At 71.6% G+C, this 55,414-nt stretch carries 54 protein-coding genes (1 of these 54 running past the window's edge); 30 read left to right on the forward strand and 24 right to left on the reverse strand.

All coding sequences use genetic code 11. From position 1 onward, the window contains the following. Nucleotides 1–277: 277 nt before the first annotated feature. Nucleotides 278–1,180 carry a hypothetical protein gene (locus tag AB0G10_RS15780; RefSeq protein ID WP_360921055.1) on the reverse strand — a complete coding sequence of 301 codons (903 nt, stop codon included), beginning with the start codon at nucleotides 1,178–1,180 and terminating at the stop codon, nucleotides 278–280. Nucleotides 1,181–1,607: 427 nt separating this feature from the next. Here AB0G10_RS15780 and AB0G10_RS15785 point away from each other — a divergent pair, with 427 nt between their 5' ends. Then, complete coding sequence (locus tag AB0G10_RS15785; protein WP_360921058.1) at nucleotides 1,608–2,636, forward strand: hypothetical protein; 1,029 nt, start codon at nucleotides 1,608–1,610, stop codon at nucleotides 2,634–2,636. 122 nt (nucleotides 2,637–2,758) lie between these two features. Further along, nucleotides 2,759–5,068, forward strand: a complete 2,310-nt coding sequence (locus AB0G10_RS15790; RefSeq protein WP_360921061.1) for a helix-turn-helix domain-containing protein — start codon at nucleotides 2,759–2,761, stop codon at nucleotides 5,066–5,068. Nucleotides 5,069–5,101: 33 nt separating this feature from the next. On the opposite strand, the gene AB0G10_RS15795 is transcribed toward AB0G10_RS15790, so the two are convergent. The 3 genes from AB0G10_RS15795 to AB0G10_RS15805 are packed head-to-tail and all read right to left on the reverse strand — an operon-like array spanning nucleotide 5,102 to nucleotide 7,004. Continuing rightward, nucleotides 5,102–5,773 (reverse strand): HAD family phosphatase, encoded by a 672-nt coding sequence (locus tag AB0G10_RS15795; protein WP_360921064.1) that lies wholly within the window; start codon nucleotides 5,771–5,773, stop codon nucleotides 5,102–5,104. 9 nt (nucleotides 5,774–5,782) lie between these two features. Beyond that, on the reverse strand, nucleotides 5,783–6,529 hold the full coding sequence (locus AB0G10_RS15800) for a mechanosensitive ion channel family protein (RefSeq protein ID WP_360921067.1): 747 nt from the start codon (nucleotides 6,527–6,529) through the stop codon (nucleotides 5,783–5,785). 40 nt (nucleotides 6,530–6,569) lie between these two features. Next, nucleotides 6,570–7,004 carry a hypothetical protein gene (locus tag AB0G10_RS15805; RefSeq protein WP_360921070.1) on the reverse strand — a complete coding sequence of 145 codons (435 nt, stop codon included), beginning with the start codon at nucleotides 7,002–7,004 and terminating at the stop codon, nucleotides 6,570–6,572. 103 nt (nucleotides 7,005–7,107) lie between these two features. On the opposite strand from AB0G10_RS15805, the gene AB0G10_RS15810 reads away from it, so the two are divergent. The 6 genes from AB0G10_RS15810 (at nucleotide 7,108) to AB0G10_RS15835 (ending at nucleotide 13,623) form a co-directional block, all read left to right on the forward strand. After that, a complete protein-coding gene (locus AB0G10_RS15810; RefSeq protein ID WP_360921073.1) occupies nucleotides 7,108–9,414 on the forward strand; it encodes an LPXTG cell wall anchor domain-containing protein in 2,307 nt (768 codons plus the stop codon). A 117-nt stretch (nucleotides 9,415–9,531) separates the two neighbouring features. Next, nucleotides 9,532–10,473: a fumarylacetoacetate hydrolase family protein gene (locus tag AB0G10_RS15815; protein WP_360921076.1), complete on the forward strand. Its 942-nt coding sequence runs from the start codon at nucleotides 9,532–9,534 to the stop codon at nucleotides 10,471–10,473. Nucleotides 10,474–10,524: 51 nt separating this feature from the next. Next, nucleotides 10,525–12,012, forward strand: coding sequence for a glycosyltransferase family 39 protein (locus tag AB0G10_RS15820; RefSeq protein ID WP_360921079.1), 1,488 nt, complete (start codon nucleotides 10,525–10,527; stop codon nucleotides 12,010–12,012). 15 nt (nucleotides 12,013–12,027) lie between these two features. Next, entirely contained in the window at nucleotides 12,028–12,726 is a 699-nt protein-coding gene (locus AB0G10_RS15825; RefSeq protein ID WP_360921082.1) for a helix-turn-helix domain-containing protein, read from the forward strand. A gap of 371 nt (nucleotides 12,727–13,097) precedes the next feature. Continuing rightward, nucleotides 13,098–13,406, forward strand: a complete 309-nt coding sequence (locus AB0G10_RS15830; RefSeq protein WP_360921085.1) for a hypothetical protein — start codon at nucleotides 13,098–13,100, stop codon at nucleotides 13,404–13,406. A gap of 10 nt (nucleotides 13,407–13,416) precedes the next feature. Further along, a complete protein-coding gene (locus tag AB0G10_RS15835; protein ID WP_360921088.1) occupies nucleotides 13,417–13,623 on the forward strand; it encodes a hypothetical protein in 207 nt (68 codons plus the stop codon). Between the two features lie 6 nt (nucleotides 13,624–13,629). Here AB0G10_RS15835 and AB0G10_RS15840 read toward each other — a convergent pair whose 3' ends face one another. Next, nucleotides 13,630–14,517 carry an SDR family oxidoreductase gene (locus AB0G10_RS15840; protein WP_360921090.1) on the reverse strand — a complete coding sequence of 296 codons (888 nt, stop codon included), beginning with the start codon at nucleotides 14,515–14,517 and terminating at the stop codon, nucleotides 13,630–13,632. Nucleotides 14,518–14,599: 82 nt separating this feature from the next. Between AB0G10_RS15840 and AB0G10_RS15845 the strand changes: the two genes are divergently transcribed. From AB0G10_RS15845 to AB0G10_RS15860, 4 genes are all read left to right on the forward strand, one after another. After that, nucleotides 14,600–15,154, forward strand: coding sequence for a helix-turn-helix domain-containing protein (locus AB0G10_RS15845; RefSeq protein ID WP_360921093.1), 555 nt, complete (start codon nucleotides 14,600–14,602; stop codon nucleotides 15,152–15,154). 106 nt (nucleotides 15,155–15,260) lie between these two features. Next, complete coding sequence (locus tag AB0G10_RS15850; protein WP_360921096.1) at nucleotides 15,261–17,114, forward strand: hypothetical protein; 1,854 nt, start codon at nucleotides 15,261–15,263, stop codon at nucleotides 17,112–17,114. 92 nt (nucleotides 17,115–17,206) lie between these two features. Further along, nucleotides 17,207–19,096 carry an acyl-CoA dehydrogenase family protein gene (locus AB0G10_RS15855; protein WP_360921099.1) on the forward strand — a complete coding sequence of 630 codons (1,890 nt, stop codon included), beginning with the start codon at nucleotides 17,207–17,209 and terminating at the stop codon, nucleotides 19,094–19,096. 65 nt (nucleotides 19,097–19,161) lie between these two features. Next, complete coding sequence (locus AB0G10_RS15860) at nucleotides 19,162–20,412, forward strand: SpoIIE family protein phosphatase (protein ID WP_360921102.1); 1,251 nt, start codon at nucleotides 19,162–19,164, stop codon at nucleotides 20,410–20,412. Between the two features lie 64 nt (nucleotides 20,413–20,476). Here the strand turns inward: AB0G10_RS15860 and AB0G10_RS15865 are convergent, their stop codons facing one another. Next, nucleotides 20,477–21,505 (reverse strand): ABC transporter permease, encoded by a 1,029-nt coding sequence (locus AB0G10_RS15865; protein WP_360921104.1) that lies wholly within the window; start codon nucleotides 21,503–21,505, stop codon nucleotides 20,477–20,479. 204 nt (nucleotides 21,506–21,709) lie between these two features. Here AB0G10_RS15865 and AB0G10_RS15870 point away from each other — a divergent pair, with 204 nt between their 5' ends. Together AB0G10_RS15870 and AB0G10_RS15875 are read left to right on the forward strand one after the other, a co-directional pair. Continuing rightward, a complete protein-coding gene (locus AB0G10_RS15870) occupies nucleotides 21,710–22,330 on the forward strand; it encodes a TetR/AcrR family transcriptional regulator (protein ID WP_360921107.1) in 621 nt (206 codons plus the stop codon). A 38-nt stretch (nucleotides 22,331–22,368) separates the two neighbouring features. Next, the gene (locus AB0G10_RS15875) at nucleotides 22,369–22,704 is read left to right on the forward strand and encodes a DoxX family protein (protein WP_360921110.1); all 336 of its coding nucleotides are present in this window, start codon (nucleotides 22,369–22,371) and stop codon (nucleotides 22,702–22,704) included. Nucleotides 22,705–22,795: 91 nt separating this feature from the next. Here the strand turns inward: AB0G10_RS15875 and AB0G10_RS15880 are convergent, their stop codons facing one another. From AB0G10_RS15880 to AB0G10_RS15915, 8 genes are all read right to left on the reverse strand, one after another. Beyond that, nucleotides 22,796–23,236 carry a DUF3592 domain-containing protein gene (locus AB0G10_RS15880; protein WP_360921113.1) on the reverse strand — a complete coding sequence of 147 codons (441 nt, stop codon included), beginning with the start codon at nucleotides 23,234–23,236 and terminating at the stop codon, nucleotides 22,796–22,798. Between the two features lie 29 nt (nucleotides 23,237–23,265). Then, nucleotides 23,266–24,306 carry an ABC transporter ATP-binding protein gene (locus AB0G10_RS15885; RefSeq protein WP_360921116.1) on the reverse strand — a complete coding sequence of 347 codons (1,041 nt, stop codon included), beginning with the start codon at nucleotides 24,304–24,306 and terminating at the stop codon, nucleotides 23,266–23,268. Continuing rightward, nucleotides 24,303–25,088: an ABC transporter permease gene (locus AB0G10_RS15890; RefSeq protein WP_360921119.1), complete on the reverse strand. Its 786-nt coding sequence runs from the start codon at nucleotides 25,086–25,088 to the stop codon at nucleotides 24,303–24,305. Before AB0G10_RS15890 ends, AB0G10_RS15885 begins: the two co-directional genes overlap by 4 nt. A gap of 5 nt (nucleotides 25,089–25,093) precedes the next feature. Next, nucleotides 25,094–25,813 carry a molybdate ABC transporter substrate-binding protein gene (modA, locus tag AB0G10_RS15895; RefSeq protein WP_360923025.1) on the reverse strand — a complete coding sequence of 240 codons (720 nt, stop codon included), beginning with the start codon at nucleotides 25,811–25,813 and terminating at the stop codon, nucleotides 25,094–25,096. A gap of 120 nt (nucleotides 25,814–25,933) precedes the next feature. Continuing rightward, nucleotides 25,934–27,283: an FAD/NAD(P)-binding protein gene (locus AB0G10_RS15900; RefSeq protein ID WP_360921122.1), complete on the reverse strand. Its 1,350-nt coding sequence runs from the start codon at nucleotides 27,281–27,283 to the stop codon at nucleotides 25,934–25,936. Between the two features lie 157 nt (nucleotides 27,284–27,440). Continuing rightward, nucleotides 27,441–27,641: a hypothetical protein gene (locus tag AB0G10_RS15905; protein ID WP_360921125.1), complete on the reverse strand. Its 201-nt coding sequence runs from the start codon at nucleotides 27,639–27,641 to the stop codon at nucleotides 27,441–27,443. A 34-nt stretch (nucleotides 27,642–27,675) separates the two neighbouring features. Continuing rightward, nucleotides 27,676–28,392: a BTAD domain-containing putative transcriptional regulator gene (locus AB0G10_RS15910; RefSeq protein ID WP_360921128.1), complete on the reverse strand. Its 717-nt coding sequence runs from the start codon at nucleotides 28,390–28,392 to the stop codon at nucleotides 27,676–27,678. A 126-nt stretch (nucleotides 28,393–28,518) separates the two neighbouring features. Further along, a complete protein-coding gene (locus AB0G10_RS15915; protein WP_360921131.1) occupies nucleotides 28,519–29,190 on the reverse strand; it encodes a BTAD domain-containing putative transcriptional regulator in 672 nt (223 codons plus the stop codon). A gap of 269 nt (nucleotides 29,191–29,459) precedes the next feature. Between AB0G10_RS15915 and AB0G10_RS15920 the strand changes: the two genes are divergently transcribed. Further along, complete coding sequence (locus tag AB0G10_RS15920) at nucleotides 29,460–32,255, forward strand: beta-L-arabinofuranosidase domain-containing protein (RefSeq protein WP_360921134.1); 2,796 nt, start codon at nucleotides 29,460–29,462, stop codon at nucleotides 32,253–32,255. Nucleotides 32,256–32,427: 172 nt separating this feature from the next. Here the strand turns inward: AB0G10_RS15920 and AB0G10_RS15925 are convergent, their stop codons facing one another. Beyond that, complete coding sequence (locus AB0G10_RS15925; protein ID WP_360921137.1) at nucleotides 32,428–32,892, reverse strand: SRPBCC family protein; 465 nt, start codon at nucleotides 32,890–32,892, stop codon at nucleotides 32,428–32,430. A 127-nt stretch (nucleotides 32,893–33,019) separates the two neighbouring features. On the opposite strand from AB0G10_RS15925, the gene AB0G10_RS15930 reads away from it, so the two are divergent. Beyond that, a complete protein-coding gene (locus AB0G10_RS15930) occupies nucleotides 33,020–33,793 on the forward strand; it encodes a cyclase family protein (protein ID WP_360921140.1) in 774 nt (257 codons plus the stop codon). A 15-nt stretch (nucleotides 33,794–33,808) separates the two neighbouring features. Then, a complete protein-coding gene (locus AB0G10_RS15935; RefSeq protein WP_360921143.1) occupies nucleotides 33,809–35,431 on the forward strand; it encodes a thiamine pyrophosphate-binding protein in 1,623 nt (540 codons plus the stop codon). Between the two features lie 162 nt (nucleotides 35,432–35,593). On the opposite strand, the gene AB0G10_RS15940 is transcribed toward AB0G10_RS15935, so the two are convergent. Genes AB0G10_RS15940 through AB0G10_RS15950 form a run of 3 tightly spaced genes read right to left on the reverse strand, consistent with a single transcriptional unit; the run spans nucleotide 35,594 to nucleotide 37,829 of the window. After that, a complete protein-coding gene (locus AB0G10_RS15940; protein WP_360921146.1) occupies nucleotides 35,594–36,544 on the reverse strand; it encodes a right-handed parallel beta-helix repeat-containing protein in 951 nt (316 codons plus the stop codon). Beyond that, nucleotides 36,544–37,473 carry a pectate lyase gene (locus AB0G10_RS15945; protein WP_360921149.1) on the reverse strand — a complete coding sequence of 310 codons (930 nt, stop codon included), beginning with the start codon at nucleotides 37,471–37,473 and terminating at the stop codon, nucleotides 36,544–36,546. The genes AB0G10_RS15940 and AB0G10_RS15945 overlap by 1 nt, the downstream gene beginning before the upstream one ends. Next, nucleotides 37,473–37,829, reverse strand: coding sequence for a hypothetical protein (locus AB0G10_RS15950; RefSeq protein ID WP_360921152.1), 357 nt, complete (start codon nucleotides 37,827–37,829; stop codon nucleotides 37,473–37,475). The genes AB0G10_RS15945 and AB0G10_RS15950 overlap by 1 nt, the downstream gene beginning before the upstream one ends. A gap of 45 nt (nucleotides 37,830–37,874) precedes the next feature. Here AB0G10_RS15950 and AB0G10_RS15955 point away from each other — a divergent pair, with 45 nt between their 5' ends. Both AB0G10_RS15955 and AB0G10_RS15960 read left to right on the forward strand, forming a co-directional pair. After that, a complete protein-coding gene (locus tag AB0G10_RS15955) occupies nucleotides 37,875–38,186 on the forward strand; it encodes a transposase (RefSeq protein ID WP_360921155.1) in 312 nt (103 codons plus the stop codon). Between the two features lie 5 nt (nucleotides 38,187–38,191). Next, entirely contained in the window at nucleotides 38,192–39,103 is a 912-nt protein-coding gene (locus tag AB0G10_RS15960) for an IS3 family transposase (protein ID WP_360923028.1), read from the forward strand. Here AB0G10_RS15960 and AB0G10_RS15965 read toward each other — a convergent pair. Then, nucleotides 39,046–40,347: a family 16 glycoside hydrolase gene (locus AB0G10_RS15965; protein WP_360921158.1), complete on the reverse strand. Its 1,302-nt coding sequence runs from the start codon at nucleotides 40,345–40,347 to the stop codon at nucleotides 39,046–39,048. The genes AB0G10_RS15960 and AB0G10_RS15965 overlap by 58 nt on opposite strands. 167 nt (nucleotides 40,348–40,514) lie before the next feature. On the opposite strand from AB0G10_RS15965, the gene AB0G10_RS15970 reads away from it, so the two are divergent. From AB0G10_RS15970 to AB0G10_RS15980, 3 genes are read left to right on the forward strand one after another with little or no spacing between them, the layout of a single operon-like run. After that, the gene (locus tag AB0G10_RS15970; RefSeq protein WP_360921161.1) at nucleotides 40,515–41,387 is read left to right on the forward strand and encodes a pyridoxal-phosphate dependent enzyme; all 873 of its coding nucleotides are present in this window, start codon (nucleotides 40,515–40,517) and stop codon (nucleotides 41,385–41,387) included. Then, entirely contained in the window at nucleotides 41,384–41,707 is a 324-nt protein-coding gene (locus tag AB0G10_RS15975; protein ID WP_360921164.1) for a hypothetical protein, read from the forward strand. Before AB0G10_RS15970 ends, AB0G10_RS15975 begins: the two co-directional genes overlap by 4 nt. Nucleotides 41,708–41,748: 41 nt before the next feature. Further along, nucleotides 41,749–43,014 carry an alpha-hydroxy-acid oxidizing protein gene (locus tag AB0G10_RS15980; protein WP_360921167.1) on the forward strand — a complete coding sequence of 422 codons (1,266 nt, stop codon included), beginning with the start codon at nucleotides 41,749–41,751 and terminating at the stop codon, nucleotides 43,012–43,014. Here AB0G10_RS15980 and AB0G10_RS15985 read toward each other — a convergent pair. Further along, complete coding sequence (locus AB0G10_RS15985; protein ID WP_360921170.1) at nucleotides 43,009–43,914, reverse strand: MBL fold metallo-hydrolase; 906 nt, start codon at nucleotides 43,912–43,914, stop codon at nucleotides 43,009–43,011. The two genes, AB0G10_RS15980 and AB0G10_RS15985, sit on opposite strands and share 6 nt — an antisense overlap. A 54-nt stretch (nucleotides 43,915–43,968) precedes the next feature. On the opposite strand from AB0G10_RS15985, the gene AB0G10_RS15990 reads away from it, so the two are divergent. After that, nucleotides 43,969–44,178, forward strand: a complete 210-nt coding sequence (locus AB0G10_RS15990; RefSeq protein WP_360921173.1) for a dodecin — start codon at nucleotides 43,969–43,971, stop codon at nucleotides 44,176–44,178. 45 nt (nucleotides 44,179–44,223) lie between these two features. Here the strand turns inward: AB0G10_RS15990 and AB0G10_RS15995 are convergent, their stop codons facing one another. Continuing rightward, nucleotides 44,224–49,053 (reverse strand): diguanylate cyclase, encoded by a 4,830-nt coding sequence (locus AB0G10_RS15995; protein WP_360921176.1) that lies wholly within the window; start codon nucleotides 49,051–49,053, stop codon nucleotides 44,224–44,226. Nucleotides 49,054–49,170: 117 nt separating this feature from the next. Between AB0G10_RS15995 and AB0G10_RS16000 the strand changes: the two genes are divergently transcribed. From AB0G10_RS16000 to AB0G10_RS16010, 3 genes are read left to right on the forward strand one after another with little or no spacing between them, the layout of a single operon-like run. Continuing rightward, the gene (locus AB0G10_RS16000; RefSeq protein ID WP_360921179.1) at nucleotides 49,171–49,704 is read left to right on the forward strand and encodes a hypothetical protein; all 534 of its coding nucleotides are present in this window, start codon (nucleotides 49,171–49,173) and stop codon (nucleotides 49,702–49,704) included. Continuing rightward, nucleotides 49,704–50,078, forward strand: a complete 375-nt coding sequence (locus AB0G10_RS16005; protein WP_360921181.1) for an STAS/SEC14 domain-containing protein — start codon at nucleotides 49,704–49,706, stop codon at nucleotides 50,076–50,078. Before AB0G10_RS16000 ends, AB0G10_RS16005 begins: the two co-directional genes overlap by 1 nt. After that, nucleotides 50,075–50,902 (forward strand): alpha/beta fold hydrolase, encoded by an 828-nt coding sequence (locus AB0G10_RS16010; RefSeq protein WP_360921184.1) that lies wholly within the window; start codon nucleotides 50,075–50,077, stop codon nucleotides 50,900–50,902. The genes AB0G10_RS16005 and AB0G10_RS16010 overlap by 4 nt, the downstream gene beginning before the upstream one ends. Before the next feature lie 162 nt (nucleotides 50,903–51,064). On the opposite strand, the gene AB0G10_RS16015 is transcribed toward AB0G10_RS16010, so the two are convergent. Next, entirely contained in the window at nucleotides 51,065–51,301 is a 237-nt protein-coding gene (locus AB0G10_RS16015) for a hypothetical protein (RefSeq protein ID WP_360921187.1), read from the reverse strand. Nucleotides 51,302–51,335: 34 nt separating this feature from the next. Then, nucleotides 51,336–51,575, reverse strand: a complete 240-nt coding sequence (locus AB0G10_RS16020; RefSeq protein WP_360921190.1) for a hypothetical protein — start codon at nucleotides 51,573–51,575, stop codon at nucleotides 51,336–51,338. 347 nt (nucleotides 51,576–51,922) lie between these two features. On the opposite strand from AB0G10_RS16020, the gene AB0G10_RS16025 reads away from it, so the two are divergent. Genes AB0G10_RS16025 through AB0G10_RS16035 form a run of 3 tightly spaced genes read left to right on the forward strand, consistent with a single transcriptional unit; the run spans nucleotide 51,923 to nucleotide 53,379 of the window. Beyond that, entirely contained in the window at nucleotides 51,923–52,168 is a 246-nt protein-coding gene (locus AB0G10_RS16025; protein WP_360921193.1) for a hypothetical protein, read from the forward strand. Between the two features lie 36 nt (nucleotides 52,169–52,204). Then, nucleotides 52,205–53,083 carry a helix-turn-helix transcriptional regulator gene (locus AB0G10_RS16030; protein WP_360921196.1) on the forward strand — a complete coding sequence of 293 codons (879 nt, stop codon included), beginning with the start codon at nucleotides 52,205–52,207 and terminating at the stop codon, nucleotides 53,081–53,083. 38 nt (nucleotides 53,084–53,121) lie between these two features. Continuing rightward, entirely contained in the window at nucleotides 53,122–53,379 is a 258-nt protein-coding gene (locus AB0G10_RS16035; RefSeq protein WP_360921199.1) for a hypothetical protein, read from the forward strand. Between the two features lie 133 nt (nucleotides 53,380–53,512). Here the strand turns inward: AB0G10_RS16035 and AB0G10_RS16040 are convergent, their stop codons facing one another. Beyond that, nucleotides 53,513–54,079, reverse strand: a complete 567-nt coding sequence (locus tag AB0G10_RS16040) for a helix-turn-helix transcriptional regulator (RefSeq protein ID WP_360921202.1) — start codon at nucleotides 54,077–54,079, stop codon at nucleotides 53,513–53,515. 67 nt (nucleotides 54,080–54,146) lie between these two features. Here AB0G10_RS16040 and AB0G10_RS16045 point away from each other — a divergent pair, with 67 nt between their 5' ends. Further along, nucleotides 54,147–55,414 carry the 5' portion of an MFS transporter gene (locus AB0G10_RS16045; RefSeq protein WP_360921205.1) on the forward strand. The gene runs 58 nt beyond the window's last position, so the window shows 1,268 of its 1,326 coding nt (coding positions 1–1,268); it begins with the start codon at nucleotides 54,147–54,149; its stop codon lies beyond the right edge, outside the window.

Genomic DNA, 55,414 nt, shown 5'->3' on the forward strand with positions numbered 1-55,414 from the left:
GTGGTCGAGCTTGGCCCTTCTGCCGCCGGGTGGGTGTGGTGGTGGCACGGCTCTGCCTTTTGCCGCCGGGTGGGTGGCTGTGGTCGAGCTTGGCCCTTCTGCCGCCGGGTGGGTGTGGTGGTGGCACGGCTCTGCCTTTTGCCGCCGGGTGGGTGGCTGTGGTCGAGCTTGGCCCCTCTGCCGCCGGGTGGGTGTGGTGGTGGTGGCACGGCTCTGCCTTTTGCCACCGGGTGGGTGGTGGTGGCCCAGCTCTGCCTTTCGCCGCCGGGTTTGTCTTTCAGGCGTGCAGGGATTCCTGGTCTGCGAGGACGACGAGCTCGCCGGCTGCCATGCCCAGGGTCGTGGTGGCGCCGTCGAGCTGGATGCGGTAGGCGATGGGTGGGCCCGCCGCTCCCCAGACCGCGCTGAGGATGGTGGCCGTCCGGCCCCGGTGGGGGCCGGCCAGGGCTCGGACGCGGGTGCCGGGGGCGTGGCCGTCCTCGGCGACCATGAGGAGGGCGTCGAGGATCTGGCGCACACCGTCGAACGGGCGGATGCCACTCCATCTGGACGGCGCTTCGGCCAGGTGGGTGGCCGTCTCGCGCAGGTGAGGGTCGTGGCTGGACGACGCCGAGCTCAGGGCCTCGGTGAGGCGGGGCCACAGGGTGCTCGTGTCGTTCTCCAGCATGGACCTCGCGGCGCGGTCGAGCTCGGCGCACTCCATGTCGACAGCCGTCTCCTCGGCCATCTCGGCCACCCAGGCCAGGCCGCCGGCCTCGGGGACCAGGGCTGGCGTCTCGACGGCGACGGCCAGGTAGAGCAGAGTCAGCAGCTCGGTGCGGCCCTCGCCGTGGTAGAGCCGGCCCACGCCGCTGCCGGCCAGGCCCCGGCCCGGCGGGAAGCGGTCGACGAGATGGTGGGGGCGGCCCTCGGGCAGGTCGGCCGCCCGGCGGGTGTCGGCCAGGCGCTCGGTGAAGGAGCGGTGTGCCCGCTGCTCGACGATGCTCTGGCGGAACGGGTCGGAGGGGTAGATCGTGCGGCCGTGCGACGCCACCGACTCGCCGGGTTGCAGGCCCAGCTCGGCGATCACGCGGGCGGCGACCGAATAGGGCACTCCGGTGCGCGCGGCCTGCTCACGAATGGCCCGTTTGCGGGCGCGGCCGGGGCGTGGGCTCCGCCGCCGGGGATGGGTGTCGTTCATGATCGCCTCCGAGGCAGCCCCACGCACTGCACGGGACGGCAGCAAGGACCGGCGCGCTGAGTCGGTGACTCTTGGCCCGGAAGGACGGCCAGGCGTGGGCGACCGTCCGAAGGCTCCGGCGGGCGCGCCGCCTGGACTCGACTATAACGCCCGGGGAGTGCTCGCCGTGGCCGTCGTTCGCGTCGGTTCCCGCTTTGTGACGTGTCGGTTCGGGGCCGCTCGGGACACGGGCCGGCAGGGATGCGGGCGGCATCTCCGGGAGGCCCGCCGGCCGGCATCTCCGGGAGGCCCGCCGGCCGGCATCTCCGGGAGGCCCGCCGGCCGGATCAGCGAGGCCAGGCGCATGATGTCTCGGGCCAGGCGGGCGGTGATCACCGCGGAGCACCTGGCCACGTGCTAGGTGTCCGGCAACCGGGAAGGATGCTCCGTGAGACTGGCGAAGACGGCCGAGTTCAAGCTGCCGGACAGGATGGACGGCCCGGTACGCGCGGGGTCGTGTCTGGTATCCGGTGCCGGTGTGTTCCACGCGGTCGCGTGGTGGGACGGCGGCGCTCGGTACGCGCTGGTGTCGATCGCCGGTCAGGCGGTCCGGACGGTCCTGCTCGACGACCTGGGGGAACCCTTCGACGCGGCCTATGACGCGCCGGCGCCCGTGCTGCTCGACGACGACTCGTTGGGCCTGGTGGTTGATGCCGGCACGCTGCGGGTGTACGGAACCGACCTGCGAGTGCGGCACGAGCTCGCGATCGGCGGCGGCGAGGTGCTCGATCGCTTCGCCGTGCACGGGCAGCGACCGCCGGTGACCGCCCACGCGAGCCGGGGCGCGTTCGCGGGCGAGCACGTGGTCGTGCTCGATGAGCCGATCTCGCGGGGCAACCCGCGATACCTCGCGTTCCTGCGCATCGGCGAGACGTCCGCGTCCTGGACACGGATCAGGACTCTCGGCCCGGACGGGTTCCCGGCCGACCGATTCGGCGACGACGAGCTGAACGAGAGCCCCGACACGCCGTCGATCGACGGCTGCATCGTCGGTGACGCGGTCGGCGACGGCGACAGCCTGCTGGTCTGCGTGGAGGGTTCGGACGCTTCGAGCGTACGCAGGTACGGGGCCGACTTCTTCACCATCACCCGGGTCACGACGGACGGGACGGTGACCGCACCGCTCTACCAGCAATCGGGATGGAAGCGTCAGCCGGGCAAGCACGGCATCAACGGCAAGATCACCTCCTCGGGTCGCTACGTGCTGCTCACACCCGTGTTCACGGCCGGCGAGTGGAAGGGCCGGCAACGCCTCTTCGATCTCGAGACGGGTGACGTCGTCGAACCCGTCCTGCCGCGCGGCGCAGCGAAGATGCGGATCGTCGACCATGGCGGAGCAACCTTCTGGCTCAGCGACGGCGCGCAGCGGATCCTGTGCGCCGAGGCTGAGGACCCGCGACGGCACGGCGACCGCTGAATCGCCTGCTCGACGTCGACCGGGACCGCGCCCGCGCCCGCGCATGGACTGACCGCCCGGCCGCCTCCGACCTAGCCTCCTAGGACGCTGAAGAGGGCGTGGGGGTGGGTACCTTGGGGATCATGGATGTGTTCTCCTACCTCTTCGGCGGGGGAAGGGAACATGTCTTGTCGGAGTTCGGAAGTCACCTGAGAGGGCTCAGGCAAGCGGCCGGCCTGACCATGGAGCAGCTGGCCGAGGCGTCCGGGGTCAGCGCCCGCGCGATCAGCGACATGGAGCGGGGGCACAGCCTGGCGCCGCAGACCCGTACGATCGCGGCGCTCGCCGCCGGGCTCGGGGTGGACGCCGCCGAGCTGCGGACCGTGGCGCAGCAGCAGAAGACGAGTGGCGCCGGCCGGCCCCGGACCTGTGAGCTGCCGAGGCCAGTGCCGGACTTCGTCGGCCGTACCCGTGAACTGGCTCTTCTCCGGAATCTGCGGCATGCCGAGGGTGGTCCGGCGCCTGTCGTGGTCATTCACGGGCAGGCCGGGCTCGGGAAGACGACGCTGGCGGTGCGGATCGCGGACGAGGTGGCCGAGGAGTTCCCGGACGGGCGGTTCTATCTGGATCTGCGGGGCACGGATCCGGTGCCGATGGAGGTCGGGGAGGCGCTGCTGCGGCTGCTGCGGGCGCTCGAGGTCAGCCCGCGGCGGATCGCGGAGACTGATGAGGAACGGTCAAGCCAGCTGCGTGCGGTGTTGAAGGACCGTCGATGTCTGCTGGTGCTGGACAACGCCGGCAGTGAGGCGCAGGTGCGGCCGCTGCTGCCCGGGGACGGCGCCGGGCTCACCGTGATCACGAGCCGGCGGGTGCTCGGCGGGCTCGAAGGGGTGCTGCGGATCGGGTTGGAGGCGCTGGCGCCGGCCGAGTCGGCGCTGCTCCTTCAGGGGATCGCCGAGCAGGCCGCGCTGCCCGAAGCGGAAGGGGCGGTGGAGGCGGTCGCGCGGTTGTGCGGGCATCTGCCGCTGGCGTTGCGGATCGCCGGTACGCGGCTGGCCACCCGGCCGGCCTGGACCGCGGCGCACCTGCAGGATCGTCTCGCCGACGCGGATCGGCGGCTCGCCGTGCTGGAGGCCGGGGATCTCGGGGTGGCGGCGGCGTTCGCGCTGTCGCACGCGCAGTTGTCGACCGAGGCGCAGACGGTGTTCCGCCGGCTGGCGCACGTGCCCGGCGTCGATTTCGGGCCGGAGCTGGCGGCGGTGCTGACATTCCCCGCCGACCGCGTTGCTGAAGGCGACGCGCCGGGCGACATCATGGAGATGTCCGAGATGGTGGAGGACCTCGTCGAACTCGGGCTTCTCCAATCCGCCGGCTTCGACCGCTACCGCTTCCACGACCTGATCCGCCTCTACGCCCAGCAACGCCTGCACATCGAGGAGGCCGCGGGCGTGCGGTCCGCCACCCGGACGACCATGGTCGACTGGCTGCTGCGGACCGCGATCGTGGCGGGCCGCTGGTTCGAGCCCGCCTACGGCCGGCTCTCCGACGACTGGAACGGGCTCATCCCGCTGGCCACGATCGAGGAGGCGAGCGACTGGCTGCGCGACGAGACCGGCAACTGGGTGGGCGCCCTCCGATCGGCGGCCGAGGAGGGCCGTCACCAGCTGGTCGTCGACGTGGCGGAGGCGATGCACTGGTATTCGGACCGTACCGCGCGGCACGCCCACTGGTACGAGGTCTACACCCTGTCCAGCCGGGCGGCGGCGCACCTCGGCGACCCGCATCAGGAGGTCACCCACCTCAACTACCTGTCCTGGGCGGCCACCCACTGCGCGCGCCGGCCGGACGAGGGCGGTGACATCGCGATGGAGGCGTACCGGCTGGCGACCGCGATCGGTGACGTCAAGGAGCAGGGGTGGGCGTTGCGCTATGCCGGTGACGCCTGGCGCAACGGCGGTCAGACCGAGCGAGCGCTCTGGGCCTATCGCACGGCGCTTCCGCTGGCGGATCGAAGTCAAGACCATGATGGGTACGTGCAATTGCGTCCCGGCATCGCGATGCTGCTCAACATCCTGGGGCGGCACGAGGAGGCGCTCGCCGAGTGCGAGGCGGCGCTGCGGGAGATCGACGCCCGGCCGGTCGCGCCACGGCCGGGGCTCAGCGCCCGTACGTGTGCGCATTCCATCGCGGCCCGGGCACTCGGCGAGATGGGGGACTGGGCGGGAGCGCTACGCAGGGCGGAGCAGGCCCTGCCGCTGGCGGAGGACTTCGGATACTCCGGCTATCTGGGGGAACTGCACCTGACGATGGGCCGGGCCCGGGCCGCGCTCGGGCCGGCCGAGCGCGCCAGGCCGGATCTCGCCAGGGCGGTGGAGCTGCTGGCGGTGGGCTCGTTCCGGGCCGACGAGAAACTGGCCCGGTCCGCGCTGGCCGCGCTGGACAGGGCCGCGTGAGAAGCGGTGCGGGCCGCGTGAGAAGCGGGAGCGTCAGAAGCTCTGGATGAGGTCGCCTAGGACCGCCATGCTGCTGAAGGTCCGGGTGGCGCCGGCTCCGAGCAGCACCGCCGGCTCGTGGTGGGCGAAGCTGTCCGGCGGGCAGTAGCCCAGGACCACGGCCCCGGCGGCGACCCCGGCCTGGACCCCGGTCGGGGTGTCCTCGACGACGACGGCGCGGGCCGGGTCGATGCCGAGCCCGGCGGCGGCGGCCAGGTAGACGTCGGGGGCCGGCTTCGAGAACGCCGTCTCCATGCCGCTGTAGACCTGGCCGGCGAACACCTCGTCGAGGCCGACCTTGGCGAGCTGCAGTTCGATCTTGTGCCGGTCGGCGCCGCTGGCGACCGCGATGCGGCCCTCGTAGAGCTTCGCGATCTGCTGGACCGCGTCGATGGCGCCGGGGATCGGCTGCAGGTCGGTGACGAGGGCGTCGTTGCGGCGGCGGCGGAACTCGGCGATCCACGCGTCGGTCACGACGAAGCCGGTGTGCTCCTCGATGACGCCGACCTCGTCGGTGAGGGCGCGGCCGACGAACCGGCGGAAGCCCTCCTCCTCGCTGATCTCCCAGCCGAGTTCCCGGAGCATCGAGCGGAGCACGGCGTTGGTGATGCGCTCCGAGTCGACGAGAACCCCGTCGCAGTCGAAGAGCACGGCGTCGAACGGCATGCGCCGACCCTATTCGTCGTGCCGCCGCCGGCCGGCCACGGCACCGCCGGCAGCGACGAGAGCCACATCAGCGGCGCCGGCGGCGACGAGAGCCACATCGGCGCCGGGGTCGGGGGCCGTGACGGCGTCGGCGGCGGGCAGCGGCCACTCCCCGTCGTAGGGGCCCACCGCGGAGAGCATGAGCTGCGAGTTCGGGATGTTCAGCGGCCCGTCCTCGGTCTCCAGGATGGTGTAGAGCAGCCCCGCCGAGACGATCACCCCGACGTGCGGGCCGTTCAGCGCGCCGGACATCACCCGCACCCGGCGGCCGGGCACGTAGGGGCGCGCGAAGAGCAGGACGAGCCCGGCGAACAGGTTGCCGAGCACCGGCTGGGAGGCCAGGCCGACGATGATGCCGGTGACCGCGCCGCCGACGAGCAGGTGCTCCAGCCCGACCCCGAGCATGTCGCAGACCGACGCGATGACCAGGACGTATCCGCCGAGCAGCACGAGCATCCGCAGCGGTGTTCCGGCTTCGTCACCGGCTCGGGCCACCGCGATGCGGTGCACCTCCCGCGCGGCGGAGCGACTCGCGGTCATGCCGAGGATCAAGACCAGCAGAGCGCTTCCGTACGCCGGAAGTTGCTCTTTCAGGGAGTCCCCGCCGGTGTCCGTCCGCGTGCCGAAGACCAGCGCGACAAGGGCGCCCAGACCGAATATCACCGCCCTGCGGAAGTCCGGACGCAGGTGTTCCTCGATCAGCCGCTTGCGCCACATCCGGGTTCCGCTCCTCCTCGCGTGATCTTGGGGAGAGACCCTACGCGAGATAGCGGGTGACGACGTCGCGGAGGCGCTCGCCGGGTCCGCGGACGAACAGGCCGCGGATCTCGGTGAACGGGTTGCTGAGCGGAACCTCGTCCTCGTCGTCGCCGGGGCGCTGGACGAACGGCGTGCCGGGCTGGTCGGGGTGGACCGGCGCGACCGGGTTGCGGTGCCAGGCCGTGCCGCAGTGCCGGTTCTGCACCTCGCCGAGGTACCAGGCCGGAACGGTCACGGCCGGGTCCTCGGCCTCCTCGGCGGCGCGCACCTCGTCCCAGCCGGCGAACCGCTGCCGCAGCAGCCGCTCGAGCCGGTCGAGGGAGTCGATCGAGAAGTCCCAGTCCTGTCCGGTCCGCTCCGACCAGGCCGGGAAGGCGGCCTGCTGGGCGGCGAGCCAGGTGGTCAGCCGCGGATTGTCGGCCCAGTCGGTCATGAAACCCGGTCCCCGTCGTTCGGTAACGAAACGATATCCATCAAGGTCGATGAACGATATCGGGCGGCGCCGATACGGTTCCGTTCCATATGGTCCCACATCCATGAGGCTTTTTCTGCGGAGCGCCGTCGCGGCCGTCTGCGCGGTCGTGCTGGCGGCCGGCGTGCTGCCGGTGTCGGCGACGGCCGCCCCGGTCACGCTGACCGGCAAGCGCTGCGACACCAAGTTCAAGGTCACCGGCGACCCGTCGAAGCCGGGCACCCTGCCGGTGGGGGACGCGAGCCGGATCAAGGCGAACTGGGACACCTACGACTACCTGAACCAGCGGCAGTCGATGGACGGGCTGGCGGCGCCCACCCAGGCCCAGCTCGACGCGGCGGGCACCGACTCCACCAAGTGGAAGGAGGGCGACCCGCGCAAGGTCTACGCCAGCTACAACAACCGGCAGAGCGGCAAGAACCCGTACACCGGGAGTTTCACCGACTGGCTCACCGACCAGTACATCGACAACGCGGCGCGGCGTACCCGGGGTGAGGCCTTTCACGCCAAGGTGGTCAAGGATCTGAACCTGGTCGGCCCGGACTGGCTCTGCGAGGTGGAGATCAAGGACGCCGACGGCAAGGTGATCCGCCGGTACGACGCGGTCAACCAGAGGACCAAGGAGTTCGTCGAGGTCAAGTCCGGTGGCGGGATCGTCGACAAGCAGGTGCCGAACGACAAGGCGGTGCTCAAGGACACCCGGTTCAAGGACTACTCGCTGCGCTACGTCTACGGCCAGGAGCCGGAGGCCCGCAGCCTCACCAAGATCAAGGAGATCGCGGCGGACGCCGGCCGGCACCCCGACGGCAAGGCCCGGGTCACCGTCTACCAGCACCGTTCCACGCCGGTCGTGCGGTTCACGCCCGGCCCGCACACCAAGTTCGACCCGACGCTGAACCCGAACCCGTCGGCGAACTCCGGCTCCCGCGGCGGCCTCAACGACATGCTCAACCAGTCGAAGCCGACCCCGGAGACGATGCGCCAGCAGATCGAGCGGATCCGGCAGGGCGACCCGACCGGCCAGCGGCTGCGCGGCCCCGGCGGCGTCGACTTCTCCACCCTGGAGCTGCGCTACGTCGGCGCGCCGGCCAAGGGCGAGGGCATCGACTACTCGTTCACCGCGAAGAAGGCGGCCGACCCGGAGGCGAACCCCGGCTTCGGCGGCCAGGAGAAGGCCCAGCTGATCTCCGACTCGTTCTTCACCTGGCTCGCGCTCACCCCGGAGAAGTTCTGGGTGAACCTGAACCCGGACGAGCCCGACCGGATCATGGACGCGAAGTTCGGCAGGACCGACGCCGGGCGGGTGCTGCTCGAGGCCGACCTGCAGATGAAGCACGACTTCGCGGCGTTGCTCAACCCGGCGACCGAGATCGGGAAGAAGTTCTGGGACCGCAACCAGCTCACCGACGGCCTGCCCTGCCTGCACGGCATCCGCAACTGGATCGAACCGGCCCCGGCGCAGGTGCGCGAGCAGGACGGCGGCATCTACATCCTGGACGCGCCTCTCAAGGTCAACTCGGTGCCGCAGGAGGTGGAGTTCGACCTGCCCGGCGACCCCTGCGAGCCGACCAAGGCGCAGATCGAGCACAACCAGAAGGTGGTCGACGAGCTCATCGTCCCGGCCGTCGAAAAGAAGATCAACACCGATGATGCGTACGCCGACCTGCGCCGTGTCTACACCTCCCGGGTCGCGGCCGAGTGGATCCGGGTCCAGGACGCGAAGAAGGCCACCGACTATCGGAAGATCATCAACAGCGGCGACGCGTCGAAGTGGCCGATCCGCGGTGCGAAGTGGGACTACAACGACACCTGGCAGCGGTATCTGAAGTCGTACCGCGACGGTGACTACACGTTCGAGTGGGAGGCCGGCGGTCAGGTCTACATCTACACCTACGGCGGCGTCGACTTCTCCAACGCCCCGAAGAAGAACGTCACGAAGCAGGTGTTCACGGCGCAGCACCAGTACCTGCCGCGCAGCACCCGGACGTCGGTGCAGACGATGACCGACGACGCCGAGAGCGACGACCTGCTGCTGCTCGGCGGCAACACCGACGCGCAGCCGACGGCCGGCGACCCCACCACCCCGCCCTCCACCGACCCGGGCGACGACGGCGACGGCTCCGGAGGCGGCGACGGCTCCGGTGACGGCGACGGCTCCGGTGACGGCGACGGCCCGGACGACGGCGACGGCGATGGTGACGGGGACGGCGACGGCGGCACGGGTGGCGGCGACGACAACGCCGGCGGCCTGCCCATCACCGGCGACAGCGTCCCGGTCCCGCTCCTGATCGCCCTGGCGAGCGCCCTGATCCTGCTTGGCGGCGGCCTGATCCTCTGGGCCCGCCGGCGCCGGAGCACGTTCGTCAGCTGATTCGGCAAGTCGGCCGGCCCGGCAAGTCGGCCGGCCCGCCCCGGCGAGGCGGTTCCTGATGACGGCGGCGTCCCGTGGACGCCGCCGTCGTCGTTGACCCCGGGCGAGGGGGTTGCGATGCGGGTCGGGATGCGGGACGGGCGGGTCGTCGGGTGGGATGCCGGGAGCGGGAGGTGGGTGGTCGTCGGGGACGATCTGCTGACGTTCCTCGGCGGGGGAGTCGAAGCCGTGCGGGAGGCGGAACAGCGGTTCGGTACGGCGTACCGGGAAGAAGCCGCCGGCGAACCGACCGGCCTGCCCCTGGAACCGGCGTCGTTGCGGTGCTTCGCGCTGTGGGAATCGCACATGATCGCCGGGGCGAGAGGGCTCGTCGCGGCGTTCGGGACGGCCGGGATGAGACGGTTCGCCGGGGCGTTCGAGAAGGTGACCGGCCGGGTGCCGCCGCCCCTGCGACCGAAGCCGGGCTACTACCGCGAGCCGCAGTTCTACCTCGGCAACCATCGGGCGTTCACCGCGGACGCAGAGGTGGTGCCGTGGCCGTCGTTCGCGCGGGTGCTCGACTTCGAGCTGGAACTCGGGATGATCATCGCGCGGGAGGTGCGGGACTGCGGGACCGCGGAGGGGCGGGCCGCGATCGGCGGCTTCGTCGTGATCAACGACTGGACGGCGCGGGACACGCAGTGGGAGGACACCCGGCGCGGGACGTTCGGCGGCGTCGTGAAGGCCAAGACGTTCGCGAACTCGATGTCCGCGGTCGTGGTGACGGCCGACGAGTGGCTGCCGCGATGGCGCGAGCTCACCGGTCGCGTCACCGTAAACAACGAAATTTGGGCTGAAAACCAGAAAAATCAGCTGATGTACGACCTGGGGGCCGTCGTCGCCTACGCCGCTCGCGGTGAACGTCTCCGGCCGGGCGACGTGCTCAGCAGCGGCACCCTGCCCGGCCTGTGCGGACTGGAGATCGGCCGGTTCCCGCAACCCGGCGACGAGGTCCGGCTCGCGCTGGGACTGCCGGGTGGGACATCGATCGGTCTGACCGGCATTCTCGGGGACCGCTGAACGTCGGGCGGGATTCACAACCGGTTCACCATCGACTCCTATAACCGTCCAGTGAGTCTCGTCGCCGATCTGGCACCGCCCGCGGTCGCACCCGAACCGCAACCGTCCTCTCCGTCCGCGCGTAGCCGGTGGCAGCGCCTCTACTGGCTGCTGCCGGCCCTGGTGACGGCCGCCGTGGTGGCCGTCCAGATCGGCCGGCCGCAGCTGTGGCGCGACGAGTTCGCGACCGTGACGGCGGTGGGCCGGTCGCTGGGGGAGATGCGCCGGCTCGCGCAGAACATCGACGCCGTGCTCACCCCGTACTACCTGTTCATGCACTTCTGGTCGGCGGTGTTCGGCAACTCGACGGTGGCGCTGCGGATGCCGTCGCTGCTGGCCGTGGCCGGCACCGCGGCGCTGCTCGCGGTGCTCGGCGAGCGGCTGTTCTCGGTGCGCGCCGGCGTCTTCGCCGGTCTGTTCTGGGCGATCCTGCCGGCCGTGTCCCGGTACGGCCAGGAGGCCCGCCCGTACGCCCTCGCCGCCCTGGCCGCGACCGCCGCGACGCTGATGCTCGTCGAGGCCGTACGGAAGGGCCGGTGGTGGCGCTGGACCGGGTACGCCCTGTGCGTGCTCGCCCTCGGCGCCCTGCACCTGGTCGCCGTCGTGCTGGTGGCCGGCCACGGCATCGCGGTCCTCTCCGTGGCGATCCGCCGGAGGAACGTCAAGCTGCTGGTCCCGGCCGGGATCGCGGTGGCCGCGGCCGGCGCGGCGCTGCTGCCGCTGGCGCTGCGCGGCAACTCGCAGTGGTCGGTGCAGCTGGGTGTCACGCCGCGCCCGCCGAGCTGGGAGACGCTGATCCGGATCTCCGGCGACGTCACCGGCGCGGCCTCGACCGGCGGCATCCTGCTCGGCATGCTGCTGATCGGCGCGGGCGCGAGCCGCCGCGGCCGGCTCATGGCGGCGGTGCTGGCCGCGCCGCTGGTGGCGTTCACGACGGTCACCTTCTTCACCCCGCTCTGGCACCCCCGCTACCTGTTCTTCCTGGTGCCGCTCGCCTGCCTGCTGGCCGGGGCCGGCCTGGCGCTGGTGTCGGCGCGGTCGGCGCTCGTCGTGGTGCTTCTCGCCGGCGTGGTCGCGCTCTCCGACCACCAGGCGGTCCGGGCGTCGCACGAGGGCCGGGGCGCGCCGCTGATCGACTACCGGGCCGCGGTCGCGGTGCTCGAACAGCACGCGCAGCCCGGCGACGCGATCGTCTACAAACGCAACGGCTGGCACTTCACCGACATCGCCACCGAGTACTACCTGGGCACCGACGCGCCCCGCGACGCCCTGCTGAAGGTGAGCCGCACCGCGGCCGGCAGCTTCTGGACCACCGAGCGCACCAACATCAAGCTGTCGCTGGCGGCCGACCCGCGGGTCTGGACGATGGTGCCGGACGACGCGCCGAACAAGAAGTCCGAGCTGCCGGCGAAGACGCTCGGCGCGATCCAGGCCGACTTCACCAAGATCGGTGAGTGGCGGGTCGGGTCGATCACGCTGCGCCTCTACGACCGCAAGTGACGCGACAATGACGGGGTGAACGACGCTTCATCCCGCCTCCGGGGTCGCCGCCCACCCGCCGGCGACCCCGTCGTCGACCGGGCGCTCTCGCTGCTGTTCACGTGCGACGCCGGCCATCCCCGGCTCACCCTCAGTGAGCTGTCACGCCGCAGCAAGATCCCGGCGAGCTCGGCGCTGCGACTCGCGAACCGGCTGCTCGCCTGGGGCGTGCTGGAGCGCGACGACGACGGCCGGTTCGCGGTCGGCCTGCGGCTGTTCGAGGTGGCGTCGCTCGCGCAGCGTGGTCACGGGCTGCGCGAGGTCGCTCTGCCGTACATGGGTGACCTCGCCGAGGCGACCCGCCAGCACGTGCTGCTCGCGGTGCGTGACGGTACCGAGGCCGTGCTGGTCGAGCGGTTCAGCGGGCACGACGCCATCCCGGTGCTCTACCGCGTCGGCGGCCGGCTGCCGCTGCACGCCACCGGGGTGGGGCTGATTCTGCTGGACCTGCACCGGCCGGATCCGGGGCCGGACCTCCCGCCGGTCATCCTGTTCGTGCACGGCGGCGGCCGGCAGCGCGGCTCACGCCGGATGTTCTGCCCGACCTGGCGCGACTGGCGCCCGGACCCGTTCGCCCGGCTGGTGGCCGAGGGCTTCGCGGTCGCGTCGGCCGACTATCGGCTCAGCGGCGAGGCGCCCTCCCGGCCCCGCTCGACGACCTCACGGCGGCGGTGACCTGGCTCCGCGAGCACGCGACCGACCTGGGCGTCGACGCCACCCGGATGGTGGCCCGGGGGCGAATCGGCAGGCGGCCATCTGGCGGCCCTGCTGGGCCTGACCGTGGCCGGGCCGGCCGGCGTCATCGACTGGTATGGGGTCGCGGACCTCTCGAGCATGCCGTCGGCGGGGGACCCCGAGTCGCGGGAAGGTCTGCTGCTCGGGGCGGCGCCGGCGGAGGTGCCCACACTGGCGGCCGGCCAGTCCGGCTCGGCGGGTGCACGGTGGGGCGCCGCCGTTCCATGTGGCTCATGGCGGTGCCGATCGGGCCGTGCCGTGTGCGCAGAGTGAGCTGTTGATGGACCGTCGAGGGCCTGGTCCGGCTCTTCGTGGAACTGCCGGACGGCGAGCAGACCGGCCGGCTGCTCGCGCCGGGCGACTTCGGGTTCGTGCCGGCCGGGGCGGCGCACGCCTATCGGGTGGAGAAGCCGGCGCTGATCCTCGGCGCCGCCTCCGGCGGGTTCGAACGCTTCTTCCAGCAGATGGGCACGCCCGCGGCGTCCGGCGGCAACGACGGTGAGCCGTTCGTGCCGCCGTTTCCGCGGATGCGGGCGGCCGCGCGGGCGCACAACATGAGGTTCATGCCCGAGTACGAATGGTCAGTTTCGGAGAAGCGCCCGCCGCAGTCGTGGAAATAGCGTGACCGGCATGAACAAGTGGATCCGGCAGGCTCATCGATGGCTCGCCATCGCCTTCACCGTGACGGTCGTCGCCACCACCGTGGCGCTGGCGCGGGAGGACCCGGTGCTCTGGGTCTCCTATCTGCCGTTGTTGCCGCTCGCCCTGCTCTTCTTCTCGGGGCTGTACCTGTTCGTGCTGCCGTATCGCACCGCTCGTCGAATCAGGCGTTCATAAAAGCGTTCAGGCATCCTTGTACGCGCCGGCCGCGATGTCCTCGACCAGCGTCGGGCCGGTCGGCTCCCAGTCGAAGGCCGCGCGGGTGATCGCACTGGACGCGCTCATGTCGAGGCCGAAGAACCGGCCGATGAACCCGAAGTGCCGCTCGGCGTCCTGCGGGTCGATCGCGACGACCGGCAGGTCCAGTGAGCGCCCGATCGCCTCGGCGATCTCCCGGTTCGACACGGTCTCGGCGGCGGCGTGCAGGCGGGTGCCGGCCGGCGCCCGCTCGAGGCCGAGCCGGATCAGCCGGGCCGCGTCGGTCACGTGCACGGCGGACCACGAGGTGCTGCCGTCGCCGAGGTACCCGGAGACGCCGGTGCGCCTGGCCGCCGCCACGAGGGACGCGACGAACCCGTGGTCGCCGGTCCCGTGCGTGGTCGGGGCGAAGCGGGCCGCGATCGCGTGCAGACCCTCGGTCGCGAGGGCCAGGTTCTCGGCGCCGCCGCGCGGGGAGTCCACGCCGTGGAACGGCGACGGGTCGTTCTCGGTGGCCGGCCGTCCCTGCGCGAGGGCGGCCAGCCCGGAGGCGAACACGAACGGCCTGCCGGTGCCGGCCAGCACCCCGGCGATGGCCTCGACCGAGGCGCGCTCGGCCCGGTTGGACGCGGCCGGGTCGGCCCAGTCGTGCTTGTTGGCGAGGTTGACGACCGCGTCGGCCCCGGCGGCGCCGCGGCGCAGCGTGTCGAGGTCGTCGAGGTCGCCGCGGAGCACGGTGACGTTCTTGGCCGTCAGGGTCGCGGCCGCGGCGTCGCTGCGTGCCAGGCCGATCACTTCGTGGCCGTGGGCGAGCAGCTCATCGACGGTGTGCGAGCCGATCCAGCCGCTGGCTCCGGTGACGAACACGCGCATGGGAACTCCCTCGTACTGATGTCAGTTACTGACATGACAGTACACGCTGATGTCAGCCTCTGACATCACTATGATGGGGATCATGGCGCGATGGCAGGGCGGGGCGGCCGAGCGCCTCAAGGAGGCGGCTCTCGGTCTCTTTCAAACCCAGGGGTACGACGGGACGACCGTCGCCGAGATCGCGGCCGCGGCCGGGGTCACCGAGCGGACGTTCTTCCGGCACTTCACCGACAAGCGGGAGGTGCTCTTCTTCGACCAGCAGTCGTTCGAGGGCACGTTCCTGAACGCTCTGCCGGCCTCTTCGGCCGATCCGATCGCGGCGGTGATCGCCGGCCTCGGCGGCGCGGCGGCGCTCTTCGGCGAGGAACGCCGGGGCTGGTCGCGCGCCCGGCAGGCGATCATCGCGGCCAACCCCGGGCTGCAGGAGCGCGAACTGCTCAAGCTGTCGCTGCTGGCGGTCTCGCTGACCCGGGAACTGGCCGGGCGCGGCATCGATCCGATCAGCGCGGCGCTCGCCGCCGAGACCGGGGTGGCGGTATTCCGCACCACGTTCACGACGTGGGTGGCGGAGGGCGAGACGCGCTCGTTCCCGGAGATCCAGGACGAGGTGCTGGAGCGGTTGCGGGCGCTGCTGTAAAGCCTTCTCGTTCGTCATCTGAACACGCCGGGACCCAGGGGGCTGCCCGGCGATCCACGATCTTGGCAGGATGGGGTGCCGATGTGAGGGGAGCCGGGTCGCTGGGATGACCGTGCAACAGCTCGTGTTCCACAAGGGTCTCTGCTCCTCGTCCCTGGGCGCGCCGGAGACCGCCGCCTGGCGGGCCCGCCTCGAACCCGGGGGCCGGCCCGGGCTCTCCTATCTGGAGATCGACGGTTCCGGGGTGGTGGTGCGGCAGCTGTCGCCCGATCTGACCCACGTGCTGATCGGCCGGCCCGAGGATCTCGGCGCGCAGCTGGCCCTCGGCCTGGTGGATTGGCGGGGGTGGGCCCACCTTCCGGAATCCGCCGATGCCCCGGAGTCTGCGTCCGCGCCGGAGTCTTTCGACGGCGGGCGCATCGCGGCCCTGGAGCCTCTCGACGCCGGGCAGCTCGCCGAGGACGCCGAGCGGGGGCTGCGGCAGGTCCGGTTGCGGGCCCGCGAGATCGGGCCGGGGCCGCTGGAGCAGCTGGTCCGCGCCGTGCTCGACGACCCCGGCACGCCGCTCACGGTGATCGCCGGTGCGATGCCGGCCGCCGAGGTGCTGTGCGGGCTCTTCGACCTGCTCGGGCCGGCGTACTTCCCGTGGACCTTCACGACGGCGGCGACCGGCGACGCGCGGATCCTGTTCCTCGACGACACCGCCGCGGAACCGGAGCCGAGCCGCACCCGGATCCGGCTGAGCGCGGAGCCGCCCGAGGAGGAGTTCCTCGCCACCTACGTGGAGGCGTACCGCCGGGGCAGCCTGCGCGCGGTCGGCCCGGTCCGCCCGCCCGCCGTGTTCACGAAACCGAAGGAGATCGCCGCCTGGGAAAAGGACGCGCAGGCGGCGCCGGGCGTGCTGAAGAGCCCGTACTCGCTGCTCTGCCGGGCCGGCCGGGGCACCCTCACCGAGGCCGAGCGGGAATACGCGACCCGCCCGAAGACCGTCGACGAGCTCGCCGGGCTGCTGCCCCGCCTCACCGACCGCGACCTCACCGCGGTGCTGCACGACTGGGCCGGGCCGGAGGGCCGCGACAGCTGCCCCGACCTCGCCGACCGGCTCACCGACGTCGCCGTCGAGCGGATCATCCTGGTCCCGCAGCGCTCCGCGGAACTGGCCGCCGCCACGGCCGCGCTGGCGCCCAGCCACGAGTCGATCCACCGGGCCGTCGAGACGGCGCTCGAGGAGATCCGCGACTACCCGGAGGACAATCAGATCAAGCGCCGGATCGGGCTGCTGCGCGTGGTGGCCGGCCTCGGCGTGCCGCAGTCGGCCACGGACCCGACCATCGCGCTGATCCTCTCCGGGATCGCCGGCCCCACCCTGATCACGATGATCGCGACCTCGTCGACGGACACGCCGCGCCTCACCGAACTGCTCATCGGCGACCTGCGCCGGGTCCGGGCCGAGGGCGACGACGCCGAACCGGTCCGCGCGGCGATGCGCGAACACCGCCTGCTGCTGCCGGTCCTGCTGCGCTCGCGGACGCCCGCCGAGGCCGTACCCGTCCTGCGCGACCTGATCAGCGCCATGTTCGGCCCGGACGGCGGCACCGCCCCGACGATGGCCCATCTGCTCGGCGGCTTCCCTCCCGACCGGGTGCCGGCCGCGGCGCTGGCGGCGTTCGCGCAGCTCGCGCAGGACCCCGAGGCGGTGCGCCTGCTCGGCCTGACCGCGTTGCGGCAGCAGCTGGCCGCCGACGGCATCGCGTGGATGGCGGAGCGTTCCGCTCTCTGGTCGATGTCGTCTTCCCTCGTTCCCGCCTCGCCTGACAAAAGCGATAAATCCGAAATGTCGGCGATGGCGGGCGAGCCCGCGGCCGCCCCTCCGGCCGACCATGGCGTCTGGCCGCTCGTCGCCGGCGCGGTTCTGGTCTTTCTCCTCATCGTGGTCTTCGCCGTCCTCACCGGCCGCTGACCCCTCCTTCACGATGATCGAGTAATCGAGCGGCTACCTTCCGGTAACAATCCTCGGTACCGTGGCGGGCAGACGAGGTCTGGAGGATCGCCATGGCCACGACACATGTCACCGAGAAGCAGGCGCGGCAGACCGCCGAGGCGGCCCGCGAGTCCGAGTGGCGCAAACCGAGTTTCGGCAAGGAGCTGTTCCTCGGCCGGCTGCGGCTGGACCTGATCGATCCCCGGCCGGACCTGCCACCGAGCCCGGACGCTGAGGAGTTCCTGGCCAAGCTCGGCGCTTTCCTGCGTACCGATGTGGATGGACCACAGATAGAGCGCGACGCGCGCATTCCCGATGAAGTCTTCCAGGGCCTTGCGGGTCTGGGGGCTTTCGGGATGAAAATCGACAAGGAATACGGCGGACTGGGGCTGTCGAACCTGCATTACTGCAAGGCGCTGACGCTGACCGGATCGGTGAACGCGTCGCTCGCGGCGCTGCTTTCCGCGCATCAGTCGATCGGCGTCCCGCAGCCGCTGAAACTGTTCGGCAGCCCGGAGCAGAAGAAGGCGTTCCTGCCCCGGCTCGCGGCCGGTGAGGTGTCGGCGTTCCTGCTCACCGAGCCCGACGTGGGTTCCGACCCGGCCCGTCTCGGTACGGTCGCCGACCCGGTCGAGGGCGGTTACCGGCTCAACGGCGTCAAACTGTGGGCCACCAACGGCACGCTCGCGACGCTGCTCGTGGTGATGGCGCGGGTGCCGGGGAAAGGCATCACCGCTTTCGTGGTCGAGGGCGATTCCGACGGCATCACGATCGAGCGCCGCAACGCATTCCTGGGGTTGCGCGGCCTGGAGAACAGCGTCACCCGGTTCCACGATGTCTTCGTACCCGAGAAGAATGTCATCGGTGGGCTCGGGAAGGGTCTGAAAATCGCGCTGACCACGCTCAACACCGGTCGTCTGTCGCTTCCGGCGATGTGCGTCGGCGCCGGCAAACGCGCGCTCACGATAGCCCGGGAATGGTCGGCGGAGCGCGTGCAGTGGGGCCGGCCGGTCGGCAGTCACGAGGCGGTGGCGTCCAAGATCGCGTTCATCGCGGCGACGACGTACGCCATGGAGTCGATGCTCGACCTGTCCTGCCTGATCGCCGACGACGCCAGCAACGACATCCGCATCGAGGCCGCGCTGGTGAAGCTGTTCGCCAGCGAGATGGCCTGGCTCGTCGCCGACGAGCTGATCCAGATCCGGGGCGGCCGCGGCTACGAGACCGCCGACTCCCTGGCGGCCCGCGGCGAACGTGCCGCCGAGGCCGAGCAGATCCTGCGTGACCTGCGCATCAACCGCATCTTCGAAGGCTCCACCGAGATCATGCACCTGCTGATCGCGCGGGAGGCCGTCGACGCCCATCTCTCGGTCGCGGGCAACATCATCGATCCCGACGCCGCGCTGTCCCGCAAGGCCCGCGCCGGGGCCCGTGCGGGCGCGTTCTATGCGCGCTGGCTGCCCACCCTGGCGGTGGGTCAAGGTCAAAACCCTGCGGGGTACGGGCAATTCGGCCCTCTCGCGCATCATCTCCGGTACGTGGAACGGGCGTCGCGCAAACTCGCCCGCAGCACGTTCTACGCGATGTCGCGCTGGCAGGGCCGCTTGGAGCGCAAGCAGGGTTTCCTCGGCCGGATCGTCGACATCGGCGCCGAGCTCTACGCGATGTCGGCCGTCTGCGCCCGCGCCCGCGCCGAACAGAAGTCCTGCCCGGAAGGCCGCGAGCTGGCCGACCTGTTCTGCCGGCAGTCGCGGTTGCGGGCCGAGGCGCTGTTCGCGGCGCTCTGGGACAACACCGACCGCCTCGACGTGAAGGCGGCCGAGCGGGTGCTGGGTGGCAGGTACGCGTTCCTGGAGGAGGGAGTGATCGCCCCGGATCCGGCGGGGCTGGCGTGGGTGGCCGCGTGGCAGCCGGGGCCGGCCGAGGTCCCGGACGTGCGCAGGAGAATCCCGCGGCCCTGAGCGATCCGTTCCGGTGTTGTGGATCGTTGAGCCGCCGTGGCATCCCTTTCGTACTCTCCGGCGTGATGATGTCTCTCGAGGAGCAGCTGGCCGCCGCCCGGCAGATCATCCTCGAGCTCCAGCGCGACCTGCTGCCCGACGCCGTGCCGGTGCTGCCCCGCATCCGGATGGCCGCCCACTACGTGGTGGCCGCCCCGGAACTGCACGCCGGCGGCGACTGGTTCGACGCCGTCCCGCTGCCGGACGGCCGGCTGGCCCTGGTGGTGGGTGACGTCGTCGGCCACGGAGCCGCCGCGGCAGCCGCGATGTCCCGGCTGCGGACCGTCCTGCGCGAATCCCTGCTGACCGGGGCCGTTCCTCCGGCGGCCGAAGCCGGCGCTCCCGCTTTTGATGTCGGCGCCTCCGCGGCCGAGGTCGTCGATCCGATGGCGGGGGCCATTCACCTGATGGCCGAGGCGGTCGACCGCCTGGACCGCTACGCCGCCACCTCCCCGGCCACCCGCGCCGCGACGGTATGCCTGGCCCTCCTCGACCCCTCCACCGGCGACCTCGCCTGGATCAGCCGCGCCCACCCGCCGCCGCTGGTCTGCACCCCCGACGGCCGGGCCCGCTTCCTCGACACCGGCCGAGCCGCCCCACTAGGCGTAGGCCTGCCGTCGTCCCCGCCCGCCCGGGCCCTCCTCGCGCCCGGGGAGGTGGTCCTGCTCTACTCCGACGGCCTGGTACAGCGCCCCGGCGAAACCCTCGCCGACGGCCTCTCCCGCCTGGCCCGGATAGCCGGCGCCGCGATCGCCGATTCCGGGTCATCGACGCCCTGCCCGGCCGAGCGCCTCTGCGGCACCACGGTCGAGCAGATCACCCGGGATGCGGTCCACGACGACGTCACGGCGCTGGCAGCATGCCTGCTGCCGGCCGCGCCGGCGTCGCTCGAGCTGAGCGTTCCGGCGGCGGCTTCGTCACTGCCTTCGGTACGCGCGGCAGTCTCCGACTGGCTCCTCACCACGATCGGCGCGGACCCGGACGACGAGGCGGCCCTGACGCCGGCGATCAGCGAGGCCGCCACCAACGTGACCCGCCACGCCTACCCCGATCGACCGACCGGCGAACTGCGGGTCTCGTTGTCCCTGGAGGACTCCGGCGTGGTCCGTGCCGTGGTCGCGGACGACGGCGCCTGGCAGGAACCCGCCTGCTCAGGCCGAGGCCTGCCCCTGATGCACGACTGCGGCTCCCTGAACCTGGACCGCCGCCCGAACGGCACCACCGTCGTGATCCGCCGCGAACTACGCCATCGAGCGGTGGCGGGCGCCGTTCCCTGAGCAGAACCGGCGCCGCCGGCTCTCGAAGGTCGGCGCCCATCTTCCGGTAGCCGGCGCCCGGAAGTCAGGCCGGAACCATCGTCGCCGGCTCCTCGGCCGGGATCGTGGCGCGCCGGCGAGCCCGCACCACGCTGATCACGCAGAGAGCCGCGCCGGCCGCCAGCCAGGTGGACAGCACCACGATGGACGACCCCGCCCCGGCGCCGTCGAAGAACGCCACCGAACGCAGCAGCGAACCGGCCGCACCCGGCGGAAGAAGCTGCCCGAACGCCCCCGACCAGCCCGGCAGCATCTCCGGCGCGGTGGACACCCCGGCGAGCGGGTTGCCGAGAAGCATCATGGTGGCGGCGCCGATACCGAGTCCGGCCGGCCCGAGCAGTGACTCCAGTCCGAGGATGGTCAGCGAGATCGCCGCGGTTCCGAGGGCGAGCACCCCGGCGTTCGCGAAGTAGTCACCGCTCAGCGCACCGAGCCAGAACTGCAGGATCGCCGCCATGGCGAGCGCCCCGGCCACCGCGAATCCCAGCGCTCCGGCAACCCGGCGCCCGACCCCGGTGATCCGCAGCGTGAGCAGCCCCGCGGCGACGATGCCACCCAGGACGATCGGCAGAGCGGCAGCCGCCATCCCCGCACCCCGAGGATCGTCGGCGGGAGCGGCCACGACATCCCGGACCACCACCGTCCCCGCCGCGGCCCCACCTTGCGCGGCCGCGGGGTCCGACGCGTGAGCCAGCGCGTTCGCGACACCCTGCAGCGTCTGCGCGACGACCGGGCTGGCGGCCGACGCGGTCAGGACCTGCGGACCGCCACCGCTCAGATCGATCGCCCCGTAGACCTCGCGGTCGCGGATGGCAGCCTCCGCCTCGGCCGTGCCCGCCACTTGCACGACGTCGAACGCGCCGGGCTGACGTTCGTTCAGGGCGGCGGTCACCTGCCCGGTAGCGGCCGCCGGCCCGGCGACGGCAATCGGTACGTCGTGCACGGACGAGCGCACCGCCGGCCACGCGAACGCGGTCAGCAACACACTGACGATCACGGTGAGCAGGGCGACGATCCCTGCCACCTGCGGCCAGGGGGAGGGCTTGGCGGTCATGACGACTCCTCTTAAGCGAACGACCATTCGTTTTAAACAAACGCCCGAGCCGCTCGTTTGTCAAGAACGACCGTTCGTTTTCGCGCGTGGTGCATGCCGCGAGCCATGGCCGCTGCGCGGGGTGGTCTCCGCGGCGCGGGCGGCGAGGTGGGGGGCGGATGTCGGCGGCGAGGGGAAGGCTGAAGGGTGTGCGAGCATGGGCATGTGACTAGCGCCGATGTCAGTGCCGGGCGGCGGGGGCGGCGCGCGGAGAATCGGGATCGGATTCTGCTGGCGGCACGGGGGCTGCTCGTCACGAACCCGGCCGCCAGCATGGATGACGTCGCGCAGGCGGCGGGCGTGGTGCGGCGCACGGTCTACGGGCATTTCCCGAATCGGGATGCGCTGCTGGCCGGGCTCGCCGACAAGGCGGCCGCCGACATGCTGGCCGCTCTGGGCCGGATCGACCGGGCGCGGCTGGATCCGGCCGTGGCGCTCGCCGAGTTCACGCTGACCATCTGGACGGCCGGCGACCAATATCGGCTGCTCATGGCGCTGGCCGAAAGCGAATACGGCAGTGCCGGCCTGCGCGACCTGCTCGCCCCGATCCGGGCGCAGGCCATGGAGTTGCTGGTCCGGGGGCGGGACGAGGGCCGGTTCGCGACGCATCTGCCGCTGCCGGTGCTGAGCGGCGCCATGCAGGCGATCACCCTGTCGCTGCTGCAGGCCGTGAACGACGGGCTCTGGGTCGGCGACGGCGTGCGGGCGGCCCGGGCGATCCTGATCGCGGCGGGGCTGCCGGCGGCCGAGGCCGATGAGGCGATCGCCACGGCGCGAGCGCTTTAATTGCACACCGCTGTGCAACTCGGCTAGCCTGTGCAGCCATGAACTTCACGTTCGCGCTGATGGCGATGGGCGCGTTCGGCGTATCCGGCACCGCCAAGGTCACCGGCGCCCCCGACACCCGTGTCGCCGCCGGTCATCTCGGGATGTCGCCGGGGGAGTTCCGGTTCATCGGCGTGATCGAGCTTCTGGGCGTGCTCGGCGTGACGGCCGGCCTGTTCGTCACCGGGGTCGGCGTCGCCGCGGCGCTCACCCTGCTGCTGCTCATGGCCGGTGCGGTCGGCATGCACCTGCTCAGCGGGGACGGCCTGCGCGGCGCGATCCTGCCGATGCTCGCCGCGACGGTCCTGACCGGCTACCTGGTCACCCTTGCATGATCACAGAGCGGCCGGCAGGACGAGCAGCGCCGCCGCCGCACGGCCGATGAGGGCGCCGGCCAGGACCGGCGCCGTAGAGGATGATCTGCCGTCAGGGGCTTGGGACCCGTTCCCGCCGGCGGGTGCGGGCCAGGTGCCAGGCGGCGAGGGGCACCCCGACGGCACCGAAGATCGTCGCGCCGAGGGTGAAGTACGCGATGCCGTGGTTCTCCGGGACCCGGGTGTCGCGGACCTCGTCGGCCGGCCGGGACGGGTCGTACACGATCGGCACGGTCTCGCCGACCCGGGTGCCCTGGACCGCGTCGCCCTGGCCGATCAGGGTCTCGACCCGGCGGCCGTCGGCCGTGGTGAACACGACGGTGACCCGGCCCTTGCTGCCCACGTCCGTGACCTGGGCGGAGGTCTCCACGCCACGGTCGCGCAGGGCCAGGTCGTTGCGGAAGATCTGGAACGTGGTCCAGGCGAAGACGCCGGTCACCACGATGCCGAGACTGAGGAAGAGCCACACCGGTGGCAGCCTGCGTGATCCCATGGGCGTTCCATTCCCGGCATCGGTGAAGATCAATCGGCGGGATAGGCGCGGGTCTCGGTCGCCTTCACCGCGGCCCAGATCGGCATGCCCGGCTCGAGGTGCAGCTGGGCGGCGGCCGCGGGGGTGATGTCGGCGGCCACGGCGATCGGGCCGTCCAGCACGACGCGCAGGTTGTCGCCGTGGCGCTGGATGTCGGCGAGCACGGCCTGCCAGGTGTTGCGGGGGCTGCCGGACGGCTGCGCCGGGTGCAGGGCCACGGCCGAGGGCGGGAACGCCACGAACGCGGCGCCGTGCACGTCGTCGGTCGTGGTCAGCGCGAACCCGTCCGGGAAGACCACGGTGTGCCCGGTGGCGACGCCCTGGAACAGGTTGAGCCCGACGAGCCGGGCCACGTAGTCGGTGCGCGGCCGCGCGGTGATCGTGGCGGCGTCGCCCTCCTGCACCACCCGGCCCTGCTCGACGACGACGAGCCGGTCGGCGAGGACCAGCGCGTCGAGCGGGTCGTGGGTGACCAGCAGGGTGGCGCCGGGGTGGGCGGCCAGGTGCCGGCGCAGCTCGCCGCGGGTCTCCAGGCGGGTCCGCGCGTCCAGGGCGGCGAGGGGCTCGTCGAGCAGCAGCAGCACCGGGTCGACGGCGAGCGCGCGGGCCAGGGCCACCCGCTGGGCCTGGCCGCCGGAGAGCTGCCGTGGTTTGCGCCGCCCCAGAGAGGCGAGCCCGACGCGGTCCAGCCAGCGGTCGGCGATCGCGTGGGCGGTGCGGCGGTCGGCGCCGTGCCGGCGGGGTCCGAAGGCGACGTTGTCCCGTGCGTTCAGGTGCGGGAACAGCAGGTAGTCCTGGAAGACGACGCCGATCGGCCGCTCCTCGGGCGGGGCCGAGGTGATGTCGCGGCCGGACAGACGTACGAATCCCGCAGTTGATTCTGAAAGGCCGGCGAGGCAGCGCAATGCCGTCGTCTTGCCCGCCCCGTTCGGCCCGAGCAGCGCCACCGTCTCGCCCGGGGCGATCCGCAGGGAGATGTCGAGGTCGAAGCTGCCGCGCGAGGCCACCAGATGCGCGTCGAGGAGGCTCATGGCGCGGTCAGCCACTTGTCGCGCAGCGCCGCCAGGATCGTCACCGACACGGTCAGCAGGATGAGGCTGAGCACCACGGCTCCTTCCAGGTCGCCGGACTCCATCGTCTGATACACGGCGAGCGGCATGGTCTGGGTGATCCCCGGATAGTTGCCGGCGAACGTGATCGTCGCGCCGAACTCGCCGAGCGCCCGCGCCCAGCAGAGCACCGCGCCGGCCGCGATGCCGGGCGCGACCAGCGGCAACGTGACGTGGGTGAAGCTGGTCCAGCGGGTGGCGCCGAGCGTCGCGGCGGCCTCCTCGTAGCGGGTGTCGGCGCCGCGCAGCGCCCCCTCCACCGCGATCACCAGGAACGGCAGGGCCACGAAGGCCTCGGCGATCACCACGCCGGCGGTGGTGAACGGCAGCGTGATCCCGAACGTCTCGTCGAGCCAGGAGCCGACCAGCCCGCGCCGGCCGAGGGCGAGCAGCAGCGCGATGCCGCCCACCACCGGCGGCAGCACCAGCGGCACGGTGATCAGCGCGCGCACGATCCGGCGGCCGGGGAATTCGACGCGCGCGAGCAGCCAGGCCAGCGGCACCCCGAGCAGCAGGCACACCAGCGTGGCGACACTCGCGGTCACCAGCGACAGGCGCAAGGCCGTCGTGACTTCCGGCTCTGCGAGCCGGGTCAGGAGCGAGGACCATGGGGTACGGGCGAGCAGCCCGGCCAGCGGCAGGACCAGGAAGACGAGACCGATCCCCGCCGGGATCAGCAGGGGCAGGGGTACCCGGGTGCGCATGAAGATCAGGGTGCCTGGAAACCCGCCGCGGTGAGAACCTTCGTGCCGTCCGCCGACAGGACGTAGTCGACGAACGCCTGCCCGCCGGCCGGGTTCTTCGCGTTCCCGAGCACGGCGATCGGGTAGTCGTTGACCGCCTTCGCGGACTCCGGGAACTCGATCGCGTCGACGTCGGCGGCCGAGGTCCTGGCGTCGGTGCGGTAGACCAGCGCCGCGTCGACCTCGCCGAGCTTGACCTTGGAGAGCGCGGCCTTGACGTCCTGCTCCAGCGTGACCGGGGTGATCGTGACACCGGCGGCGTCGACGGCGGTCTTCGCGGCGGCGCCGCACGGGACGGCCTCGGCGCAGAGCGCCACCTTGAGGCCGGGTGCAGTCAGGTCCGCCAGCCCGGCGACGCGCTTCGGGTTGCCCTTGCCGACCGCGATGACCAGCTGATTGCGTACGAATGTGGTGGGTGTCCCGGCGTCCGTGACGGCCTGCATGTTCTTCGGCGAGGCCGAGGCGAACACGTCGGCCGGGGCGCCCTCGTTGATCTGGGTGGCGAGCCCGGAGCTGCCGCCGAAGTTGAACGTCACGGTGGTGCCCGGGTGCGCCGCCTCGAACTGCTCGCCGAGCGTGGTGAACGACTCGGTGAGCGAGGCGGCGGCGAAGACGGTGACGGGTCCGCCGCTCGCGGCCGTGTCCGCGCCGTCACTGCCGCAGGCGGCCAGGCTCACTGTCGTCAGGACGGCGAGCCCGGCCACGGCGAATCGAGAAGTCGTCACGGCGAGCACTGTATCGCTTCCGCAGATGCGATTGAAGACCGTGCTCAGTGACCGCAGACACCAGCTAGATGTCGGTGCCTTCTATAGCATCTGCAAACTGGCGGTGAGGCGCTCGACCTGCCGGCGGATCTCCGGGACGGCGGTGGCCTCCCACAGGCCGCCCTTGCGCAGCGGCCCGACCACCCAGAGACCCGGGAGGGCCCGGCCGTCGTCGCCGGTCTCGACGCCGAGGCCGTGCGGGCCGGTCCGCAGCAGGCCGTCGCGCAGCATGTCGGCGACGAGCCCGGAGGCGGTGTCCGGAAGTGATCCGGGGCCGGTGCAGTTCACGACCGCGCCGTACCGCCGTGGCGCCGTGCCGTCGGCGGTGACCGTGAGGCCGCCGTCCGGGTGCGGGACGATCGAGGTGAGCCGGCCCGCGCGGACCCGGAACGTGCCGCTGCCGATCAGGTCGCCGATGCGGGCCGCGACCGGCGGGGCCATCCGGTGCCGGTGCACCTCCCAGAACCGGTGGCAGTGCCGCAGGAACCGCTCCTGGTCGGTGTGGTCGAGGGAGCGCCACAGCTCGTCGGCGCGCGTACGGACGAAATCCATCACCGCGACCCAGTCGGCGCCGGCGGCGATCTCCTCGCGCACCCGGCGCATCAGCGGCCGCAGGCCGGCCCCGATGGGGAGATCGAAGGCGGTCGCCGGCGGCGGCAGCACGGGGTGCGCGCGGGGCAGCAGGCCGCGGCGCGAGATCGCCTCGACGGCAGTGGTGCGGCCGTTCGCGGTGAGCGTGAGCGCCACGTCGACGGCGGTGAGGCCGGTGCCGATGAGCAGCACCGGCAGGTCGGCCGGCACCGCGTCGAGGGCGCCGAAGGCCCACGGGTCGGCGACGTACTCGACGCTGCGGGCGGCCTCGGCGGAGACCGCGGCGGGCCGGCGCGCGGACGGGTTGCCGACGGCGAGGATGACGTGGTCGGCGTGGACCTGGCAGCCGGTGTCGTCGGTGACCAGGTAGCCGCCGTCCAGCCGGCGGATCGCGGTGGCGGTGGCGAAGTGATGCCGGAATCGGTCACCGGCGTTCTTCGTGACCTCGGCGAACCAATCCGCGAGGTAGTCGCCGAAGCGGGCCCGGGGGAGGAAGTCGGTGGGCTCGGCGGGCTCGCCGCGCTCGCGCAGCCAGCGGACCAGATGCAGCGGGTCGGCGGGGTCGGCGCTCATGGCCCCGGCGCGCGAGTTCAGCACGTGCCACGGTTCGGCGGCGCCGTAGGCGACACCCGTTCCGGGCCGGGACTCGGGCGCGACGAGGGCTGTCCGCCATGTGGTATTCGACAGTACGGCGCGGGTGGCGAGAGCCCCGCTGGCGCCACCGCCGACGATCGCGACCATCTCCGAACGGGTCCCGGGCCGGGATTCCGACACCCGCCCGCGGACGACGGTGCTGGTCACCGCTCATCCATCCGGTTCGATGGCCGCTTGGTACAGGCGCTCGGCATGTCTTCCTCCCGATGGTCAGCGCGGCACTGCGCATATCTCCAGCAAACCATAAACCCTATAGTTTTTATAGGCTATATGGCGGTGGAGTCGGGCAGGTTAACACGGCGCGTCAGTGGTCTTCGGCCAGGAGGCGGTCGGCGGTGTCCCGTACCAGAAGAATCGCTTCCTCGAGCCCCGCGGGGCGGAAGCGGCGCTCGCCCGCCCGGGTGCGGATGTCGGGGTTGAGCAGCACGCCCACCAGTACGTGCTCGTTCTCGATGCGCATGGTCAGGACGCAGACCGCGGTCGGCTGTTCGCGAAGGGCTGCCATCGCCTCAGGATCGGCGGCGGGCGTCACATCACTGTCATCGACGGGTCACCTTCAGTGAGGATTCCCAGGCTTCCAGATCGGACGGGGCTCGCAGGTCCAGCTCCTCCGACATCCGGGCCCGGAAGCAGCGGTAGAGGCGCAGCGCCGCCGCGATGTCGTCGTCGCAGAGGTGGGCGGCGATCAGTGCCCGGTGCACACTCTCCCGGAACGGGTCGAGGCGGACCGCTGCCACACCGGCGGCCACCGCCTCGGCCGGCCGGCGCTCGCGGGTCCGGCGGCGGCAGATGAGCTCCAGGGCCCGCACGCGCAGCAGCAGGAACCGCTCCCGGGCCATGATGATCCAGTCGTCCTGCTGGTCGGGGAGCAGGTCGCCGGCCGTGACGAGGCGGTGGTCGTCGGTGAGCGAGGTGCCGGCCGCCGCGTGCGCCAGCGCCGTGCATTCCCACAGATCCACCGTGAGATCGGGGTGCAGAGCCAGGTGCGAGCGATCGGCCAGGACAAGGTCACCGATGAGGCGCCGGGTGCGGTGTACGACCCCGCGCAGGTTGCCGCCGGCCCGGGACGGCGGGACGGCCGGCCAGAGCGCTGCCGCCGCGCACTCCCGGCCGACCGACCCGTCGTTGACCGCCACGTACGACAGCAGCCGCCGGCCGCCGGCGCCGAGCGGGATCTCGGTGGTGCCCCGGTACAGCGCGAACCGGCCCAGGAGCCGCAGATGCCACTCGGCCGGTGTCGCGCAGATGCCGGGCATGTGAGCCTCCGGCGCAGTCGTGACGATGCGCTCCCATCGTGGCCCTCACGGGTCAGCGGCCGGAGTCCTTGAACTGACGGAGTCGGGTTGCGGACCGTTATCTCCCGGCCCTTACTTCCCGGCCTTTTACTTCCCGGCCAGCGCTTTCCCGGCGGCTCGGGTCCCGAACGTCTCGCGGAGCAGGTCGCGGTACCGGTCGGCCTGCCGGCGGGCCTGGCCCAGGCTGCCCTCGTCGACCAGGGCGCGGATGAGGGCGAGCTGGCTGCGCTCCCGGAGCGGATCGATGGCGACGAGGCGCATCCCGTAGTCGATCGCCCGCGCGTAGCTGCCCGACCGCCGCAGCGCGTCGACGAGCGCCTCGAGGAAGTGGATCTGCAGCTGGCCGAGCCGTTCGCGCTCGATGATGACCCAGTCCTCGTACCAGCCGGGCAGCAGCTCCCGGGTGAGCTGCTCGAATCCGGCCTTCGCCGCGGATTCCCCGGTTTCCAGAAGGGACCAGCCCGCCTCCTCGAGCGCCACCACGTCGACGGCGGTCTCCGGCCGCAGCCCCAGCGACGAACCGCAGCAGACGACGATGCCGGTGCCGTTCATCCGCCACAGGATCGACCGCAGATTCGCCGACGCCCGAGCCTCGGACTTGTCCGGCCACAGCGTCCCGGCGATCACCGCCCGCCGCGTGGGGTGCCGGCGCAGGGCGAGCAGGGCGATGAGCCGCTGCCCGATGTCCGGGACCGCGATCTCCCGGGGCCCGGCCCGCAACCGGAACCCGTCGAGAAGCTCCAGCGACATCCCGGTCATCGGCTCACCCCCTCCCGCTCCTCACGCAGTGTGGAACGTCCCGCGTTATGCACCCGTCATCCTGGCGTCGCACCATCCGGCCGCACTGGTTCACGGCGGCGGTTCATCGAAGGTCTTGACGGGGATGTGGTGGCGTCGTTACGTTCGTGAAAACCTTTTCGGAAACTTAGCCAGGCCTTCCACCTGGTTAAACCCTGCATGCTGCATTGCCACCGAAAACCGTGAGAGGCCTGGCTGGAGCCGGCGGATCTGAGGAGTGTGCGCGCAGAATGACCGACAACGAGATCTCCCGCCGGCGGTTGTTGCAGTACGGCGCGGCCGCCGCGGGCGCGACGCTGATCGCCACCGGGACTCCGGCCGAGGCCCACGGCGGGGGTGGTCCGAAAGGCGGGACGAAGCCCGCAGTGAACGGGTTCCCCGTACCCGAAGCTTGGAAGGCAGTGCCCTTCGACCTGCACCAGGTGGACCTTCTGCCGAGCGTCTTCACGGAGAAGAGGGATCGGATCCTGGCGTATGCGCGGGCCTATGACCCCGATCGGATTCTGGCGAATTTCCGGACGGCCGCCGGGCTGGACAGCCGGGGCGCGCAACCGCCGGGCGGCTGGGATGACGCGACCGGGAATCTGCGCGGGCACTACAGCGGACATTTCCTGTCGATGCTGGCGCAGGCGTGGGCGGACACCGGCGAGACGATCTTCAAGGAGAAGGTCGACTACGTCGTGGCCGGGCTCGCGGAGTGCCAGGACGCCTTCGCCACGAAGGTGGGTCAGCCGGGCACTCCGCCGCCGCCGGCCACGTGGACGGACGAGGGCCTCCGGCTGTCCGGCGATGGGCAATATGTCGGTCTGCCGGATGCCACGATCGACGGGCTGAGCGGGTTCACGATCGCGATGCGGTTGAAGATCGACGAGCTGAGGACCTGGTCGCGGGCGTTCGACTTCGGCACCGGCACGACGGCGAACATGTTCCTCACGATCCACGACGGCGCCGGGCCGCGGTTCGCCATCACGACCGGTGGCAGTGGCGGGGAGCAGCGCATCACGACCACGACGCCGCTGCCGGTGGGAGAGTGGGTGCGCGTCGCGGTGACGCACGACGGACAATCCGGAAAAATCTATATAAATGGCGAAATAGCGGGTCGAAATGACGCTATGACCTTGACGCCCGCCGCGCTCGGCGCCCCCAAGAACAACTGGATCGGGCGCTCACAATACGGCGACGCCCACCTCAAGGCGACCCTCGACGAATTCCATCTGTTCGACCGCGCGCTGACCGCCGCCGAGATCCAGGATGCGACGGGCAACCTCGCGGCATACCGGTTCGACGCGACCGAGGGCACGACCGTCGAGGATGTGAGCGGCCGCGACTGGGACGCCGCCGTGATCACGGGCACCGGCGGCCCGGCCGGTCCGTCGCACGCCGGTTTCCTCGCGGCGTACCCGGAGACGCAGTTCATCCTGCTCGAGCAGTACACGACATACCCGGCGATCTGGGCGCCCTACTACACCTGTCACAAGATCATGCGCGGGCTGCTGGATGCGCACACCCTCGCCGGCAACGCGGCGGCCCTCGACGTCGTGCGTGGCATGGGGGAGTGGGTGCACAGCCGGCTCAGCAGGCTGCCGCGCGAGCAGCTTGACCGGATGTGGTCGCTCTACATCGCCGGCGAATACGGCGGCATGAACGAGGTCATGGCCGATCTGTACGCGCTGACCGGCGATAAGAAATTCCTCGAGACGGCGCGCTGTTTCGACAACACGACCCTGCTCGCGGATTGCGTCGCCGGCACCGACACCCTCGACGGCAAACACGCGAACCAGCACATCCCGCAGTTCCTCGGCTATCTGCGGCTGTTCGAGAACGGCGCGGACGCCGACTACCGCAGGGCCGCCGCCAACTTCTTCGACATGGTGGTTCCGCACCGCACCTACATGCACGGCGGCACCGGGCAGGGCGAGGTCTTCCGCAAACGGGACGTCATCGCCGGCAGCATCGTGAACACCACGAACGCCGAGTCGTGCGCCGCGTACAACATGCTGAAGGTGGCGCGGAACCTCTTCTCGCACACGCCCGACGGCCGATTCATGGACTTCTACGAGAAGGCGCTGGTCAACCAGATCCTCGCCTCCCGCCAGGACGCCGACAGCACGACGAACCCGCTGGTCACCTACATGGTCCCGGTCGGTCCGGGAGTGCGGCGCGGCTACGGCAACACCGGCACGTGCTGCGGCGGGACCGGCCTGGAGAACCACACGAAATACCAGGACACCATCTATTTCCGGTCGGCTTCCGGGAAGGCGCTCTACGTCAACCTCTACATTCCGTCGACGTTGAACTGGACCGAGAAGAAGCTGACGATCACGCAGACCGGCGATTATCCGCGCAGTTCCGGGACGACGCTGACCGTCACCGGGAACGCCCGGCTGAATCTGCGGTTGCGCGTGCCGGAATGGGCGGGCGACGATTTCACCGTCCAGATCAACGGCAAGACCCAGAGGGTACGGGTGGAACGCGACGGCTACGCCGGTCTCGACCGGCACTGGCGAACCGGGGACACGGTACGGGTCGCCTTCCCCTATCGGCTGCACGTCGAGAAGGCGATCGACGACCCCTCGCTGCAGGCGTTGCTCTACGGCCCCCTGGCGCTGATCGCCAAGTCGTCGAGCAACCAGTATCTGCCGATGTCGTGGTATCCGTCCCTGCCGCTGTCCGGTGACCTGACCGAAATCGTCAAGCCCGGCCCGGACCCGCTGACCTTCACGGCCGGCGACGTCGCGTTCGCGCCGTTCTTCCGGGGCGACACCGACGCCTACCACGCCTACTTCCGCCGCGACGAGCCCACGATCGCCTTCGCCGGCGCCGACTCGGCCGTCCCGAACCGGCCCGGCGACGACGGCCGCACCTTCCTCGACGCGCTCTGGGCCGAGGCGCCGTTCCGCAGCCGCCGCGAGTTCCAGAAGGAGGTCGCCGCGGTGGCCCGCGCCTGGGAACGGGCCGGCCTGCTCACGAAGCCGGAGGTCGCGGCCGTGAAGGAGGCGGCCGCAGCAGCCCCGATCACCGCCTGAGCGCGGCTGCTCCCGGGCCGCCGCGCCACCAGCCCGTGAGATCTTGGACGATCGACCACCGATTCCGGCTGTCGATCGTTCAAGATCTGCCAGCGGCATAGCGCCGGCGCGGCGCGGCGGCAGAGCGGCAGAGCGGCGGCGCGGCGGGAGGGCGGCGGCGTCCGGCCTTCGGTTACGCGGTGCGACGCTCGGCCAGGTCGGCGAGTCTGTCGAGGGATGCCTGGAGGTTCTCCGCGGTGGTGGAGCGGGCCTTCGGGATGCGGCGTTCGTCGGTCAGCTGCGTCCAGTCGTAGGTGTGGGTCACCCGCGTCCGCTCGTCGCCGATCGGCTCGAGCTCCCAGCGCCAGAGGTGGCCCGGCGGCGTCTGACCGGGTTCGGCGGGCGTCCACGCCACCCGGCGGCCCTCCACGAACTCGACGACGTGGTTTTCTCGTACGCTGCCCTTGAGCGTCGTCATCGTGAAGACGGCGCCGCGCGCCCGGATCCGCTGCCCCTCCGCCGCCTCGGCGAGGTTCGCGTTGCCGTCCCAGGCCGGCTGCTTCGCCGGGTCGGCGATCAGCTCGAAGATCTCATGAGCCGGCGCGGCGATCTCCCGGGCGGCGCTCACGACCTGGTCGGCGTTCTGGTTCTCGCTCACGCCGTCATCTAAGCAAACCGGGCGCCGTGGACATCGGATGGTCCCGCCGAGATCATGCTCCCGCAAAGCGAAAGCGGGCACTACAGTCCTGGTGGTCGCCCTCGGCCTCGCTTCGTGGAGATCACGTATGAGCATTCTGCAGAGCCTTGTTTCCGGAGTCAGTGGCGGTTCGATCGAGGTCGTGGACCTCACGGCGCCGCTGTCGTCGGGGACGCCGATCCTCCAACTGCCGCCGCCGTTCGCCAACACGATCCCGTTCCGGCTCGAGGAGATCAGCCGGTACGACGACCGCGGGCCGGCGTGGTACTGGAACGACATCCACACCGGGGAGCACACCGGCACCCACTTCGACGCGCCGGTGCACTGGGTGACCGGGCGCGAGGGCGACGACGTCTCGCAGGTTCCGGCGCAGCGGTTGATCGCGCCGGCCGTAGTGATCGACGTGACCGACAAAGTCACGAAAAATCCGGACTTTCTGCTTGAGGTGGACGACGTTCGCGAATGGGAAACGGTGAACGGTCCTCTGCCCGACGGCGGCTGGCTGCTGCTGCGCACCGGGTGGGACGCCCGCTCCGGCGATCAGGAGGAGTTCCTCAACGCGAACGAGACCGGCCCGCACACGCCCGGCGTCTCCGTCGAGTGCGCGAAGTGGCTGGCCGAGGAGGCGCCGATCATCGGCATCGGCGTGGAGACGGTCGGCACCGACGCGGGGGCGGCGCACTCGTTCGACCCGGCGTTCCCGTGTCACTCGTACCTGCTGGGGGCCGGCAAGTACGGGCTCACCCAGCTGCGGAACCTCGACCGGCTGCCGGCCACCGGCGCCGTCGTGATCGCGCCGCCGCTGCCGATCGTGGGCGGCTCCGGCAGCCCGGTCCGGGTGCTGGCGCTCGTCGAGCACTGAGCGTCGTCAAAGAAGATGAATCCTGAAACGACCACCGTCGCCGACGTCGTCGGCGCGACCCTGGCGCGACTCGGCGCCGATCATGTCTTCGGCGTCGTCGGCAGCGGCAACTTCCACGTCACGAACGCGCTGGTCAGGCATGGCGCGCGGTTCGTCGCGACGCGGCACGAGGGTGGTGCGGCGACGGCGGCCGACGCGTATGCGCGGCTGACCGGGCGGCCCGGCGTCGTGACGGTTCATCAGGGATGCGGGCTCACCAATGCGATGACCGGGATCGCCGAGGCGGCCAAGAGCCGTACCCCGATGGTCGTCCTCGCCGCGGAGCCGGCGGCGAGCGCGCTGCGGTCGAACTTCCGGGTGGACCAGGACGCGCTCGCCGAGGCGGTCGGCGCGTCGAGCGAGCGGGTGCACGGCGCCGCCACCGCGGTGACCGATACCGTCCGGGCCTGGCGGCGTGCGGTGGCCGAGCGGCGTACCGTCGTGCTCAACCTTCCGCTCGACGTCCAGGCCGCGGAGGCCGAGCTCACGGATCCGCCGCCTGCGCCGGAGGTCGAGCCGCCGCGCGCGTCGGACGAGGCCGTGCGGGCCCTCGCCGACCTGCTGACGACCGCGCGGCGACCGGTATTCATCGCCGGCCGGGGAGCGTTGCACGCCAAGGATGAGCTGGAGCGGCTGGCGGCGAGGTGTGGCGCGCTGCTGGCGACATCCGCGGTGGCGAAGGGCCTGTTCGCCGGCCATGCGGCGAACCTGGACGTGTCCGGCGGGTTCGCCACGCCGCTCGCCGCCGAACTGATCTCCTCGGCCGACGTCGTGGTGGCCTGGGGCGCCTCCCTCAACATGTGGACGAGCCGGCACGGCAGGCTGATCGGTCCGGACGCGACGGTGGTCCAGGTCGACGTCGATCCGACAGCGATCGGCGCCCACCGCCACGTCGACCTGGGCATCGTCGGGGACGCGAGGACCAGCGCCGCTGCGGTCGCCGCAGCGATTCCGGGGGAGAAGACCGCGAAGCTGGAGGGTGCCACCAGGTGGCGCGATGTCCCGTACGAGGACGACGGCGACGCCGGCCACATCGACCCGCGGACCCTCAGCATCGCGCTCGACGACATGCTCCCCGCCGAGCGGGTGATCGCCGTCGACTCGGGCAACTTCATGGGCTACCCGTCGATGTTCCTGTCCGTTCCCGATCACCGGGGGTTCTGTTTCACCCAGGCGTTCCAGTCGATCGGCCTCGGCCTGGCGACGGCCCTCGGCGCGGCGGTGGCCCGCCCCGACCGGCTGCCGGTCGCGGCCTGCGGTGACGGCGGATTCCTGATGGGCATCGCCGAACTCGACACGATCCGGCGGCTCGGCATCGGGATGCTGATCGTGGTCTACAACGACGAGGCCTACGGCGCCGAGGTCCACCACTTCGGTCCGGGCGGGCACGACCTGTCCACCGTCGTCTTCCCGGAGACGGATCTCGCCGCTGTGGCGCGCGGCCACGGGTGCGCCGCTGTGACCGTACGATCGGCAATTGATCTTGATCCGGTGCGGGACTGGCTTGCGGGACCGCGCGATGTCCCGCTGGTGATCGACGCGAAGGTGGCGCCCGGCAAGCCGTCGTGGTGGCTGGAGGAGGCGTTCCGCGGACACTAGGTCCTGTTTCGTAGAGGATGGCTGGGCTGCGGCGTGGCCCAGCCGCCGTCTGGCCGCACGTCGCGAACACCCGGATACAACCCCGGTATCCGGGCGCCCGCGCCGCACACCCAGACGACACCTGGACCTCGCCTCGCTCCTGCCCCCTCTACGAAACAGGACCTAGATCCGGCCTGCGCCGGCTCCGGACTGCACCAGCATGGGTACGGAGGAAGCCGCGTCCAGCGTGTACGAGTAGTAGGCGCGCGGCTCGGCCACGGCCCCGCCCGCCTCGCACGGCCCGGACGCGGTGAAGACGTTGGCCCGTTGCACGAGACGCCCGGGACCGCTGTCGGCGTAGCCGCTCGTGGAGAAGCACGGGTGCGGGACCGCCGTGAACGCGTTGCCCTCCAGCACCACGCCGCCGTTCATGGTGGAGGCGACGCCGTAGAGCTCGTTGCCGTCGAACCAGTTGTTGTAGACGTGCACCGGCTCGCCGAACCGCACCCGCGGATGCCGCTGCCGGGAGCCGTCGAACCAATTGTGGTGGATGCTGACCTTGAGATGGCCGGCGTCGGTCGAGGCGGCGCCGTCCGAGTGGCCGATCAGCATACTTTTGTCGGTGCCCGCGAAGTGGTTCCACGAGACCGTGACGTAGTCGGCGCCGCGCACGATGTCGATCGAGCCGTCGACCGGATCGACGAAAGTATTGTGGTCGATCCAGATGTGGTGCGACTGCTGGCCCACGTTGACGGCGTCGTCCTCGGCGCCGACGAAGGTCAGATTCCGTACGATGACGTTGGACGAACGATAGAAGTCGAAACCGCCGCCGGTGATCGTGGCGTTCGTGCCGAGCCCGACGATCGTCTTGTTCGGGCGCACACCCTGCTTGCTGGTGATCGCGATGGTGCCGGACACCTGGATCACCAGATGCCCGACCGTGTCGATGGCGTCGAGCAGCTCATCGGTGGTGTCGACGGTGACGGTGGGCCCGGCCACCCCGCCGGTGGTCCCGGTGGCGAATCCGTCAGCCGCCGCGAGCGGCGCGAGAGAGACGGCGGACGTGGAAGAGGCCGCTGCGGGCGGGGCGAGGGACAGGCCGGCCAGCAGGAGCGCGAGAATGCCGTGCATCATCAGATCCTCCCCACGCCGGCGCCGGCCGTGACCAGCGACGGGACCGACGACGCCGGGTCCAGTGAATAGGAATAGAAGGTCGACGGCTCGGTCACGGCGCCGCCCGCCTCACAGGGGCCGCTGTTCACGAATGCGTTGCCGCGTTGGACGAGCCTGCCCGGATTGCTCTCCGCGTACCCGCCGGTGGAATGGCAGGGGAACGGCACGTTCGTGAAGTGGTTGTTCTCGGCGACGACGCCGGCGTTCTCGGTGGACGCGATCCCGTAGAGGCCGATGTCGCGGTAGTAGTTGTTGTAGACGTGCACCGGTTCCCCGAATCGCACGCGGGGATGCCGCTGATTCGAGCCGTCGAAATAGTTGTGATGATAGGTGACCCGCAGATAGCCGACGTCGGCCGGATAGTTGTCGGAATGGCCGAGCAACATCGTCTTGTCGGTGCCGGTGAACCGGTTCCACGAGACGGTCACGTTGGTGGACTGGCGCTTGATGTCGAGCGAACCGTCATATCCGGGCAGGAACTCGTTGTGGTCGATCCACACGTGGTGTGCCTTGTTGGTGACGCTTATCGAGTCGTCGGCGGCGTCGCTGAACCGGATGTTGCGGATGATCACGTTGTTGCCCGGCCGGGTGGTCGTGCCGAGCTGCAGGCCGCCCCCGGTGATCTCCGCGGTCGACCCGATCCCGAGGATGCTCTTGTTCGCGACCACGGTGATCATGCCGCCGGCCGCGATGCGACCGCTGATCAGGATCGTGTACGGGGTGTTCGCGCCGGCGTATCGGGCCAGGTCGGCGGCGGTGCTCACGGTCACCGTGGGGCCGGCCGCCCCACCCGTCGTCCCAGCGGCAAAGCCGTCGGCCACCGAGGAGACGGAGACGGATGGAGCGGAGAGGGAGACGGCGGTCAGGAGCAGCGAAAGCCATCCGTGCATCACAGCCTCCCCACCCCGGAACCCGCGGTGACCAGGGATTTCACGACGGCCGGGTCGTCCAGGACATAGGCGTAGTAGCTGGACGGCTCCTGGACCGTCCCGCCGCACACCGCGGTCCCCGACTCTCCGGCGAAGATGTTGTTGCGAGCCACGCATCGGCCGGACGGCCCGGCGTACGCATTGGTGATCGGCTCTTCGACATTCTCGAAGTAATTGCCTTCGACGACGCAGCCGGCGGTGTTCTGACAGGCCACTCCGGTGTCGGTGTTGTAGAAGTAGTAGTTGTTGTAGACGTGCACCGGCTCGCCGAAACGGACCCTCGGATTGCGCTGCGGCTGAGCCACCCCCGTATTCATGGAGCTTCTTGATCATGGTCTGATGGCCGTGGGGAGGAAGTATCTGTGGCACCACCGAAGAAGTACCCCGATGAGCTGCGGCAACGCGCTGTCCGACTGTATCGGGATTCGGATCCGAAGCCGGTGATCAAACGGCTGGCCGAGCAGTTGAACGTGCACCCGGAAGCGCTGCGGAACTGGATCCGGCAGGCCCAGGCCGACGCCGGCGAACGCGCCGGTCGGCCGACCACGGACATGCTCGAGGAGAACCGGCGGCTGCTGAAGGAGAACGCCGAACTGCGCCGCGCGAACGAGATCCTGAAGGCCGCGAGCGCGTATTTCGCCTCGGAGCTCGACCCGACCCGGCGACGGTCCTGACGTTCATCGACGAACAGTCAGACCGCTTCGCGGTCGCGCTCCTTTTACGGGTCCTGGAGATCGGCGAGTCGACCTACTACGCCTGGAAGAAGCAGATCGATCAGCCCTGCGACCGCGACGTGGTCGACCTCGGCCTGCTGTCGAACATCTACGAGATCTGGGAGAACTCGGGCTTCACCTACGGCGCCGACCGGATCCATCAGCAGCTGCGCCGCGACGGCATCCGGATCGGCCGCAAACGCGTCGAGCGGCTGATGCGAGCCCACGGCTGGCAGGGCGCGTTCCTGCGGCGCGGCTGGCGCGGCGGCTCCACGAAGCAGGACCCGACCCGGGAGCCGGCGCCGGACCTGGTCAACCGGCAGTTCCGGGCGGCCGGCCCGGACCGGTTGTGGGTCGCCGACGCCACCCGGATCCCGTGCGCCGAGGGCGTGTTCTGGCTCGCCGCGGTCCGCGACGTGTTCTCCCGGCGCCTCGTCGGGTGGAAGACCTCGACCCGCTGCGACACCGACCTGATCCTGGCCGCCCTGGAATACGGCATCTACTCCCGTGACGTCCGCGACGGAAACCTGATTCATCACAGCGACCGCGGCTCGAACTACACCTCGTTCCGGTTCGCGGAACGCTTGTACGACAACGGAATCCTGCCGTCGATGGGCTCGGTCGGCGACAGCTACGACAACGCGCTGATGGAGAACTTCTGGTCCACGCTGAAGATCGAACTCGTGTATCGCAGTGAGTGGCGCACCCGCGACGAGGCCGAGAACGCCCTGTTCGCGTACATCGATGGCTGGTACAACACCCAGCGCATCCAGAAAGAACTCGGCTACCTCAGCCCGGACGAATACGAGACCGCCTGGCATCACGCCCAGGCAAGCCAGGACGAGCCCGAACTCGTCACCCCTGCCACCGGCCGGTAGCAGGAAAAACTGCTCCATCGAACCGGGGGAAACTCAGGCGTCGCGTCGAACCAGTTGTGGTGATAGGTCACCTTGAGCCGGCCGGCGTCCTGCGCGCCGTTGTCGTCGTCGTGGCCGAGCAGCATGTTCTTGGTGTGATGATGCGTGTGGTTCCAGGAGACCGTCACATAGGACGAGCCGCGCTTCACGTCGATCAGCCCGTCGTAGCCCTGGGCCAGGTCGTTGTGATCGATCCAGACATGATGCGAGAACATCTGTACGTTGATCGCGTCGTCCGTGGCCGCGCGGAACGAGAGGTTCTGGACGATCACGTTGTGGACCGCGTCGGCCGGCGGTGATGTGACGTCCGAGACCGGCAGCCCGATGGTGAGCCCGCCGCCGGTGATCCCGGCCGTCGCACCGATCCCGACGATCGACTTGTCGCTGGTCACGTCGTGCATGCCGGCCGGCACGGCGATCATCCCGGCGACGCAGACGGTGAGCGGCCCGGGCGTCGCGATCGCGGCGAGCAGCTCGGCGGCGGTGTCGACCTGCACGGTCGGGCCGCCGGCGCCGCCGGTCGTGCCGCTCTGCCCCCACGCGGTGACCGACGCGAAGCCGGCCGGGGTGCCGGTGACCGCGCAGCCGCCGGGCGGCGGGGGAGTGGTCGGCGTCGGCGACGGCCCGGGGCCGGGCGCCACCGTGTCCACGACGACGTCGTCGAAGGTGGCGCTCGATGAGGACGTGACCAGGCCGATCCGGCCGGCGCCGAACGCGCCGTCGACGGCCCGGGCCACCGCCGTGCCGTCGACGTATCCGGTCAGCGTGCTGCCCTGGCCGTGCAGGGCGAGGGTGCGCCAGCCGGTGCCGGCCGCGACCGGCGCGGTGGCGAGGACCGTCGCGGTGCCGCCGGAGACGCGCTGGAGCTGGGCGGTGCCGCCGCCGGTCAGGACGAACGCGTAGTACTGGCTGGTGGATCGGGCGCGGGCGGCCACGCCGGCCGTGCCGGTGGTCTTCACCCGGGCCTGCACCGTGTAGTCGGTCCAGGTGGTGGCGCCGGTCAGCGCGCGGGCGTTCGTGCTCGTGCTCGACTGGCGGTAGGCGGGGCTGCCGTCGGTGACGACCGACCAGGCGCCGCCGTTGTGGGACCAGCCGGCGGCGTCGCCGTCGTCGAAGGTGTCGCCGAACAGGGTCGCGGCGCGGGCGGGAGCGCCGATCAGGACTGCGAGCAATAGTGCGGCGCCGGTGAACAGCCATCTCTTCATGTCGATCCTCGACAAAGGCCGGAATGTGTTCAGGGGCCGACCATAAAATCGCACAACGGCGCGCGTCAACGATTTCCGTTTGCAGGAATGTTGCAGATCTTAATTGATGAAGGTCAATTGCATTTGTACGTGATGCGGCCGTCACCCCGTACCGTTAAGGTCTGATCATGGTGGAACCCCTGGCTCTCGGCTCCTTCCCGACGCCGCTGGAGAGCGCGCCGCGCCTGGCCGCCGCGCTCGGGCTGGAGCAGCTGTGGATCAAGCGGGATGACCTGATCGGGCTCGGCGGCGGCGGGAACAAGGCGCGCAAGCTGCGGTACACGGCCGCGGAGGCGCTGGCGGCCGGGGCGTCGACGCTGGTCACCACCGGGGCGGCGCAGTCGAATCACGCGCGGGCCACGGCAGCGGTCGCCGCCCGGCTGGGGCTCGGGTGCGTGCTGGTGCTGGCCGGTGATCGGCCGGCTGGGCTGCGCGGGAATCTGCTGCTCGACCGGCTGGCCGGCGCGGAGATCGTCTGGGCGGGGGATCGCCCGCCGATGGCGGTCGCGGCCGAGGAGGCCGATCGTCGGGCCGGCTCCTACCTGATCCCGTTCGGCGGGTCGTCGTGGACCGCGGTGGCGGCGTACGAGGAGTGCGCCCGCGAGCTGACGATCCCGTTCGACCGCGTCGTCGTGGCGCTGGGTTCGGGCGGGACGATGGCCGGCCTCGTCTCCGCGCTGGGCGCCTCCCGGGTGCTGGGTGTCGACGTCGGCGCCGTGCCGGATCCGTCCGCGGCCGTGCGGGCCCTGCTCAAGGCCGACCCCGGGGAACTGCTCGTCGACCGGGAGCGGGTCGGCGCCGGCTACGCGACGGTCACCGACGAGGTCCGGGACGCGCTGCGCCTCGCGGCGTCGACGGAGGGCCTCTTCCTCGACCCGATCTACACCGGGCGGGCCATGGCGGGCCTCGCCGCGAACGCCGTTCCGGGCGGCCGCATGGTGTTCGTGCACACGGGCGGGCTGCCCGGCCTGTTCGGGGTGGAGCAGGAGATCGTCCGATGACCTTCGACGAGCTGTTCGAGCCGGAGCCCCTGCGCTGGGGCCGCCGCGGCGACCCGCACCTGTGGGCGGCGATGCGCGAGCGGTTCGCCGGGCAGCCGTTGCCGGAGAACCAGTTCGCGCTCGCCGACGCGGTCCGGACGGCGTTCGAGGAGCTGACCGGGGCGAGGCTCGACGGCCGGACCGATCACATCGGGGTCGCGGCCTACCGGGTCGGCAGCGGCATGTCGGACGGCATGGTATCGGGGAAGTGGTGGTTCGAGGTGGGCCGGGCGCTGATCGCCGACCGCTGGAACGTGGCCCGGCACCGCCTCGAGCTCTAAGGTGAGCGCTACTCATCTACGGCGCGAGGGGGCGCGGGATCATGCAGGGTGCGGGGCGTCGGCGTCAGAACACGATCTACCGGGCCGGCGTGCTCGGGCGGCGGCCGGCGGTTCCGACCGACTTCGCCGAGCTGGAGCGGCGGGCGCGGAAGGCGAGCAGCCGGGCCGGGTGGGCCTACGTCGCCGGGGGCGCCGGTGAGGGCCGGACCATGCGCAACAACCGGGCGGCGTTCGACCGGTGGGCGATCGTGCCGCGGATGCTGCGCGACGTCGCGGACCGGGACATGTCGAGTGAGCTGCTCGGAACCGCGCTGACGGCGCCGCTGCTGCTCGCGCCGGTCGGGGCCGGTCAGCTGATCGCCGCGGACGCCGACCTGCACACGGCGCGGGCCGCCGCCGCGACCGGGGTGCCCTACATCTTCACCAACCAGGGCGGCACGCCCATGGAGGAGACGGCCGCTGCCATGGGCGCGGCCTCCCGGTGGGTCCAGCTCTATTGGAGTACGGACGAAGCCCTCGTCGACAGCCTCATCCACCGCGCCGAGGCCGTCGACGCCGGCGCGCTGGTCGTCACCCTGGACACGACGGTGCTGGGCTGGCGGCCGCAGGACCTGAACCTGGGGTCGCTGCCGTTCGCGAAGGGCCTCGGGATCGCGCAGTACACCTCGGACCCGCATTTCCGCGATGTCGTACAAAGACGTGAAAAATCGGATCAGTCGCCGGAGGTGACGCTCGGCGCCATCCGCTCCCTGCTCTCGATCACGCGCAACCACCCGGGGAGCTTCTGGGCGAACCTGCGGAGCCCTCACCCCCGCGCCTCCGTCGAGACCTTCCTCGACATCTACTCCAACCCCCGGCTGAGCTGGGACCACATCGCCACCCTGCGTGGCCGGACCCGCCTGCCCATCGTCCTGAAGGGCATCCTGCACCCGGACGACGCGAAGCGCGCCTTCGACGAGGGCGTCGACGCCGTCGTGGTGTCCAACCACGGCGGCCGCCAGGTCGACAACGCGATCGCCGCCCTCGACGCGCTGATCGGGGTCCGCGACGCGGTCGGCCCGGAGCGCACGGTGCTGATGGACAGCGGCATCCGCACCGGCGCCGACGTCTTCACCGCGATCGCCCTCGGCGCCGACGCGGTGCTGCTCGGCCGGCCCTACATGTACGGCCTCGCCATCGCCGGGCAGCGCGGCATCGAGGAGGTCGTCGAGAACGTGATCGCCGAGCTCGACCTCACGATGGCCCTGACCGGCGTGAAGAGCCTCGCCGAGATCACCCGCGACGTGCTGGTCCCGAACCCGTCATGACGAGCGCCGCCACAGCGTCGGCAGATGCAGGGCCACGCCGTCCCGGCCGGCCACCTCGGTCAGCACCCGCAGGGTGACGTCCAGGTCGTCGCCGGCGTAGGGCAGCGCCCGCAACGGCCGGTCGAGCGGCCGGAAGAAGTCGTCCCAGTGGGTCAGCACGACCCGGCGGGCGCCGACCGCCGTGACGGTGTGCGTCCAGTAGTCCCGGATGTAGGTCTCGGGCAGCACGCCGAGCCCGCCGACGCCGAGATAGACGGTCTCGGCGCGCCGGCCGTCCAGCGCGCCCGGCACGAACCCGGCGCTGCCCTGCACGAGCGCGGTCCGGCCGTCGCGGTGGCCGACCAGGATCGACCAGGCCTCGCCGCAGCGGTACGCCGCGGCCCGGACCGGCGGCCGCACCGGCGCCGTGATGCTGCCCGGATACCGGTCCGGCGGGCAGTGCGCGGACGCCACGAACGTGAGCGCGAACGACCCGTACCCGATCGTCTCGCCGTCCCCGGCCACCCGGATGCGGTCCTCGGTGAGCCCGCCGCCGCGTCCCACGTGGGCGGTGGATTCGCCGCCGACCAGGACCGCGCCGGTCCGCAGCGCGACCGTCGGCGCGTCCAGGACGTGGTCGAAGTGCGAGTGCACCGCCGCGACGGCACGCAGCCGGTCGCCGAGGGCGAGCCGCGCCAGCCCCGCCTCGATGCGGCGCCGGTCCGGGGCGATGCGGCCGAGACCGATCCGGGCGAGCGAGAGCCGGGAGAAGTAGCCGTCGATCATCACGGCGTCCGTGCCGTCGTCGAAGAGCAGCCCGGACACGCCGAGGAAGGTGACACCGACGCCGCCGGTCGCGACCGGGACGTCGAAGAGCCCGGCGTACCTGTCGATGCCGGGGCGCCCGAACCTGATCCGCATGCGCCGATTCTCGAACATCTCGCCTCCCGGCCCGCCGGAGGGCAGGCTGTGGGCATGACGAATCACGTGTACCGACTCAGCGAGATCGTGGGCAGCAGCCCGGACAGTGTCGAGGACGCCATCCGCACGGCGATCGCGAAGGCGAACCGGACGGTGCGCAACATCGAATGGTTCGAGACGAAGGAGATCCGCGGGCAGGTGGTGGACGGCGACGTCGCCCACTTCCAGGTGCGCTTGAAGATCGGCTTCAGGGTCGAGGACTGACGCCGGGGAGCCGGCCGGTCGGCTCGCCGGCCGGCACCGGTCCCGTCAACCGGCCACGACCCGGTTGCGGCCGCCCCGCTTCGCCTCGTAGAGCGCCTCGTCGGCGAGTTTGGTGAGCTGCTCGGGGTCGCCGGCCGAGCTGGGCGTGCCGGACGTGACGCCCACGCTGATCGTGACGATGCCGGCGTCGGCGAGCGCGTGCGGCTCCCGCAGCCGGCTCACGGCCCGGCAGGCCCGGTCGGCGACGAGCATGGCGTGCTCGGCGTTGGCGCCCGGCATCACGACGCAGAACTCCTCGCCGCCGTAGCGGGCCACCAGGTCGGTCACCCGTACGCTGTCCCGCACCGCCGCGGCGACCAGCCGCAGGCATTCGTCGCCGCCCTGGTGCCCGTAGTGGTCGTTGTACTTCTTGAAGTCGTCGATGTCGATCATCGCGACGCCGATGGGGGAGCCGGAGCGCTGCGAGCGCAGCCACTCCTCGGCCAGGAACGTGGTGAGCTTGCGCCGGTTCGGCAGGCCGGTCAGCGGGTCGGTGACGGTGAGCAGCTCGAGGCGCCGGTTGGCCTCGTTCAGCGCCTCGGTGCGCTCGGCGACCTTGCGTTCCAGCGACGCGTACACCCGGGCGTTCTCCAGCGAGACGGCGAGCTGCCCGGCGATCAGCGTGACCGCGTCGAGCCGGCCGGCCGAGAAGGCGCGCCGGTTGAGCCGGTTCTCCAGCACCAGCATGGCCCGCGGCTGACCCTGGCTCAGGACCGGCACGACCAGCAGCGAGCAGTGCTCCAGCCCGGCGAAGTACGGGTCGCGGCCCACCCGGCCGTCGAGGGTCACGTCGTCGACGAGCATCGGCTCGCGGGTGCGTTCGGCGTACCGGATCGCGCTGAGCGGCAGCAGGCCGCGCTCGGCCGCCACCGGCAGGGACAGGCCCGCGGCCGGCAGGGTCCAGCCGTCGTCCTCGCAGAGCAGCACGTGCACCGCGGTGGCGCCGGTCATCGCCCGCAGCACGTCCTCGACCCGCAGCCGCAGCCGGTCGAGATCGGTCTCCGAGCTGAGCACCCGGCCGGCCTCGAGGACCGCCATCAGGTCGATCACCTCGGTGGACAGGTTGACGCTGTGCGTGCTGCTCAGCGTCGTGGCCCGCGGCACCGCGGCCCCGGCCAGCGCGGATCCGAGCGACGGGTAGGCCCGCTTCAGCTCGTGCACCTTGCCCGCCGCGCCCCACCGGGCGTAGGCGTGCATCGACTCGGCGAGCAGCCGGTCGCCGAGGTGGTCGAGGCCGTGCCCGAGGTGGAACCGCGCCGCGTACTCGGTGATCACGGCGGTGTGCCAGGACCGGCCGGCCGTGGCGGCGTCGGTGATCGCGGCGTCGAACGTCTTCGCGGCCGTCTCGAAGTCGCGCAGCGTCGCGGCCCGGACGGCTTCGACGAACCGCTGCAGGTGCCGGTAGTTGCCGGGCTGGTCGGCGGCGCGCTCGGTGAGGAAGGCGAGGCTGCGGTCCAGGTCGGCGAGGGCGTCCGGGTCACCGTCCCGGACCCGGCAGGCCGCGCCGAGCGCGTGGAAGACCCGCGCCGGGATGTGGATGTAGGTGCCGGGGATGGCCGCCAGCATCGCCTCCACCTCGCGGCCGTGCCGGATCAGCGCCTCCTCGTCGCGGAACACCACGGCGGTCAGCGACCGGGACGCCGCGTAGAACGCCAGGGCGGCGTCGTTGCCGGCCAGCCCAGCGACGAAGGCGTCCTCGTCGAAGCCGAGCGAGCCCGGCGGCGACGTCTCGCCGCGCATGGCCCGCACCAGGCCGCCGGCGATCACGAACATGGCGGTGTCGGCCTCGGCGCCGAGCCGCTCACCGAACGCCTGCGCGTCCTGCGCCTCCCGGTGGAACGTGTCGAGGCTCGCGGCGCTGCCGAGCATCTGCGGCACCGACGTGTAGTAGGTGTAGAAGGCGTTGCGGACGTCGCCGCCGCGCAGCAGCCCGTCGCGGGCCTCGTGGGCGAGCCGCACGCCGTTCTCCAGCGGCTCGAACCACGGCACGGTGGCGAGCGCGTGCAGGAACTTGGCCTGGGAGGTCTCCGGCTCGTACCCGTGGGCCGCGCCGGTCGCCAGGATGTGCGTGACCGCCCGGTAGGCGGCGCGGCGCTCGCCGCCGCCCGCGATCGTGACGACGCCGATGTTGCCGAGCACGCCGGTCAGCGCCGCGCACGGCCCGTGCTCGGCCCAGAGCCGGGCGGACTCGGCGACCAGCCACGCCATGGTCCGCTGGTCGGCGAAGAACGCGGCCGGGACCAGCCGGTTGATCAGGTGGGAGACGGCGAGCAGCCGGCGGTCGGTCATCTCCGGGCGCCCGGCGGTGTCGCCGGCGGTCGCGAGCCAGCCGTAGAAGACGGTCAGCCCGGCGCCGGTCCGGGATTCCATGGCGTCCGGCGCGGGCACGTCGACGCCGAGGTCGCTCAGCAGCCCGAGGCCGATCGCCATGGCGTCGGCGAGCCTGCGGCGGTTGGTGAGCGCGCCGATCTGCTCCGCCGCCGGACCGGTCAGCCACACCGCGTCCCGGCCGAGAGCGGTCAGTTCGGCGAAGACCTCGTCGGCTTCCTGGTATCGGGCGAGTCCACAGAGTGCGGAGTGCCATTCGCAGCGGACTTCGGCGTACGCATGATCGGTCTTGTCCAGAAGCCGCAGCGCCGCCGCGAGATAGACCTCGCGCGCCGGATGATTCGCGACGAGCCGGGCCGCGGCAGCGGCGCCGGCGAGAAGTGCCGCCGCCGCCGGCTTCTCGCCGGGACGAGCCTCCTCGGGTACGAGCAGCGCGTCCACGGCGGCGAGATACTGCGGAGCGGCCGCCATCGCGTGATCGGTCTCGGTCGCGAGGCGCCGGGCCAGCGCGAGGCTCAGCCGGCCGCGGGCCCGCGGGTCGAGCCTGCCGAACGCGGCCTGCCGCACCCGGTCGTGCCGAAACCGCGCGGCCGCCGCGTCGATCTCCACGAGGCCGTCCTCGGCGGCCGGCCGCAGCTCGGCGGCGATGTGCTCGCCGGTGTGCCCGGACGCGGTCGCCAGCATCGCGAGATCCACCTCGCCGCCGAGGCAGGCCATCACCTCGACCAGCTCGCGGGTCGCGGCGGGCAGCGCCTCGATCCGCGCGCCGAGCAGGCCCGCGACGTCGCCGTGCCCGACGAACCGGCGCACCGCCGCCTCGTCCCATCGCCAGCCGTCGCCGTCCGGCACCAGCACACCCTCGCGGCGCAGGGCGTTGAGCAGCTCGACGGTGTCGAACGGATTGCCGCCGGTACGCCCGGCCAGCACCGCGGCGAGCGGCGCGGCCGCCGGCGCGGGCAGCCGCAGCATCGCGGCGACCATCGTGACCAGGTCGCCGGTGTCCAGGTTGCCGAGCCGGATCTCGGCCGCGTCGCCGCGCTCGCGGCGCATCCGGGACCGCACCGCCGCGAGCGGATGGGTCTCGTCGACCTCCTCCTCGCGGTAGGCGCCGAGCACCAGCAGGCCGGGCAGATCCCGCTGGTCGAGCACGTCGTCGAGGAACCGGAACGCGGCGCCGGCCGCCCACTGCAGATCGTCGAGGAAGAACACCACCGGGCTGGTCGCGCTCGCCACGGTCCGCAGCACCGCGAGGACGGCCGCGCGCAGCCGGGCGAACAGCGACCGCGGGTCGGCGTCCGGCTCCTCCGGCTCGACGCCGAGCAGCGACCGGAACGGCGGCATCATCATGGCGGCGAGGCCGCTGTTCGGGCCGAGGGCCTCGCGCAGCCGGGCGCGCAGCTCGGCCACCACGGCGTCGGATTCGGTCAGCAGCTGGCTGCCGAGCAGGTCGAACGCCTCCCGGACCGCGTCGCCGCCGAGGTCGTGCCGGAACTGGTCGAACTTGCCGGACACGAACCTGCCACCGGCTGCCGCGATCGCCGGTCGCAGCGCGCCGACCAGGGCGGTCTTGCCGACGCCGGGCGGTCCGGTGATCAGCGTGAAGCTGCTGTGCCCGGCCACCGCCTCGCCGAGCAGCCGCTGCAGCGCGGCGAGCTGGCCGTCGCGGCCGATCAGGCGCTCCGGTGGGGCCAGGCGCATCGGGAAGTCGCGGGCGCCGAGCTCGAACTCCTCGCCCCGGCGCGCCTTGCCGAGGTCGTAGGCGAGGCCCTCGCCGCTCTGGTAGCGCTGGTCCGGGTCTTTGCGCAGCAGCCGCATGACGATCGCCGACAGCGCCGCCGGCACCTCCGGGTCGACCTGGTCGGGCGGGATCGGGACGAGCGCCAGGTGGTCGCTGATCAGATGCAGCGGGTCGCGGTCGCGGCCGAACGGGGGAGCGCCGGTGGCCAGCTCGTAGAGGGTGGCGCCGAGGGCGTAGAGGTCGCTGCGGTGGTCGACCGGGCGTCCGGTGCGGCCGGTCTGCTCGGGCGCGAGATAGGGGAGGGTGCCGGCCAGGCCGTCCTCGGGGACCGGGTTGAGATCGTGGGTGGCGAGGGTGGAGAGTTCGAAGTCGATCAGGAAGATTTCCGATTTATCGTTCTTTTCAGAAATGAGGATGTTCGCCGGGCTCACGTCCCGATGGATCACGCCGTGCCGATGCACGCCGGCCAGGAGCAGCGCGAGGTCGTGCGCGAGATCCAGGAGGGGCGCCGCCGGCCAGGGGATGGCACGAGCGGCGAGGGTACGGGCGGACGCGTCGACGACGGTGAGCGAGTGCTTCTCCTGCTCGGCGGCGAGCTGCGGGGTGCCCGGCACGCCCGCCAGCCAGCGCAGCACCGCGATCTCGTTGCGCAGGCGTTCGGTGGCGCCGGGACCGAGCGGCTGTTTGCGGACCAGGGGCGTGCCGTCCGCGGCGTGCAAGCGGGTCACCCGGGTGCGGTCGCTGTCGTACAGGAGCTCTTCGGCCCCCACGTCCTGGCTCACTTCCTGCCGTTCGGCAGGATCGGGGTCGACGCTGAGGGTCCGGCCTGTTCCGGTTCACCTCTCCGGGATGATGTGGGGGCCCTGGCACGTCGGCAGCATCGGGTGATGCCGATCGATACTTTCCTGGTGTATGTCGGGGTTTACCCGAACGTGGCCTCGGCGAAGGCCGACTACGACGTGGTGAAGGACCTCTACCGCAAGGCGGACCTCATCGACGCCTACGACGCGGCCGTGCTCGAACGCCGCCCCAACGGCAAGACCGAGATCGTGAAGCAGCACGAGACCCCGACCCGGGCCGGCGCCCTGGCCGGCGGCGGGCTCGGCCTGGCCGCCGGCGTGGTCGTCGCGCTGTTCCCGTTCGCGGCGATCGGCGGCGGCCTGCTCGCCGCCACCGCGGGCGGGGGAGCGGCCCTCGGTGCGCTGGCCGGCCACGCCGCGGCCGGGTTGAGCCGGCACGACCTCAAGGAGCTCGGCGAATACCTGGACGAGGGTCAGGCCGGCCTCGTCGTGGTCGCGGTCGCCGACATCGGCTCGAAGGTGGAGAAGGCCATGGCCGGCGCGGAGAGGACCGCCGTGCGCCAGCTCTCCGCCGACCCGGCCGAGGTCGAGAAGGACGTCGCCGCCGTGGCGACCGCCTGATGATCGAACAGTTGGACGGTCTGCCGGCGGGCGCCCTGGGTTTCCGCTTCGGCGGCGCGGTGAGCAGGGAGGAATACAACGACGTGTTCCTCCCGCCGACCAAGGCCGCGCTCGACGAGGGCCGCCGGATCCGGCTGCTGCTGCTCATCGAGGACGACTTCGGCTGGTTCCAGCCCGGCGCGTTCTGGGAGGACCTGAAGTTCGGCCTCGGCTCGGCGGTCGGCCACCACGCGTCCTGGGAGAAGATGGCCCTGGTCTCGGACGCCGACTGGGTGCGCCACGCCATGGGCCTGTTCGGCTGGATGGTCCCCGGTGAGGCGCGCGTCTTCCCGGTGTCCGCGTTCGACGAGTCCACGATCTGGCTGGCGAAGTGACGGCCGGCCCGGGCTGGCGGGAGCTGCGCGTCGAGGTGCAGGGGCGGCCGGTCTTCGTACGCCGAGGTCCCGAGGTCCCGGGGGAGACGCCCATCGTCCATGTGCACGGGTTCGCCGTCTCCGGCACCTACCTGTTGCCGACCGCCCGGGCCCTGGCGCACCGCGGCACGGCGTACGTCCCCGACCTGCCCGGATACGGCCGCAGCCCGGACTGGGGCCACGCGCTCGGGATCTCCTCGCTGTCCTGGGCGCTGCTCGGCGTCCTGGACGCGCTCGGCATCGACAGGGCCGTGCTGGTCGGCAACTCGATGGGCGGCCCGGTCTGCCTCGAGGTGGCGCACAGCGCGCCGGACCGGGTCGCCGGCGTGGTCCTTGCCTCCCCGGCCGGCGGCGTGCACAACCAGCCGTTCCTGCGGGCGATGGCGCAGCTGGCCCGCGACGTGCCCCGGGAGAGCCCGCGTCTGGCCTGGACGGTGGTCCCCGACTACCTGCGCTTCGGCCCGTTCAACGCCGCCCAGCTGTTCCGCGAGCTGACCCGGTTCCCCTCGCTGGAACGCATCCTGCGTACCCCGGTGCCCACCCTCGCGGTGCTCGGCACCCGCGACCCGCTGATGCCGCCGCCGTGGCGCGCCGAGGAGGTCGGCCGGCTGGCCCCGCCGCACCTGACCGTCGCGGTGATCGAGGGGGCGGCGCACGCCATGAACTTCAGCCACCCCGGCGAGCTGGCCCACATCATCGCGGCCTGGCTCGACGGCCGCGAGATCACCGACGACCCGGACTCGCCGGGCACCGCCCGCATAGTCCGCCTCGACGCCCCGGGCTGACGGGACTCGACGCCCGGCCTGCCGGGAAAGGCGCCGGATCGCCCCCTCACATCGATCCGGCGCCGGCCCTCATCCCCGTGCTCGCGTCGGGAATCTTCTGGGCGCAGCTCCTCGCGCCGCCTTTTCATTCCGCGCGCTTCCCTCTCGAGCCGCGCGCTTGACTCACGAGCCGACCCGGCGCAGCTCCTCGCGCCGGGCCTGGACCGCCAGCCGCAGCGCCGGCCAGAGCCGCAGCCGCCGCGAGCTGTCGCAGACCGCGAGCAGCCGGGCCAGGCCGTCCCTCTCGTGCGGCGGCACCATCGCGATCACGATGACCATCGGCAGCACGGCCGAGACGAGTTCGACGACGACGATGATCGCCAGCGCGACCACGGCGACGATCACGAGAAAACCGGTCACGGGAACCACTCCTGTCGTCCGGATCGGCGGGCGCTCAGCGCACCGACATGAGAGCCGCGACCACGAGCATCGCGAGGGCGACGAAGGCCGCGACGGCGACGAGCGCCGCCGCGGCGAAGGCCTGCATGAGGGCCCCGATCGGGGCCATCATCCGCTTCAGGAACCGCAGGACGATCACCAGGCAGACCGCGGCGACGGCCAGGTAGACGTACGGCCGCTGCATCCAGACGGAATCGACGGCGGAGACGGCCGCCAGGGGATGGGGGAAGGACATGGGCTGACCTCCGATCCGGGTGTGCGCGGGATCGCCGCGCATATGCGCCGGTGAGGATCGGGGACGGCGATGTCCGAGCCGGGGGATCACCCTCAGGTGCTCTCCGTGGCTTCTCCATGACCCTCTGCTACGAATATGCATCCCTATGCAGCGATAGGCAAGCGTCATTCTCGTGAGTGAATCGAGTCGTCGGTCTTCGTTCACGCAGCGTCTATGTCAGACGTATTCACCGGTGCGCTGAGTTACCGCCGGCAGCGCCGGGACTTCGCCCACGGCGGCGGATGTGGTTAGCTGGCGGGGCATCCCGAATATTCGGGATGCCGGTCCAAGGTGTATCGTTCTTGGCTGTGAATCATGACAATACGGGCGTCACAGGCGCCGCCCCGGGCGATGACACACCACAGTTGACCCTGGTCACGTCGCTGTGCGGGACCGGTAGCTGTCCCACGGTCTACCGGACCGACCGTGGCACCCTGGTCGTCCAGGGCTACACGATCAGCCCGCAGAGCGCGGGCATCGACGTCCCGACCGGCGAGCAGTTGGTGGAAATCCCGGCGGATCTCCTTGCGGCGGCCGTGCGGGCGAGCGAATAAACTGAATTCCAGGCGTACGGAGGGAGGCGGGTCAGCGTGACGAGCTCGCGCTCCTCCGGCGATCGTCCTGCCGAGCCGGTCGGCGCGATCCTGCTCCGCTGGCGCAAGCGGCGCAGACTGACCGGCCAGCAGCTCGGTGACCGCGTCGGGATGAGCCAGGCCAAGATCTCGCGGCTGGAGACCGGCGCCGTCGCTGCCGAGCCCGGCGACGTCCGGCTGTTGGCCGAGGCGCTCGAGATGCCGGCGGTCGAGGCCGAGCGCGTCGTCGAGCTGGCCGAGCACGCCGACGACCGGCTCATCGAGTGGACCTCCGCCGGCGCCGACCAGGCGACCCGGCAGCACGAGATCGGCCGGGCCGAGGCCGCCGCCAAGGAGATCCGGATCCTGCAGCCGACGGTGATCCCCGGGCTGTTGCAGACCAGCGAATACGCGCGGGCGATCCTCTCCGCCCACGAGCGGCAGGCCGATCCGCACGGCGCCGACTCGGCGGTCACCGAGGCGGTCATCGCCCGCATGCAGCGCAACCAGATCCTGCACGCGGGCGACCGGGAGTTCCACTTCCTGATCACCGAGCAGGTCCTGCGCAACCAGGTGTGCCGACCGGCCGAAATGATCTCGCAGATCGACCGGATGCGGGAGATCTCCCGGTTCCCCAACGTGCGCCTCGCCATCATCACCGACGACGCCCCGCTGCCGATCGCGCCCTACCACGGCTTCTTCGTCGCCGACGGCCGCTGGGTCAGCGTCGATCTGTTCACCGGCGCGTGGCGGTCGACGGGTCGCGGCACGGTTCGCGCCTACCGCCAGGCGTTCGACGCCCTGGAGGCGGTCGCCACCACCGACATCGACGATCTTCTCGATGCCTATCAGGCGCGCTATGCGCGGATGCTGGTGCCGAACCAGCTTTCGCGGTAACGCTTGTCCGGGTCGTCCGCGTTTCCTACCGTGAGGTAATGACGACGAAACGTGACGCCGATCATCCCGTCGCCCGGCACGGACCACCGGCCATCCCGGAGTCCGGCCCGCGGCTCCTCACCACCCTCTGCGGAGCGGGCAGCTGCCCGACCGTCTACGACACCGGCGGCGACACCGTGCTCGTGCAGGGTCATGCGGCCTCCGGGGTCGAGGTCCCGGAAGGCGAGCTGCTCGTGGAGATCCCACGGGAGCTGTTGCTGCAAGCGGCCCGCCTGATCCTGGAGCAGGACGCCTGACCCTTGTCCTTCACCTCCCGCCCGACGACGTGCGGCTGAACTCCCAGGTGGCAGCGCATCGCCGGCGCGCCGCCAGGTCGGCCTGTGCCGATCAGAACCGGTCGCCGCGGGCTCACAGGTTGGCCTGTGCCGATCAGAATCGGTCGCCGTGAGGGCCGAACAGGTGCAGGATCTCGGCCGGCCGGTCGTCCGCGGGCCCGAACCAGTGCGGCTCGCCCGCGTCGAAGTCGGCGGTCTCGCCGGGCCCCATCAGCCGCTCGGTGCCGCCGAGCAGCAGCCGCACACTCCCGGCCAGCACATAGAACCACGCATGCCCCTGATGCGTGACCTGCACCGGTTCCGCGCTGCTCGGCCCGAGGATCTGTTTGAAGACCTTCAACCGCCCCGGGTACGTCGTGAGCGGGACGACCACGGCGTCCAGCCGGGTCCGGGTGTCCGCGCGATGCGGGGTGAGATGTGCGCGTGGATCACCCGTGGGAGGTGCTCCGATCAGGTGGTCGAGGGCCATCCGGTGCACCCGGGCGAGCGGGATCAGCAGGTCGAGGGTGGGCCGCCGCTTGCCGGACTCGAGCCGTGACAGGGTGCTGACTGACAGGCCGGTCGCCTCCGCGAGATCCTCCAGTCTCAGGCCGCGTTCCTGCCGGATGCGGCGCAGACGCGGGCCGATGCCGTCGAGGAGCTCCGCCAGTGATGGATCCACCCGGCCAGTTTGCGGTCCTCGCAAGTTTCCTGGTCGCCCGGGGGTGTGCCACGTGACGATCCCCGCCATGGAGAGAACACGACCCTGGCTCGTCCTGGCGATCTGCTGCACGAGCATCTTCCTCGTCGGCATGGACACCACGGTGGTCAACATCGCCCTGCCGTCGATCGGGAGCGACCTCGGCCTCGCCACGAGCGGGCTGCAGTGGGTCGTCGACGCGTACACATTGGTCCTCGCAAGCCTGCTCATCACCTCGGGTGCGCTGGCCGACAAGCTCGGCCGACGCAGGGTGTTCCGCATCGGACTGGTGCTCTTCGCGCTCGGCTCGGCGGCCTGCGCCCTCGCCCCGACCGCCGGGACGCTGGTGGCCGCCCGCGTCGTGCAGGGCGCCGGCGGCTCGATGCTCAGCCCGGTGGCGCTCGCCATCGTGGTCAGCGCGATCACTGACGCGCGCCAGCGGGCCCAGGCCATCGGCGTCTGGGCCGCCGTCTTCGGGCTGAGCATGGCGGCCGGGCCGGTGGTCGGCGGGCTGCTCACCGGCGGGCTCGGCTGGCGGACGGTGTTCTGGGCGAACCTGCCGATCATCGCGGTGGTGCTGGTCCTGACCGTTTTCTACGTGCCCGAGTCACGCTCGGCGTCGCCGCGCGGGCTGGACATTCCCGGACAGCTCCTGCTGATCGCGGCGATCGCCTCGGTGGTGGCGGCGCTGATCGAGGACCCGCTGTTCTGGTGGCCCGCGGCGGTCGCGATCGCCGCCTTCATCGCCGTGGAACGCCGGCAGGCCACCCCGCTGATGGAGTTGTCGCTGTTCCGCCGCGCCGAGTTCGTCACGGCGATCGGCAGCGCGGTGCTCGTCTTCGTGGCGTTCAGCGTGACGCTGCTGCTCGGCAGCCTGTACGTGCAGCAGGTCCGCGGCCTGACCCCGCTGCAGGCCGGACTCACCACGCTGCCGATGGCGATCGGCGCGATCGTCTGCCCGCCGATCGCCGGATATCTGACCGGGCGCATCGGCCCCCGGCTGCCGCTGCGCATCGCCGGCACGTGCACGGTCGCCGGCGCGCTGATGCTCGTCCCGCTCGGCCCGGACACCGGCCTGTGGGTACTGCTCGTCGCCTATGTCCTGCTCGGCGCGGGTCTGGGCTTGGCGAACGCGCCGATCACCAACACCGCCGTCAGCGGCCTCCCGCCGTCCCGCACCGGCGTCGCCACCGGCATCGCCTCGACCGCCCGCCAGGTCGGCACGGCGATCGGGATCGCGCTGGCCGGCAGCGTCATCGGCCCGGACGCGGTGGTCGGAGAGACGTGGCCGGGCTGGGTCCTCGTGGCGGGCTGCGG

This window comes from Actinoplanes sp. NPDC023714 (genome assembly GCF_040639855.1).
GTDB lineage: Bacteria > Actinomycetota > Actinomycetes > Mycobacteriales > Micromonosporaceae > Actinoplanes.

Coding starts and splice junctions, on each gene's coding strand:
- AB0G10_RS15780 (WP_360921055.1), bottom strand. CDS start 1,180: ATGAACGACACCCATCCCCGGCGGCGGAGCCCACGCCCCGGCCGCGCC.
- AB0G10_RS15790 (WP_360921061.1), top strand. CDS start 2,759: ATGGATGTGTTCTCCTACCTCTTCGGCGGGGGAAGGGAACATGTCTTG.
- AB0G10_RS15795 (WP_360921064.1), bottom strand. CDS start 5,773: ATGCCGTTCGACGCCGTGCTCTTCGACTGCGACGGGGTTCTCGTCGAC.
- AB0G10_RS15800 (WP_360921067.1), bottom strand. CDS start 6,529: ATGTGGCGCAAGCGGCTGATCGAGGAACACCTGCGTCCGGACTTCCGC.
- AB0G10_RS15805 (WP_360921070.1), bottom strand. CDS start 7,004: ATGACCGACTGGGCCGACAATCCGCGGCTGACCACCTGGCTCGCCGCC.
- AB0G10_RS15810 (WP_360921073.1), top strand. CDS start 7,108: ATGAGGCTTTTTCTGCGGAGCGCCGTCGCGGCCGTCTGCGCGGTCGTG.
- AB0G10_RS15815 (WP_360921076.1), top strand. CDS start 9,532: ATGCGGGTCGGGATGCGGGACGGGCGGGTCGTCGGGTGGGATGCCGGG.
- AB0G10_RS15835 (WP_360921088.1), top strand. CDS start 13,417: ATGAACAAGTGGATCCGGCAGGCTCATCGATGGCTCGCCATCGCCTTC.
- AB0G10_RS15840 (WP_360921090.1), bottom strand. CDS start 14,517: ATGCGCGTGTTCGTCACCGGAGCCAGCGGCTGGATCGGCTCGCACACC.
- AB0G10_RS15845 (WP_360921093.1), top strand. CDS start 14,600: ATGGCGCGATGGCAGGGCGGGGCGGCCGAGCGCCTCAAGGAGGCGGCT.
- AB0G10_RS15850 (WP_360921096.1), top strand. CDS start 15,261: ATGACCGTGCAACAGCTCGTGTTCCACAAGGGTCTCTGCTCCTCGTCC.
- AB0G10_RS15855 (WP_360921099.1), top strand. CDS start 17,207: ATGGCCACGACACATGTCACCGAGAAGCAGGCGCGGCAGACCGCCGAG.
- AB0G10_RS15860 (WP_360921102.1), top strand. CDS start 19,162: ATGATGTCTCTCGAGGAGCAGCTGGCCGCCGCCCGGCAGATCATCCTC.
- AB0G10_RS15865 (WP_360921104.1), bottom strand. CDS start 21,505: ATGACCGCCAAGCCCTCCCCCTGGCCGCAGGTGGCAGGGATCGTCGCC.
- AB0G10_RS15875 (WP_360921110.1), top strand. CDS start 22,369: ATGAACTTCACGTTCGCGCTGATGGCGATGGGCGCGTTCGGCGTATCC.
- AB0G10_RS15880 (WP_360921113.1), bottom strand. CDS start 23,236: ATGGGATCACGCAGGCTGCCACCGGTGTGGCTCTTCCTCAGTCTCGGC.
- AB0G10_RS15885 (WP_360921116.1), bottom strand. CDS start 24,306: ATGAGCCTCCTCGACGCGCATCTGGTGGCCTCGCGCGGCAGCTTCGAC.
- AB0G10_RS15890 (WP_360921119.1), bottom strand. CDS start 25,088: ATGCGCACCCGGGTACCCCTGCCCCTGCTGATCCCGGCGGGGATCGGT.
- AB0G10_RS15905 (WP_360921125.1), bottom strand. CDS start 27,641: ATGGCAGCCCTTCGCGAACAGCCGACCGCGGTCTGCGTCCTGACCATG.
- AB0G10_RS15910 (WP_360921128.1), bottom strand. CDS start 28,392: ATGCCCGGCATCTGCGCGACACCGGCCGAGTGGCATCTGCGGCTCCTG.
- AB0G10_RS15915 (WP_360921131.1), bottom strand. CDS start 29,190: ATGACCGGGATGTCGCTGGAGCTTCTCGACGGGTTCCGGTTGCGGGCC.
- AB0G10_RS15920 (WP_360921134.1), top strand. CDS start 29,460: ATGACCGACAACGAGATCTCCCGCCGGCGGTTGTTGCAGTACGGCGCG.
- AB0G10_RS15930 (WP_360921140.1), top strand. CDS start 33,020: ATGAGCATTCTGCAGAGCCTTGTTTCCGGAGTCAGTGGCGGTTCGATC.
- AB0G10_RS15935 (WP_360921143.1), top strand. CDS start 33,809: ATGAATCCTGAAACGACCACCGTCGCCGACGTCGTCGGCGCGACCCTG.
- AB0G10_RS15940 (WP_360921146.1), bottom strand. CDS start 36,544: ATGATGCACGGCATTCTCGCGCTCCTGCTGGCCGGCCTGTCCCTCGCC.
- AB0G10_RS15945 (WP_360921149.1), bottom strand. CDS start 37,473: ATGCACGGATGGCTTTCGCTGCTCCTGACCGCCGTCTCCCTCTCCGCT.
- AB0G10_RS15950 (WP_360921152.1), bottom strand. CDS start 37,829: ATGAATACGGGGGTGGCTCAGCCGCAGCGCAATCCGAGGGTCCGTTTC.
- AB0G10_RS15965 (WP_360921158.1), bottom strand. CDS start 40,347: ATGAAGAGATGGCTGTTCACCGGCGCCGCACTATTGCTCGCAGTCCTG.
- AB0G10_RS15970 (WP_360921161.1), top strand. CDS start 40,515: ATGGTGGAACCCCTGGCTCTCGGCTCCTTCCCGACGCCGCTGGAGAGC.
- AB0G10_RS15975 (WP_360921164.1), top strand. CDS start 41,384: ATGACCTTCGACGAGCTGTTCGAGCCGGAGCCCCTGCGCTGGGGCCGC.
- AB0G10_RS15980 (WP_360921167.1), top strand. CDS start 41,749: ATGCAGGGTGCGGGGCGTCGGCGTCAGAACACGATCTACCGGGCCGGC.
- AB0G10_RS15985 (WP_360921170.1), bottom strand. CDS start 43,914: ATGCGGATCAGGTTCGGGCGCCCCGGCATCGACAGGTACGCCGGGCTC.
- AB0G10_RS15990 (WP_360921173.1), top strand. CDS start 43,969: ATGACGAATCACGTGTACCGACTCAGCGAGATCGTGGGCAGCAGCCCG.
- AB0G10_RS16000 (WP_360921179.1), top strand. CDS start 49,171: ATGCCGATCGATACTTTCCTGGTGTATGTCGGGGTTTACCCGAACGTG.
- AB0G10_RS16005 (WP_360921181.1), top strand. CDS start 49,704: ATGATCGAACAGTTGGACGGTCTGCCGGCGGGCGCCCTGGGTTTCCGC.
- AB0G10_RS16020 (WP_360921190.1), bottom strand. CDS start 51,575: ATGTCCTTCCCCCATCCCCTGGCGGCCGTCTCCGCCGTCGATTCCGTC.
- AB0G10_RS16035 (WP_360921199.1), top strand. CDS start 53,122: ATGACGACGAAACGTGACGCCGATCATCCCGTCGCCCGGCACGGACCA.